The following is a 44,516-nucleotide window of genomic DNA, read 5'->3' as shown; positions in this document are numbered from 1 at the left end:
GTTTCGCGGCCCGCGCCGGCCGCGGTCCGCGAAACCGCCCTCAGACGCGGGCCGGCAGCCCTGGACCTGCTGGCGGCGGTGCCCACGGTCGTCTGCGTCAACCTGGAGCGGGCCGCGGTCATCCCGGAGATCGCCGCCGGGGCCGCCGCGCTGATCGCCGACTACGGGGCGAGCGACGCGGCGGTCCTGGACGTGGTGTTCGGCCGGGCCAGGGCCGAGGGCCGGCTGCCGTTCGAACTGCCCCGCTCGATGGCGGCCGTCGAGGCGTCCCGCCCCGACGTGCCCGACGACACCGCCGACCCGCTCTTCCCGCACGGGGCCGGCCTGCGGCTGTGACCGGCGCGGGGGACCCGGCCGGGCCGCGGCTCAGTGACCGGTGAGGTCCCCCGCCCACACCGCGGGCCTGCGGTCCGCCCACGGGCTCGCCTGCTCCAACTGGCCGGCGAGCCGGAAGAGGCGGTCCTCACGGCCGTACCCGGCGGCGAACTGCATGCCGACCGGGAGCCCCGACGCGGCGTCCGCCGTCACCGGCACCGACATGGCGGGCGTGCCCGTCACGTTGAACACCGCGGTGAACGGCGACCGGCCCAGGACCCGGTCCAGCCAGCCCAGGCCGTCCAGCTCCCCGTCCCCCTCGGCGAACGTGCCCAGCGGCACCGGGAGTTCCGGCAGGGTCGGGGTGAGCAGCAGGTCGTACGCTTCGAAGTACCGGGCCAGGGCGCGGGAGACCCGGTTGCGCATCCCGAGGGCGGCGACGAACTGCGCCCCGGTGACCTGCCGTCCGTAGTGGTAGCTCGCGAGGACGGCCGGTTCGAGGGTCGAGGCGTCGACCGGCCGGCCGAGGGCGGCGGCCAGCTCGTCCACCTGCGCGGACAGGTTCGCCGCCCACTGCCGGGCGTTGGCCAGGACGAACTCCTCCCAGCCGGTCCCGAGGTCCACCTCGGCCGCCGTCACCCGGTGGCCGAGGGATTCCAGCAGGGACACGGTGCGGGCCAGGGCGGCGGCGACCGGCGCGGTGGTGCGGCGCCCGCCCCACGCCTGGGCCAGCACCCCGATCCGCAGCGGCCCCGGGTCCCGGGTGACCTCCTGGGCGTACGGCCGGGCCGGCGGCCGGGCGGTGTAGGGGTCGCCCGGTTCCGGGCCGGCGATCAGGTCGAGCAGAACCGCGCTGTCCCGCACGGTGCGGCTGACGGCGCCGTGCACGGCCAGGCCGTTGAAGATCTCGTCGACGGCCGGTCCCACCGAGACCCGGCCCCGGGTGGGCTTCAGCCCGAACAGGCCGTTGCAGGCGGCGGGTATGCGCAGCGAACCGGCGGCGTCGGTGCCGTGCGCGATCGGCACCACCCCGGCGGCGACGGCCGCGCCCGCGCCGCCGCTGGACCCGCCGGCGCTGCGCGTCACGTCCCACGGGTTGCGGGTCGCGCCGTACAGCACCGGTTCGGTCGTGATGCTGTAGGCCAGCTCCGGTGTCGCGGTCCGCCCGAACGTGACGAGGCCGGCCCGGCGGAACCGCGACATCAGGAAGGAGTCGCCGCCGGCCACATGACCGGCCGCCAGCCGGCTGCCCAGCTCCATCCGCCGCCCGGCCATGGCGACCCCGATGTCCTTGATCAGGAAGGGCACACCGGCCAGCGGCGCGCTGCCGGGAGCGGGCCGGTCGTCGGTGTCCCAGGTCTCCACCACGGCGTTGATCCGCGGTCCGACCGCGGCCGCGGCCGCCCGCGCCGCGGCTTCCAGTTCGGCGGGCGTCACCTCACCCTTGGCCACCAGTTCGGCCAGTCCGACCGCGTCGAACCCCACGTACTCGGCGACTTCCACTGCCACTCCCGGTGCTGAGAAGAAAACGATACCTGTGAGTCCCGGGTGATACCGAGCGGTATCGTTCGGGACAGACTGGTACCGTAGCAGTCATGGAACCGACCGCCGCGAGGCCCTCCAGAAGACCGGAGCGGGTGGCGAAACTGCCGCCCCGGGAGCGCATCCTCGACGCGGCGGAGGAGCTCTTCCAGCGCGAGGGGATCCGGCGGGTGGGCGTCCAGGCGATCGCCGAGCGGGCCGAGACCACCAAGATGGCGATCTACCGGCACTTCGAGACCAAGGACGAGCTGGTCGCCCAGTGGCTGCGGATCATCGCCGCCGACTACCAGGCGGCCTTCGACCGGGCCGCGGCCGACCATCCCGGCCGGCCCCGGGAGCAGATCCTGGGCCTGGCCCGGTTCATCGCCGAGGGGCTGCCGAGGATCTCGCACCGGGGCTGCCCGTTCATCAACTCGCTGGCCGAGCTGCCCGACCGCGCCCACCCCGCACGGCAGGTCGTCGAGGAGCACAAGGCCCGTCAGACCCGCAGGCTGACCGGCATGTGCGCGGCGGCCGGGCTGCCCGACCCCGAGCAGACCGCGGCCGAGATCACCTTCGTACTCGAAGGCGCGCAGGTCAGCACCCAGAACGGCAGCGTCGACCGGGCCGGGGAGCGGCTGCTGCGCATCGTCGAGGGCATCCTCGACCGCCACCTCGGCCCGGCCCGGGACCGCTGAGGGGCGCGGCTCAGCGGGCCACGGCGCGCAGGAAGGCGTCGGCGAAGGTGTCGCAGACCTCGTCGAGCGGCGGCACCGGCACGTCCGGGAGCTGTTCCGTGGTGGGACGCAGCAGCACATGCAGGACGAGCGGGCTGATCAGCTGCTGCGTCAGTGGCAGCGGCGGCAGCTCGCGGATGCGGCCCGCTTCGATCTCCGCGGCGAGCCACCGGCTCACACTGGCGAACATCCGCGGCAGGTAGTGCTGCACCAGCGGCCGCACGGAGTCGTCGTGCGGCCGGGCCAGCAGTTCCGCGAAGACGGCCGGCAGCACCCGGGGCTCCCGGCTGAAGGCGGCGGCCATGTGGGAGTAGATCTCCCGGACGGTGCTGCGCAGATCCGTCCGCTCGCCCGCGAGCACCGCCTCCACGTCCAGGATCGGGCTGTAGCGCTCGAAGACGGCCAGCAGCATCTCGTCCCGGCCGCCGAACGCGGCGTAGAGGCTGTGCACCGAGCAGCCGGCGTCCGCGGCGACCCGTTCCAGGGAGACGGCGGACAGTCCCCGGCTGCTGATCAGCGCGGCTCCGGCCGCGATGGCGCGTTCCCGTACGGGTTTCTGGCCGGCCGGGTCGACACCGGCGGCGCGGACCGCCTCGTCCAGCGCCTGCCGGCCACCGCCGAGGCGGCGCAGCAGCGTGGAGCGGGAGATGCCGGCCTCGTGGGCGATCGCCTGCATGGAGACGTCGCCGACCGCGACGCCGCGCGCCTGCGCGGCCCGCAGCGCGGCCTGGATCAGCTCCTCGGGCACCGGGACGGAAACGGGGGACTCGACGTTTGACACACGCATCAATATAGCCTGTAACCTTGTATCAAATATGAAACGGGCGTCGCCGCCCCTCTGACGTCTCCAGCATGCAAGGGATCTCACTCATGACCCAGCAAGCGGGCACCATCCGCCGGCCCCGGCCGGCCCGCACCCTCGCGGCCGTCGTGGTGGGCCTGGCCGCCCTCGTCGTCGTGATGCTGTGCGCCTTCGCGCTGCCCTCGGTGCACAGCGGCCCGCACCACGTGCCCGTCGGCGTCACCGGCCCGGCCGCGTCCACGGCGGCCGTCGGCGCGGCCCTGGCGGGCGACGCGTGGGACGTCACCGCCTACGACGACGCGGACCAGCTCAAGGCGGCGATCAAGGACCGCGACGTCATGGGCGGCATCGCCCTGGCCCCCGGCCGGGTCACCGCCTACACGGCCACGGCCGCCGGACCGCAGGCCGCCGCCGCGCTGACCGGCACGGTCACCGCGCTCGCCGGCCGGCAGCAGGCGGAGGCCCGCGTCACCGACCTCGCGCCGTTCCCCGCCGACGACCCCAAGGGTGCCGGGTTCTCCGCCGCCGCCCTGCCCATGATCTTCGGCGGCATGTTCCCCGCCGTGCTCCTCTCCCGCCTCTACCCCGGCCACGCCGGGCTGCGCGTCCGCCTGGCCGGCGGCCTCGCCTTCGCGCTCGTGGCCGGCTTCGCCGTCGCCGCCTTCCTCCAGTACGGCACCGGCTCGCTGGCCGGTGACTACCTGCTGACCGGCCTCGGCATGTCCCTGGGCATGGCCGCGCTGGTGATGACCCTGCTCGGTCTCGAAGCCCTGCTCGGCCTGGCCGGCTTCGGGCTCGGCGCCGTCGTCGTCATGCTGCTCGGCAACCCGCTCTCCGGCCTCGCCAGCGGCCCGCACTGGCTGCCCGACGGCTGGGCCGGCCTCGGCCGGCTGCTGCCGCCCGGCGCCGCCGGCGGCCTGCTGCGCGCCAACGCGTACTTCGACGGCACGGGCGCGGCCGCACCCGCTCTCGTACTGGCCTGCTGGGCGGTGGCCGGTCTGACCCTGATCCTCGTCGCGGACCGGCGGGGCCGCCGCACCGCCACCGCCGGAGCCGAGGCCGTACCGGCACCACAGGCCCGGCCCGCCTGACGGGGCCGGGGTCGGGGTCGGGTCGCGGAGTGGCGGAACCCCGGCCGGGACTTGGACCCGAGCCGGGACCGACCGGGGCCCGAGCCGAACCGTCAGCCCCCGCCCCGGCCGGCCGCCGTCCGGATCCCCAGTTCGGCCGCCGCCAGCCGGGCCAGCGGATCCTGGTCCGCGAGACCCGGTACGCACACCACCTGGCCGGCACCCAGCGCCGCCAGCGACGCGTCGATCACCTGGTCCACGGGCATGCCGCCGTCCGCGTGCGCCGACTGCTCCCGCCCCTGGACCGGCGCGTCGCCCCGGGACCGGTGGAACTCGGTGGCGGTCAGCCCGGGGCACAGCACCTGCACTCGCAGCGGGGTGCCGGCCAGCTCCGCGGCGAGCGTCCGGGTGAAGGTGACGACATAGCCCTTGGTGCCGCCGTACACCGCGCGTTCCGGCAGCGGGTGCGGCGGCAGCGCGCCCGCGAACGCCAGCTGTGAGGCGACGTTGACCACGGTGCCGCGCCCGCGGTCCAGCATGGCCGGGACCACCGCCCGGGTGAGCGCGGTGACGGCGAGGACGTTGACGCCGAGGACCTTCGTCAGCAACTCCGGCTCCAGCCGGGCGAACGGGCCGTAGCCGTTGATCCCCGCGTTGTTGAGCAGGAACCCGATGTCGTCGCCCGCCGCGCGGCGCGCCACCCGGGCCAGGTCGGCCGGTGCGGAGAGGTCGGCCACCAGGGTCTCCACCTCGGTGCCCGTCTCCTCGCGCAGCCGCAGCGCGAGGTCGTCCAGCCGCTGCGCCCTCCTGGCCACCAGGACGGTGTCCCAGCCCCGCGCGGCCAGGCGTCGCGCGTAGGCCGCTCCGATCCCCGAGGAGGCTCCCGTCACCAGCGCCGTGCCACGTTCCGCAGTCATCTCCGTATGCCGCCTCTCGTCCGGGAATCCGTACGGTCGCTCACCTGATCGCCGGGTGCCGTCCCGGCGGCGCTACCGGGCCGTCACCCGCAGGTGCTCGGCGCTCGGGTCGGCGGCGTCCGGCAGCAGCATGCCCGCCGCGGCCCCGCTGCGCAGGTACTCCACGACCGCCGCGGTGATGACCTCACCGGGCGCCAGCACCGGGACGCCGGGCGGGTAGGGGCTGATCATCTCGGCGGCGACCCGCCCCACGGCCTGGTCGGCCGGCACGTGCTCGGCGGCCGCGAAGAAGGCCTCCCGGGGCGGCATCGCCTGTTCCAGCTCCAGCGCGGGCGGCTCGGGCAGCCGCACGGTGAGCCGGTTCTCCAGGGTGCCGGCGTGGTCGACGAGACGGCCCAGGGAGTCGACGAGCAGCCGTTCGGTCTCGTCGTCGTCCGCGTGGGTGAGCTGGGCGCTGATCCGACAGGTGTCGGACGAGCCGATGTCGACGTGGCAGTTGGCGCGCAGCCACTCGGTGGCCTGCATGCCGCTGAGGCCCAGCTCACGGACGTCGACGGTGATCTTCAGGGGGTCCAGTCCGGCGGCGAGTCCGGCGTCGACGACCTCCTGGTCCATCAGTCGCAGGCCGGTCAGGCCGGCCACGGCCTTGCGGACCCGGGCGGCGCGCTGGAGCGCCGCGTCCAGCAGTTCGTGCCCCTGCTCGGCCATCTGCCGGCGCCACCCGTCCAGGGTCGCGTACACCAGCGAGGAGGAACTGGTGGTGCCGAGCAGGTCCTCGCGCTGCTTGAGCACCTCCGCCGAGACCCGCTCGCCCAGCAGGTGGAAGACGGAACTCTGCTCGATCGCACCGCCCATCTTGTGCACGCTGGTGACCACCAGGTCGGCGCCGGCGTCCATGCCCCACGACGGCAGCCCGGCGTGGAAGGGCAGATGGGCGCCCCACGCCTCGTCGACGATCAGCGGCACGTCCTGCTCGTGGCAGGCGGCGGCGACCCCGCGGATGTCCGCGCACGACCCCCAGTCGGTGGGCGTGATCAGCAGCATGCCCTTGGCGTCCGGGTGCGCGCGCAGCGCCCGCCGTACGTCGTCGGGCTCGGGCGGGTGCGCCAGTTGCCGTTCGGCGTCGAACTTCGGGTGCACCCACACCGGTGCCACCCCGTTGACGATCAGCGCGGCGATCACCGACTTGTGGGCGTTGCGGGAGACGAGGATCTTCTCGTGCGGACCGGCCACCGCCAGCATCGCCGTCTTCACCGACAGGGAGCTGCCGCAGGTCGAGAAGAACGCCTGGTCGGCGCCGACCGCGTCGGCCATCAGCTCCTCGGCCCGCGTCACGACCCCCTGCGACTGGCGGCGGTCGTCCAGCCCGTTCAGGGACAGCACGTCGGAGGCGAAGACACCCTCGCCGAGCACGTCGACGACCCGGGGGTCCGCGCCCCGGCCCTGCTTGTGACCGGGCGGTCCGTACACCACGTCCCCCCGGCGCCGGAACTCCTCCAGGGCTTCCAGCACGGGCACCCGCGAGTGATCCATCACTGCCTCCAAGGGGGGTCGCCGGACGACACGCGGCCGAGTGGGCGCGGCGCCGGAATCGAAACACCCGCCCCTCCGAGCGCGGGCGGGCGGGCATCGGGAGGAGAGCGGATAATCACGGCATATGGGGTGCTGGGGCAAGCGGGACGACATGGTGGTGCACGAACGGGAGCCGTTCAACGCCGAGCCGCCGCCCACCGCGCTGACCGGCGGCGGGCTCACACCCCTGGACGCCTTCTTCAGCCGCAACCACGGTCCGGTCCCCGACCTCGACCCGGCCCGCTGGCGGCTCGCGGTGGACGGTCTGGTCGAGCGGCGGCTGAGCCTGTCGCTGGACGACCTGCGCACCCGGTTCGCGGCGACGGAGGTGACCGCCACCCTCCAGTGCGCGGGCAACCGCCGCCGCGCGCTGACCGGCGTGCGCGACATCCCCGGCGAGACGCCGTGGGGGCCCGGCGCCCTGTCCACCGCCCGGTTCCGCGGCGTCCGGCTGGCCGACGTCCTCGGCCACGCGGGCCTGGACCCCCGTACGGCGCACATCGCGTTCACCGCCCCCGACGTCTGCCCGCACACCGACCCGCCCGAGCCCTACGGCGTCTCAATCCCGCTGGCCAAGGCGCTGGGCCCGGAGGTGCTGCTGGCCTGGGCGATGAACGACCGCCCGCTGCCCCGGGTGCACGGCGCTCCGCTGCGCGTGGTGGTGCCGGGCTGGATCGGCGCACGCAGCGTCAAGTGGCTGCACCGCGTCACCGCCCGGTCCACCCCGTCCGACGCCCACTTCCAGGCCGTCGCCTACCGGCTGCTGCCGGCCGCCGCCGACCCCGGCCGGGCCCGCCCCGGCGACGGCAGCCCGCTCGGACCGCTCGTCCTGAACTGCGCCGTCCTGAGCCCCGCCGACGGCTCCCGGCCGCCCGCCGGCCCGACCGGGATCACCGGCTACGCCCTGGCCGGCGAGGACCGCACCGTCGCCCGGGTGGACGTGTCGTGCGACGGCGGCCGTACCTGGACCCGGGCCGGCCTGGCGGACGCGGCCGGCCCCTGGGTGTGGCAGCACTGGCACGCGGTGCTGGACCTGCCGGCCGGCGAGGTGGAGGTGGTCGCCCGCGCCTGGGACTCGGCCGGCGCCACCACCCCCGAGTCACCCGCCACGGTGTGGAACCCCAAGGGCTACGCCAACAACTCCTGGGGACGTGTCCGGCTGCGCTGCGCCGGGCGTTTCCGTCCCGCTCCCCGGGGGACTCACCGCCCATGAACAGAAAGCCAGGTCACCGCCGGATGGGCCAGAACCGAGTCCTGTGGCTGCTTGACGCCCTGGAGCGCACCCCCAAGGCGGACAAGGCCATCGACGCCTTGGGCAGGCGCGTGCGGGCACTGCCTCTGGGCTCCGCGCGGGACCTGCTGCACGGCCGCCCGCTCGGCCACCCGGCGCACCCGCTCCTGGTGCAGGTCCCCATCGGCAGCTGGCTGTCCGCGGCGGTACTGGACCTGTGCCCCGGCCGCTCCCGGGAGGCGGGCCTGCTGGTCGGCGTCGGCCTCGCCACCGCCGGTCCGGCCGCCGTCACCGGTGCCGTCGACTGGGCGGAACTGCACCCGCAGCAGCAGCGGGTCGGCCTGGTGCACGCCCTGGCCAACACCGCCGCCGTGGGCCTCTACGGCGCCTCGCTGCTCTGCCGCCTCACGGGCCGGCCGGGAGCCGGCCGGACGTACGCCTTCCTGGGCCTGACGGCGGTCGGCGTGGGCGGCATGCTGGGCGGGCACCTGGCCTACCGGCAGGCCTCCGGCGCCAACCACGTCGAGGAGGTCCCGCACCTGGTCACCCCGGGCTGGCACCGGGTCGGCGCGGTGGCGCAGTTCCCGGCCGGCGAACCGGTCCGGCGCAGCGTGGACGACGTGCCGGTGCTGGTGGTCCGCGAGTCCGGCGGCACCGTGCACGCGCTGGCCGAGCGGTGCAGCCACCTCGCCGGCCCGCTGTCCGAGGGCACCGTCGCCGACGGCTGCGTGACCTGCCCCTGGCACGGCAGCGTGTTCCGGCTCGCCGACGGCTGGAACGTCCGCGGTCCGGCCACCGCGCCCCAGCCGGCCTTCGACACCCGCGTCGTCGACGGCCACGTCGAGATACGGCTGCGCGGCGAGGACGGCCCGGCGCCGGACCCCGACCGCGGGGACCAGCGGACCCACCAGCACACCGGCTGACGGCCGCCTCCCGGGGGCGCGGCATCCGGCCATGTCACGGAACCCGCCGGATGTCGCCCGCTGCTGAGCCACCAGGGGGAACCCTGCGGCCCGGTCACGTGAGCGGTGGCCCGAAGCCGCCGCGGGCGGAAAGACTGCGTGAGCAGGTCCGTGCCCGTCGCCTGAACCGGGGTACCTCGGCGGCGCGCGAGTCCCCCCTCGCCCTCAGGAGGCAGGCGTATGACGTTCAATCCGCTGGAGCAGCGGGGCATCCCGCTCGACCGCCAGCTGCGCAGCTGGCGCGAGCTGAACGTGGAGCCCATCGACCCGGACCGGTGCGACCCGTACACCCGGTGCCGGATCATCACCATGAACGGCATCGAGGTGGAGGCGATCCTCTTCAGCCACCAGCTCGCCCGGCACTGTCCCGACCCCGAGATCAAACGGCAGCTGGCCCGCACCCGGTACATCGAGGCACAGCAGCAGAAGGTCGTCAACTGGCTGCTCCCCGGTGTCTCCTCGGTGCTGGAGACGACCATCGCCTACGAGCAGGTCGCCGTCGACCTGACGGCGTGGGTGGCCCGGATGGAGCCGGACCCGTACCTGAAGCAGGCGTACCAGTTCGGTGTGCTGGAGGACTTCGACCACCTGTACCGGTACGCCAACCTGTACGAGATGATCGAGCACCGCAAGGCGGAGTCGATCGTCGACAACCTCACCGAGGTCATGCCCGGCCGGCCCACGAGGTTCCACCACCGCGACCCGGTCGACAACGTCCGCGACCCGTACGACAAGGACACGGCGAACCCGCTGTCCAAGCTGCACGCGCTGACCATCATGTCGGCCGAGCAGCAGACCATGAACTTCTACCTGAACACCGGCCCCACCTACATGGAGCCGATCGCCCGCCAGCTCTACCAGGAGATCGGGCTGATCGAGGAGGAGCACGTCACCCACTACGAGTCCCTGGTGGACCCGGGGGAGACGTGGTGGGAGCAGCTCGTCAACCACGAGTACAACGAGTGCTACCTGTACTACTCCTTCATGGAGCAGGAGAGCGACCCCAGGGTCAAGGCGATCTGGGAGCTGCACCTCAACATGGAGCTGGAGCACCTGCACAGCGCCTGCGACCTGATGCGCCGCCACGACGGCCGCGACCCCGCCTCGGTGCTGGCGCCCGAGCTGCCGAACGTGCTCACCTTCGAGCCGAACAAGGGCTATCTGCGCGAGCTGCTGGACACCCAGATGGACCTCACCACGCTCGGCGCGGGGTACGTCCGCGAGGCGCACGAGCGGTTCGAGGCGATGCAGGAGAAGATCCACGGCGGCGAGGCCCCGCCCAGCGACCGGGTGATGGCCGAGCACGACGACATGTACGGCCGCGAGTACCGGGTCCAGTCCGAGGGCGAGCACCCCGACCCGGCGATGCGCGAGAAGTGAGGGGGCACCCCATGACCGAGCTGCACACCCCGCAGGCCGGGGACGACCACGCCAAGGACGACGACGTCGTCGCCCTGCTGATGCGTCAGCACGGTGACATCCGCAACCTCTTCGACGAGGTCGAGGCAGGCACCGGGGACGAACGCCGGGACGCGTTCCGCCGCCTGGTGCGGCTGCTCGCGGTGCACGAGACCGCCGAGGAGGAGGTCGTGCACCCCTTCGCCCGGAAGGCCTTCGACGGCGGCGAACAGGTCGTCGCCGACCGGCTCGCCGAGGAGAAGGCCGCCAAGGAGACCCTCTCGGCCCTCGACGAGATGGACACCGACGACCCCAAGTTCATGTTCCAGCTGCTGCGGCTGCGCACGGACGTGCAGGAACACGCCCGCGCGGAGGAGCGTTACGAGTTCACCCACATCCGGCGCAGCACGGACGCCGCCAACCTCGCCGCGATGGCGCGGGCGGTGAAGGCCGCCGAGGCGATGGCCCCCACCCGGCCGCACCCCGGTGTCGAGTCGGGCGCGAAGAACATGGCCCTCGGCCCCGTCGCCGCCCTCATGGACCGCACCAAGGACGCCGCCCGCCGGGCCATGGGCAAGGACTGAACCGGCGACGGACGATGAGCACCCGGCAGCGGCCCGCGGACCCGGCAGCGACCGAGTCCCGCAGGTCGCTGCTGGTGTGCGCGCTGACCGGCGCCGCCGTCATGGCGGCCCTGGACGAGATCGTGTTCCACCAGATTCTGCACTGGCACCACTTCTACGACCGCTCCACCCCGGGCACGGCCCTGCTCTCCGACGGGCTGCTGCACACCGCCGAACTGCTGGCGCTGGTCGCCGGCTGCTTCCTCTTCGCCGACCTGCGCCGCCGCGAGGCGCTGTCCGCCGCGCACGGCTGGGCCGGCTTCCTGCTCGGCCTCGGCGCCTTCCAGCTCTTCGACGGCGTCGTCGACCACAAGCTGCTGCGCCTGCACCAGATCCGCTACGGCGTCGACGTCACCCCCTACGACTGGGCGTGGAACCTCACCGGCCTCGCCCTGCTGCTGGCCGGAGCCTGGACCGCCGTCCGGGCCGGGCGACCCGGGCCCCGGCGGCGGTGACCGGCACTCCGGCCTTCGCCCTGCTGACTGCCCTGGCCTGCACGGCATACCTGCTGGCCGCCGCCGCGCTCAGGCGCCGTGGCGATGCCTGGCCATGGCACCGGGACGCCGTCTTCGCCGCCGGGTGCGCTGCCGTGGGCTGGGGACTGTCCGGGCGGCTGCCGGGCCAGCCGTTCACCGCCCATGTGGTACGCCACCTGCTGCTCGCCATGGCCGGTCCGCTGCTGTGCGTCCTCGCCCGCCCGCTCACCCTCACCCTGCGCGTCCTGCCGCCCGGCCCGGCCCGACCGGGCCTGGTGGCCGTGGCGCACTCCGCCCCCGCCGGGTGGCTGCTGTGGCCGCCGGTGGCCGCTGCCCTGGACATCGGCGGACTCTGGCTGCTGCACCGCACCGACCTCTTCGCCCTCGCCCACCACCACGCCGCTCTCGCCGCCGCCGTCGACCTGCACCTGATCACGGCGGGCCTGCTTCTCTCCTGCACCCTGTGCCGGCTCGACCCGGTCCGCCGCGGCCGGGACCTTCCGCTGCGGGCGGCCACCCTGCTCGCGGCGGGCACCGCCCACGCCGTCCTCGCCAGGACTCTCTATGCCACCGGCCCGCCGGGCACCGCCTTCACCCCGTCCGATCTGCGGCTGGGGGCCCAGGTCATGTACTACGGCGGCGACGCGGTCGAGGTCGCGCTCGCCCTGGTGCTCGCCGCCCAGTGGTACGCGGCGACCGGCCGCCGCCTCGCGCGGTCACCCGCGGGCCCACCAGGCCGCAGCCGCCGCCTCAGCGGTTCGGCTCGGCCGCGCTGATCCGGGCCAGTACGCAGGTCGGGTCCTGCTCCACGGCCACGTCGCCCAGGGTGATGATGCCGACCGGCTGCCCGTCGTCCACCACGGGCAGCCGGCGCAGCGCCTTGCCGCGCATCAGCTGCACCGCCCGGTCGACGTCGTCCTCGGGCGCGACACACACCACGTTGCCGCTGCACGCCTCGGCGACCGTCCGGACGGAGGCGTCCTGGGCGTCGGCGAGGATGCGTACCGTCAGGTCGCGGTCGGTGACCAGGCCGCGCAGCCGCCCGTCGTCGACCACCAGGACGGCGCCGATGTTCCTGTCGCGCATGACGCGGGCCACCTCCCACACCGGGGTGTCCGGGGCCACGGTGACCGGACCGAGGGTCATCACCTCACGCACCTGCGGAGCCATGTGCCTCCTCCTCGCCGGATACTGACGGCCTGTCAGTGCCGAGCCGGCGGACGTGACAGTGAAGTACCACCTCTGGAGCGGATCGAACCGGCGGCCGGTCGACAGGCCCGGAACGCTCAGCCGGGGGTCAGGTCCTGGAGGCCCACCACGCGCAGCAGCCGCAGCCGTTCGTAGGAGGAACTGCCGGGGCGGGCGGTGTAGACGACGAGCCGCTGGTCGTGCTCCGGGCTCAGCAGCGTCTCGCAGTCCAGTTCCAGCGGGCCCACGACCGGGTGCCGGAAGTGCTTGACGTCCTCGCGCCGCACGGCGACCTCGTGCACCGCCCACAGCGCCGCGAACTCCTCGCTTCCGGCGCGCAGTTCGCGGACCAGGTCGGCCAGCCGCGCGTCATCCGGGCGCTCGGCGAGTACGGCGCGCAGATGGGCCACGGCCGCGCGGGCGGCCCGGTCGTGTTCCTCGGGCGGGAACAGCTCCCGGGCGGCCGGATCGGTGAAGTACCGCCGGATGGCGTTGCGTTCGGCCTCCGGGCGGGCGGACGCGTCGCCGGTGAGCAGCTTGGCCATCGCGTTCTGCGCGAGGATGTCACCGCGCACGTGCACCACCTGGGCGGGCACGTCGGTCAGCCGGTCGAGGACGAGCAGCAGACCCGGGCGGACGTGCTCGGTGGCGGGCCGGTCCCGGGGCGGTTCCTCCCCGGCCAGATGGAAGAGGTGGTCCCGCTCGTCGCGGGTCAGCCGCAGCGCCCGGGCGACGGCGGCCAGCATCTGGCGGGACGGGTACGAGCCCCTGGCCTGTTCGAGCCGCGTGTAGTGGTCGGTGGACATGCCGGCGAGCTGCGCCACCTCCTCGCGGCGCAGCCCCGGCGTGCGGCGCCGCGGGCCGCGCGGCAGTCCCACCGCGGCGGGGGCGAGGCGGCTGCGGCGGTGGCGCAGGAAGTCGGCCAGTTCGGATCGGTCCACCCTCCCACCTTGCACCGGCCCGCCCGGCGCAGCCAGGGACAGCCGGTCCCCGGACAAGGACGTCTCTCCCGCCCGGGCCCGCACCGCCGCACGCTGGAGCCGTCCTCGGGACCCCCGTCCCGACCCACGAACGAAGGTATGAGCCCATGCGGTACCGCACCCTCGGCCGGACCGGCATCAAGGTCAGCCCCTACGCCCTCGGCACCCTGATGTTCGCCACCTCCGTCGGCAACCCCGACCCCGCCGACTCGGCCCGCGTCATCCACAGGGCGCTGGACGCGGGCCTCAACCTCATCGACACCGCCGACGCCTACGGCGACTCCGAGGAGGTCGTCGGCAGGGCGATCCGGGGCCGCCGGGACGACGTCGTACTCGCCACCAAGGTCAGCCGCCCGATGGGCACCGACCCCAACCGGCAGGGCGCCTCGCGCCGCTGGATCACGACCGCCGTCGAGGACTCGCTGCGCCGCCTGGGGACCGACCGCATCGACCTGTACCAGATCCACCGCCCGGACCCCGACACCGGCATCGAGGAGACGCTCTCCGTCCTGACCGACCTGATCCGGGCCGGGAAGATCCGCGCGATCGGCACGTCCACCATGCCCGCCGCCGACCTCGTCGAGGCCCAGTGGACGGCCGAGCGGCGCGGGCTGGCCCGCTTCCACACCGAGCAGCCGCCGTACTCGCTGCTCAACCGGGGCGTCGAACGCGAGGTGCTGCCGGTCGCGCAGCGGCACGGGATCGGCACCCTGGTCTGGGGCCCGTTCGCCCAGGGCCTGCTCACCGGCCGGGTCCGCAAGGGCGGCCCGAACGACCTGCGCCGCGCGGCCTTCGTCCAGCACGTCAGTGACGAGCACCGGATCGACGCCGTCGAGCGGCTCGTCCTGGTGGCCGAGGAGGCGGGGCTGCCGCTGACCCATCTCGCGATGGCGTTCACCACCGCCCACCCCGGCGTGACCAGCGCGATCCTCGGACCGCGCACCACGGAACACCTCGACGACCTGCTCGCCGGCGTCGACGTCACCCTGTCCGACGACGTCCTCGACCGGATCGACGCGATCGTGCCGCCCGGCACCGACGTGGGCACCCTCGACCAGGCTTACGTGCCCCCGGCCCTCCAGGACCCGGCCCTGCGGCGGCGCCGGGCGGCCTGACTGTAGGTTCCGCAATTTCGTGACCGGGGTCGTACTGGTGAGATGGAGTTGCTCCTTGAGGGGCGGCTCTGGTCCGACAGGCGGGAACCGCCCGACCTGCACCGTGGGGATCCGACTCACTTCCTGTGAAGTCGTTAACGAAGCCAGGCGCACTGAAGTTTGAGTGTGGGCGAATCACGTGGCCGTCTGTGCGTCCAGGACCATGGCGGACTCCAGTGAGACCCGGCGTGTGTTCTGCAGCGTCGCGATCTCCCAGCGGTCGTTCTGCCAGATCACCGCGAAGAGCTGCAGGAAGTAACGGGACGGCGGGGGTTCCGCTTCACCGGCCATCACCATGCCGAAGCGGTGGTGGATCACGGCGAAGCCCGGGGCGACCACCCGGGCGAACTCCACCTCGCCCCGTACGAGCCGCGAGCCCTTCAAGAACGTGTCGAAGGCCGGCTGCTGGAACGCGATCACCGTGTCGCGTCCCTTGTGGACAGTGCCGTCAAAATCGATGAGTTCGGCGTCCTGTGCGAAGTCCGCGGCGAACGCGGCCGCGTCGCCGTGGTTCCAGCCCTCGATCATCCGGGCGGGGATGACGTGCAGCGTGTCGGGCGACGGATCCATGTAAGGCCCCTTTCCGTTCTACGTGTTTCGGTCACCATCCTTCCTGGGTCCGGCGACATGGTCATTGACGACCAGTGCACCGTCATTGGACATCCGTGCTCCCGGGCTGTGCCCGTACGTGGCTTTGAACAGTCGGCTGAAGTGGGCCGGGTCCGCGAAACCCCAGGAGGCGGCCACCGCGGCCACGGTGGTCTTCCTCCAGCCCAGATCCGCGTAACAGCGCTCCAGGCGCCGCTGGCGGATCAGGGCAGCCACGGTCAGGGGCTGGCCGTGGAACAGCTTGTGCAGTCGGCGCACCGAAATGTGGTGCGCTGCGGCCACCTTGGCCGGGGTGAGGTCCCGGTCGGACAGTCTCGCCTCGATGAAGCCGATGACTCTCGTGCGCAGTACGTCGTCGTCGACCGGCCGGGTGTCGCCCAGGCTGGAGGCCAGTGCCACCGCGGTCAGTTCGATCACTGCGGCAGCCGAGCGGTCCGCCTCCTGGGCGCGGAACCCGTCCAGGGTCCGCGTCATGTCCCGCAAGAGCGAGGACACCAGCGCTCCGGGGCCCTGGTCGCCACGGATCCTTTCACCGACCAGCCGCGCGGCATCATCTTCGCTGAGCCGCAGCAGGTGCCGCGGCAGCAGCATCGTCACATGGGTGGTCGCGGAACTGGCGAACCGCACCGGCCGTACCGGGTCGATGAGGACCAGGTCCGTAGGCCCCAGTACGGCGGTGCTGCCGCCCTGCTCGGCGCGTACGTGTCCTCGTGTCACCACCTCGATCTGCCACAGCTCGCTGTGCTGAGCACGTGCGGAACGGGCGTCGCGGAAGCATTCGCCTTCCGGGGTCACCAGCTCGGTCAGGCGCAAGGGGCCCAGGTCGCGGCTGACGACGTTGGCACGGAAGTCCTCCCTCGCGGGCCGGTCACCGCGCAGGGGTGGCAAGTCGCTGCGCTCAAGTGCTTCCAGGAAGTCGTCGGCGCTTTGCATTCCGGGCCAGGCTTGCGCGGTGCCGCTCAGTCGCGGCTGGTCACCGTCCACCACTTCAGTCTTTCACCTTGACCGCAAGCGTTGCCGTCCTCCGCCCGCAGCCGCCGGGGCGTGATGCCCCGCGTGGCGCCTGAACCTGAGGTTCCTCCGAGATGCGGGGGGAAGTATCCGATGGAGTTGCGTGAGCGTGCGGTGCGGATGTACCGCGCCGCGGAGCCGGAGCCGGTGATCCGCCGCATGGCCGAGGAACTCGGTGTCCATCACGAGGCCCTGCGCAACTGGGTCCGGCGGGCCGAGGCCGACGCCGGCGAGCGCACCGAGCTGGCCGCGCTGCTGCGACAGCGTGACGGTGGTGGTCTTTCACCCCCAGCCGAGACTTGCAAGGATGCTTCCAGGCCAGGCCAGCGCATCGGCGACTCGTGGATCCTCCCGGCGCGAAGCCGGCTTCACGTTGACCACCCGCACCGTCCCGCAGTTCGTCACCAAGAGGAAGTCCGGAACGTGACTGCGGTCCCTACCGTCGATGCGGGCCATCATGCGCAAGGGCTGGCCGTAGACCGCACGCACCCGGCGCCACGGACTCGACTCGACGAAGTCCTGCAACCGCAGCCGTTGGAGGTGGACTTGGCGGGTCCTCCCGTCGGGGTATCGGATCGACGCCTCAGGAGCATCGCGCTCGCGGGCCATACTGAGATGGTGCGAAGGGCGCACTCCGCTCGAACCGGAAGAGTGTTATTGATCCGAAACGGTTTGGGTTCAGGGTCGTTGGTGGGGTTGGGACGCCGTGGGCGGCGGCCAGGTCGGCGACGGGCGGTTGCGGGCGGTGGCCGCGTTGGTGGCGGGGCGGAACCGTGAGGAGGCGGCGGCAGTGTTCGGGGTGTAGCTGAAGGCGGTCGACATCTGGTGGGCGAAGTGGCAGGCCGGCGGCCGTGGTGCGTTGGTCATGCGCCCGCGCGGTAAGCCGGTGGGGGTGCACCAGGTCCTCGGTCACCGGCCCTGCGACGTGGGTCTGAGCGGGCAGTTGTGGACGCGGCGGCTGGTGGGCGAGCTGATCGCGAAGCTGTACCGGGTGCGGTTGACCGAGCCCGGGGTGGGCAAGTACCCGAAACGGTGGGGACTGTCCTTCCAGCGGCCGGACAAGCGGGCCGTGGAACAGGACCCGTTGGCCGTGCGCCGCTGGCACGAGGAGACCTGGCCGAAGATACGGGCGAAGGCGAAGAGGGACGGCGGCGAGATTCTCTTCGCCGACCAGGTCGGCATCCGATCCGACCAGGTCACCGGCCGCACCTGGGGCGTGAAGGGGAAGACACCCGTCGTACGGCGGAGCGGCAACCGGTCCTCGGTAAACGCAATGTCGGCGATCAGCACCAAGGGCCGGATGCACTTCATGGTCTTCACCGAGAGCTTCACCGCCGAGGTGATGTGCCGCTTCCTGGACCGGCTGGCCGGCCACTTCGGCCACAAGGTCCACCTCGTCGTCGACTGGCTCGCCGCTCACCCCGACGACGTCGAGCTGCACTTCCTGCCGCCGTACTCGCCCGAACTGAACCCCGACGAGCTGGTCACGCAGACCTCAAGCACAGCCTGCCCAAGCAGCACCGGGCCCGCGACCAGGCCGAACTCGCCGCCGAGACCCGCCGCTCCTTCCGCCGACGACAGCGCCAGCCGCACATCGTCCGCGGCTACTTCGGCGGTCCGCACGTCCGCTACGTCCTGGCCGAGAACCCCATGAGTTTCTGATCAATAGACTGATCGCTCAGGCCGCGGGCGCCGGATAGGTCGGGTACTCCACCCCGGAGACGTGCTGCACGACCCGGACGACCTGGCAGGAGTAGCCGAACTCGTTGTCGTACCAGAGGTAGAGGATCGCGTTGTCGCCCTCCACCTTCAGCGCGCCCGCGTCGACGATCGAGGCGTGCCGGGAGCCGATGAAGTCGCTGGAGACCGCGTCGGGTGCGGTGATGAAGTCGATCTGCCGCTTGAGCGGCGAGGTCAGCGACACCTCGCGCAGGTGGTCGAGGACCTCCGCGCGGGTGGTCTCGCGGGCGAGCTGGAGGTTGAGGATCGCTATCGACACGTCCGGCACCGGCACCCGGATCGAGGAGCCGGTGATCCGGGCGTCGAGGTCGGGGAGCGCCTTGGCGACGGCCGAGGCGGCGCCGGTCTCGGTGATCACCATGTTCAGCGGCGCGGACCGGCCCCGCCGGTCGGACTTGTGGTAATTGTCCAGCAGGTTCTGGTCGTTGGTGAACGAGTGCACGGTCTCCACGTGTCCGCGCAGCACGCCGTACTCGTCGGCCATCGCCTTCAGCGGCGGCACGATCGCGTTGGTGGTGCAGGAGGCGCAGGAGATGATCTGCTCGTCCGGCTTGACCGTGTCGTGGTTGACGCCGTGCACGATGTTGGGGACGTCGCCCTTGCCGGGCGCGGTCAGCACCACCTTGTCGACACCGGGGCGCAGGTGCTGGGAGAGGCCCTCGCGGTCCCGCCAGCGGCCGGTGTTGTCGATCAGGATGGCGTTCTTGATGCCGTACGCGGTGTAGTCGACGGTGGCCGGGTCGGCGGCGCAGATCACCTTGATCGCGTTGCCGTTGGCGACGATCGTGCTGTTCGCCTCGTCGACGGTGATGGTGCCCTGGAACTGGCCGTGGATGGAGTCCCGGCGCAGCAGTGAGGCCCGCTTGACCAGGTCGCCGCCGCCGCTGTCGCGGACCACGACGGCACGCAGCCGCAGCCCGTTGCCGGAGCCGGCCTTCTCGATCAGGAGGCGGGCCAGCAGCCGGCCGATGCGGCCGAAGCCGTACAGGACGACGTCGCGCGGCTCGCGCCGGTCGATCTTGTTGGCGCCGGTGGCCCCGGCGACCGCCTCGGCGGTGAACTCCGCCACCGACAGGCCCCGGTCGTCGGCCTTGTAGGTCGCGGCGAGCATGCCGATGTCGATCTGGGAGGGGCCGAGGTCGAGCGCGGTGAGCGCCGTCAGGAAGGGCAGCGTCTCGGTCACGGACAGCTCGGCGCCGGCGATCTGCCGGGCGAAGCGGTGCGTCTTCAGGATGCTGACCACCGACTTGTTCACCAGGGAGCGGCTGTGCAGCAGGACCGTCACGTCCCGCTCCCGGTGCAGCTTCCCGATGATCGGGATCATCGATTCCGCGATCTCCTCGCGGTTCTTCCAGTCGGTGAACGAGTCGTCGTTGACAGTCACGGTTCCATCTTTCGAGCTAGGCGGCGCTCATATGTTAACCACACAGGCCCGGATGATCGATCAAGTGGGGGGAAGTGTGATCGAACGAGCACCGCCGGGTCCGTCGGCCCGGCCCGCGCTACCCCGCCAGCCAGGCCAGCGCACCCACCGTCAGCGCCCGCACGCCGGTGTCCAGGGTGGGCTGCGGGACGGGGGCGAACCGGGGGCTGTGGTTGGACGGGATGTCCTGCCGGACCGTGCCCCGGTGCTCGGCCTGGGCGTAGGTCTTGGGCGGGATGCCGCCGATGCCCCAGTAGGTGTACGGCACGCCGAACGCGTCCGGGATCTCGCTCAGGTCCTCGCTGGCGGTCTGCAGGTCGACGGTGTGCAGGTCGTCGCCGAAGTGGCCGGCGAAGGCACGGGTGACGGTGTCGGTCGCCCCCTCGTCGTTGACCGTGGGCGGGAACGAGCGCAGGTGCTCGATCTCCGGCTCCTTCGGCGCCCCGGACGCCTGCGCCTCGGCGCGCACGATCCGCTCGATCGCGGCCAGCACCTGCCTCCGCACGGCCTCGTCGTACGTGCGGACGTTGAGCTGGAGCACGGCGTGGTCGGGGATGATGTTCGGCCCGGTGCCGGCCTGGACGCTGCCCACGGTGACCACGACGGGCGTGGTGGCACCGGTTTCCCGGGAGGCCACCGTCTGGAGCCGGACCACGCACATCGCCGCCATGACCACCGGGTCGACACCGGTCTGCGGGGCCGAGCCGTGCGCGCCCCGCCCGTGCAGGGTGACCCGCAGGTTGTCGGCGGCGGAGAGGAAGGAGCCCGGACGGGTGCCGACATAACCGGCCGGATACGGCAGCACGTGCTGGGCGAGCACCACGTCGGGGCGCGGCACCTTGTCCGTCAGGCCGTCGTCGAGCATCGCCCGGGCCCCGTCGCCGTTCTCCTCGGACGGCTGGAACAGCACGACCAGGGTGCCCTGCCAGGTGCCGTCCGGCGCCGCCGCCATCAGCCGGGCGAAGCCGACCATGCAGGCCACGTGCACATCGTGCCCGCAGGCGTGCATCACCGGCCGCTCATGGCCGTCCGCGTCCTTCGCGGTGGCGGCCGACGCGTACGGCAGCCCGGTCGCCTCCCGCACCGGCAGGGCGTCCATGTCCGCGCGCAGCAGCACCGTGGGACCGGTGCCGCGGGTGAGCACCCCGGTCACACCGGTCCCGCCGAGGCCCTCGGTCACCTCGTAGCCGCAGCCGCGCAGCGCCTCGGCGGCCTTGTGCGCGGTGCGGTGCTCCTGGAAGCCCAGCTCGGGGTGGGCGTGCAGGTCGCGGTACAGGTCCTCGACGTCGGACCGGATGTCGTGCAGCCCGGACAACACGGCCTGCGCTGCCGTCTCGACGGTCATGGCGATGCCTCCGCTCAAGTGATCTTCAAGCGTCAGCGAAACACCCCGGCGGCCGGGCCGCAACAGCCGCCGGGCGGCGCGCGCTACGTGACCGGCGGCGGCCCGCTGCTGCGCCGGACCACCAGCTCGGCCGGGACCCGGGCGTCCGACGGCGGCGGCTCGGCGCCGTCGATCCGGTCGAGGAGCAGTCGCAGCGCCCGGGTGCCGATCTCCGCGAAGTCGGTGCGCACCGTGGTCAGCGGCGGCAGGAAGTGCGCCGCCTCCGGGATGTCGTCGTAGCCGACCACGCTGACCTCGCCGGGGACCGGCCGCCCGGCCTCGTGCAGCGCGTGCAGGACACCCAGCGCCATCTGGTCGTTGGAGACGAACACGGCCGTCAGCGCCGTCCGCCGCGCCAGCCGCCGGCCCAGTTCGTACCCGGCGTCCGCGCTCCAGTCGCCGACCAGCGGTTGCGGCACCTCGGCCCCGGCCGCCGCCAGGGCCGCCCGCCAGGCGGCCAGCCGCAGCTCGGCGGAGGTCCAGCCGGCCGGTCCCGCGATGTGGTGGACGGTGCGGTGGCCCAGGGACAGCAGGTGCCCGGTGGCCTCGCGGGCCCCGCTGCCGGAATCACCGACCACGGCCGGGGTGTCGTCCAGCACCACCAGGGGCGCGGCCAGACCGGTCGCCGCCAGTGCCGGGCCCACCCAGCGCTGCGGCGCGATGGCGATCACCCCGTCCGCGCCCTCGGCCGACAGCCGGTCCACCGCCGCCACCACCGTGTCCCGGTCGGCGGTGTCCAGGGCGATGGAGCTGACCAGGTAACCGGCCTTCTGCCCGGCCGTGTCGACGGCGGCCAGGATCGCGGCCGGCCCGTAGCGCGCGGCGTCGAACGAGATGACGCCGAGCATCCGGGTCCGCCCGCTGGCCAGCGACCGCGCGCTGCGGCTGGGGCGGTAGCCGAGCTCCCGCATGGCCTCCCGGACCGCCTCCCGGGTCTCCGGGCGGACGGCGGGATGCTCGTTGAGCACCCGGGACACCGTCTGCTTGGAGACACCGGCCCGCCGCGCCACGTCGTCCATCACGGGCCGCGCTCCGGCGAAGCCCCGTCGGCTGCGCCGCGCGGGGCCCTGGGGCGCGCTGGGGCTCATGTCCGCTCCGTTCCTCCGCACGGGATGGGGGCGGGTACGGCGGACCCGCCCCGCCCGGCAGAGGCCCAGCATAGGCCGGTCAGACCTGGACCGGCCCCAGGTCGGGGGCGTCGGTGAAGCGGGCCCGGGCGGCGACGGTGCCGTGCAGTTCCAGCACCACCAGATCGTTGCCGCCCGGCCGCAGCACCGGCGCGGGGACGTACAACGTGTGCTGCGGGCCCCGGTTCCAGTAGCGGCCGAGCGCGAAGCCGTTGACCCACGCCTGCCCCTTGGTCCAGCCGGGCAGCGACAGGAAGGTGTCGGCGGGTTCCGCCACCTCGAACGTGCCCCGGTGGTACGCCGGTACGGCGGTGGAACCCGCCGGTGCGGGGGTGAACACCGCCGGGTCCGGGACGCCCGCCGGCACCGGACGGCACTCCCAGCCGCGCAGCGCCCTCCCGTCGAGGGAGACCGGGCCGAGCAGGCCCTTGGGATCGCCGATGTGCGGCCCGTAGTTGACCCCGCCCAGGTCCTCGACCAGGACGTCCAGCACCGCGCCGGGGCGGGGGACGCGCACCGCCAGCGTCTCCTCGTTCCGCTCGCGTTCCAGTACGCCCGCCGGGGCGCCGTCGACGAAGACCTGGGCCCGGTCGCCGATCCCGCCGGAGAAGCTGAGCAGTCCGGCACCGGCGGTCGGCACGGTGCTGCGGTACAGCACCAGACCGGACGCCTGCCCCAGCTCGTGCGCCGGCAGCGGGTCGTCGCCGTGGGCCGCCGAGTACGAGGCCGGCGCGTACGGCAGCAGCGGCGCCCGCCGGTCCAACTCGACGCCAGTCGGCGGAAGTTTGCGGCTCGGGGCCGGGACCGGCTCGTCCGGCACCGGGGCGTGCCGGGCGATGACTTCGCGAAAGGCGTGGTATTTCGGCCCGGGGTCGCCCGACTCGGTGAGCGGGGCGTCGTAGTCGTAGGACGTGACGGTGGGGGCGTAGGCGTGGTGGTGGTTGGCGCCGTTGGTGCGGCCGAAGTTGGTGCCGCCGTGGAACATGTACAGGTTCACCGACGCCCCCGCCGACAGCAGCCGGTCCAGGTCGGCGGCGGCGTCGGCGGTGTCCCGCACGTGGTGCGGCCCGCCCCAGTGGTCGAACCAGCCGATCCAGAACTCGGTGCACATCAGCGGGCCCTGGCTTTGGTGGGCGCGGAGCTTGCCGAGCGACTGCTCGATCCGGCTGCCGAAGGTGCCGGTGGCGAGGACACCCGGCAGGCTCCCGGCGGCCAGCTGCGCCGGGTCGGCCTGGTCGCAGGTGAACAGCAACTCCTCGACACCGCGCGCCCGCAGCCCCTCGGCGAGGTGCTTCAGATACGCGGTGTCGTCGCCGTACGCCCCGTACTCGTTCTCCACCTGGACGGCGATCACCGGCCCGCCGGCGGCGGCGAGGTGCGGCAGCAGCGGGGGCAGCAGCAGGTCGAGATAGCGGTCCACGGCGCCGGTGAACCGGGGGTCGCTGCTGCGCAGCCTGATGTCCCGGTCGGCGGTGAGCCACCCGGGCAGCCCGCCGCCGTCCCACTCGGCGCAGATGTACGGGCCGGGCCGCAGCAGCACCCGCAGCCCCGCCGCGCCGGCCAGCCGCAGAAAGCGCGGCAGGTCGAGGATGCCGTCGAGGTCGAGCGGGCCCTCGGGGTCCGGCTGGTGGAGGTTCCACGGGACGTACGTCTCCACCGTGTTGAGCCCCATCAGCCGGGCCTTGCGCAGCCGGTCGGCCCACTGTCCGGGGTGGACCCGGAAGTAGTGCAGCGCGCCGGAGATGATGCGGAACGGCTCGCCGTTCAGCAGGAATCCGTCGGACGTCGTCGTCAGGGCGGGCATACGGGAGTTCCCTTCGAGGGAGCGGGACGCCGCTCGGGACGGTGTGATGTTACCGGTAACATCACACCGTGGACCCGGCCCCGGGTCAACCCCCGGTGCCGCCCTCGGCGAGCCGGTCCCGGCCGCCGCGCCCGCCGCGTCGGCCGGGCAGGATTGCCGCGCCCGGCACCGGGTACGCGAGGCGGGACCGCGCCCGTGCCGATCATCGCGAGTCATCGCGAGAGCGGGCGGCACGACCGCCGCTACCAGGGAACTGCCATGGAGACACCTGCGAACGACAACACCGCCACCCCCGCGCAGCGGGCGCTGGACACCCTCACCGAGAACACCGCGGACACGGTGGCGCTCGACACGCTGGCGGACAGCGAGGTGCTGGTGCCGGTGCCGGACGACGCGGGCGACGACGACGCCGCGAGCGCGTCCTCACTGGCGCTGCCGGTGCTGGAACAGTCGGGCGGCGGGCAGGTGGTGCCCGTCTTCACCTCGGAACTGGAGATGGCCGACCTGCTGCCGTTCGTCTCCCGCTACCGCCTGGTGCCGCTCGGCGCGCTCGCCGCGCAGTGGCCGGCCGACGACCTGTCGCTGTCCATCGACGCCGGCTCCCAACACCGGCTCACCCTCACCTCGGACGGCGTCCGGACGCTGCTGGCCAGGCCCTGACCAGCCGTCCTAGCCGTCCTCGCGGTCCGCGCCGTCCTCGCCGAGCAGCCGGGCCAGCACGGCCCGCTGCAACGGCAGTGTCTCGGTGTGCAGGTCGCGGCCCCTGGGGGTGAGCGCCACCCACACGCCGCGCCGGTCCTCCAGACAGACGGTGCGCTGCACCAGGCCGTCCCGCTCCAGGCGGGCGATCAGCCGGGACAGCGCGCTCTGGCTGAGATGGACCCGGCCGGCCAGGTTCTGCACCCGGCAGTGGTTCCGCTCCTCGGGCGCGGCGGCGGCGAGCAGGTCGAGCACCTCGAAGTCGCTGGCGCCGAGCCCGTACGGGTGCAGCACCCGGTCGATCTCGCAGAACGTGCGCGCGTGCAGCGAGAGGATCTCCCGCCACCGGTCCTCCAGCCGCACGCCGGCGGTCTTCGCTGCCATATCCGCATGGTAGTCCCGCTCCGGCCCCCACTCGTCGGCCCCGCCCGCCCGGAGTCGCGCATCGCCGGACAACGGGACCGCGGCTGCGGGACAGTGGGGAGCGACGGCAAGGCCGCCCCCGGTGGAGGGAGGGACACGATGCTGAGGCGTCCCGTCGACGGCACGCGCCTGGACATCCTGGAGTGGCTGAAGGACCCGGCCGCGCACTTCCCGCCGCCCCGCGCACCCGCCGACCCCGCGGCGCACGGTGCGGACGCGGCCGCCGTCGCCGCCCGGCTCGGCGTTCCCCGCCGGGTCGCCGAGACCCACCTCGGCCTGCTCACCGCCGTCGGCCTGCTGCGCACCAGCAGGGTGCGGGGACGGACCTACTACCGGCGCGACGAGGTCCGCGTCGCCGAAGTCGCCCGCATGTTCGAAAAGGGCTGGTAGCGACGGCCCGGGGTTAGGCTGGGCAACCGGCCGCGCCCGCCCGCGCGGCGCGGCGGAGGGGCCCGCCGTACCCGAACCGCGGCACAGCCGCCGCCAACGGTCCCTGCTTGCACGAAGGCCTTGCGCACGAAGGCCTTGCGCACGAAGGCATCGCATGCCGGCGAGTAGGAGCCGCACCACCCCATGACCACCGACCGACCCGCCGAGCCGCCCCCGGCCTGGAGCCAGGCACCCGTCGTCGCCGCCGTGGCACTGGGCGGCGGGACCGGCGCCGCCGCCCGCTACGCGGCCACCCTGTGCTGGCCCACCGGGCCCGGCGGTTTCCCCTGGACCGTCTTCTGGGTCAACGTGGCCGGCTGCGCCGTGATCGGCGCGTTCATGACGCTCACCGACGTATGGCCGGTGCACCGCCTGCTGCGCCCCTTCTTCGGCACCGGGGTGCTAGGCGGCTTCACCACCTTCTCGACGTTCGCCGTCGACTTCGAGCGGCTGACCGCGACCGGGCACCTGACCACCGGCCTGGCCTACCTGGCCGCCACCCCGCTCGCCGCGCTCACCGCGGTGTGGCTGGCCGCCGCCGGCACCCGCCGGGTCCTGACGGGCGGGCGGTTCTCGTGAACTGGCTGCTCGTCGTCGTGGGCGCCATGATCGGCGCCCCGGTCCGCTACCTCACCGACCGCGCGGTCCGCGCCCGCTGCGGCTCGGCCTTCCCCTGGGGCATCCTGCTGGTCAACGTGGCCGGCTCGCTGATCCTCGGCCTGCTCACCGGCGCGGCGGTCGCGGGCGCCGCCGGCTCCCGCCTCCAACTGCTGCTCGGCACCGGCCTGTGCGGCGCCCTGACCACGTACTCGACCTTCTCGTACGACACGCTGCGGCTGGCCGGGACCGGCGCCGGCCGGTCCGCCGCCGGCAATGTGCTGCTCAGCGTGGCGGCCGGCGTCGGCGCGGCGTTCGCGGGGGTGGCTCTGGGCGAGGCCCTCTGGGGCTGACCCGTGCCCGTCCACGCCCCGTCCCCGCCCCCGCCCCGTTCTCACCGGGCGGCGCGCAGTGGCTCCCCGACGCCGCGCATGTGCCGCAGCGCCTCCCGGTGCGAGGCGAGCAGGCCCGTCTGGTGGTAGGGGACGCCCAGTTCGGCGCAGTACCGCTCGGTGATCCGCTGGGCCCGGGCCAGCGCGGGGGTGGGCATGCTGGGGAAGAGGTGGTGCTCGATCTGGTAGTTGAGGCCGCCCATGAGCGCGTCGATGAACGCGCCGCCCCGCACATTGCGGGAGGTGAGCACCTGGCGGCGCAGGAAGTCCAGTTGGGTGCCCGCCTCGATCATCGGCATGCCCTTGTGGTTGGGCGCGAACACCGAGCCCAGGTAGATCCCGAACAGCCCCTGGTGAACGGCGACGAAGACGAGTGCCTTGCCGGGGGAGAGGACCGTGAACAGCCCGCCGAAGTACACCGCGAAGTGCCCGGCCAGCAGCGCGCCCTCCAGCACCGGCCGCTTCATGGACGGGCCGCGCAGCGCCTTGAAACTGTTGAAACTCAGGTTGAGGCCTTCGAGCGTCAGCAGCGGGAAGAAAAGCGCCGCCTGGTGCTTTCCGACGAACCGTGCGATTCCCACGGCCGCGCGCGCCTGCCGCCGCGACCACACCAGAATGTCCGGCGAGACGTCCGGGTCCTTCTCCTCGTGATTCGGATTGGCGTGATGACGCGTGTGCTTGTTCATCCACCAGCCGTAACTCATGCCGAGCAGCAGATTCGCCGTCAGCAGACCGCCGGCCTCGCTGGGGCGCCGCCGGGAGAACACCTGCCGGTGGGCGAGGTCGTGGGCGGCCAGGGCGAGCTGGCCGAAGACGACCGCCAGCGCCCCGGCCACGAACAGCTGGCCCCAGCTGTCGCCCAGCGCGACGAACGCCGCCACGCCCCCCGCCAGCGCGATTCCCACCGCGCCGAAACGCATCGAGTAATACAGCGGGCGGCGGCGCAGCAGTCCCGCCTCGGTGATCCGGCGGGAGAGTTCGGAGAAATCGCTGCCCCTTTCCCGCTCCCCGCGGGATGCGCGTATGGACGTCTGATCGGCGAGCACCGTTGGATTGGCCATGTGCTTCAGTATGTGAACGATGCCCCGGCAGCAGAATGATGTTGGCCCCCGGACCCGCACGGTGCGCACCCCCGGCCGGGGGTGGGGCTGACACCACCACCGGCGGCGCCGGGATCACACGGCGGTCACCCGAGGTCCCCCGGGCGGAGGGCGGCAGGTCGACTCCCGGCCACCCGGCGCCGACATGCTGCCCGCGTGCTGCCCGTCGTCCGCTCCGTCGACCTCCGCCGCTGCCGGCTGCTCGGCCTGGCCGGCACCGCCGCCCTCGCGGCGGGCGGTGAGACGGCCGGTGCCCTGCCCGTGCGCGAACTGCTCGCTCCCGCCGCCGGCCGCGCCGCCCTCGGCCTGGTCGCCGTCTACTTCGGCATCGTCCTGCTGCTCGCGGCCTGGGCGCTGCTCGGCCGCCTGGTGCGCGGCCCCGAACCGCCGGCCGCGCGCGCCCTGCTGCTGACCCTGGCGCTCTGGTCGGCGCCGCTGCTGCTCGCCCCGCCGCTGTTCAGCCGGGACGTCTACAGCTATCTCGCGCAGGGCGCCATGGCCGACGCCGGCATCGACGTGTACACCCACGGCCCGGCCCGGCTCGGCGGGCCACTGGCCGACGAGGTGGCACCCCTGTGGCAGCACACCGGCGCCCCGTACGGCCCGGTGTTCATCGGCGTCTCGGCCGTGCTGTCCGGACTGACCCGCGGCGAACTCCCGGCGGGCGTGGTCGGCATGCGGCTGGTCGCGCTGGCCGGGGTCGCGGTGATGGCGCTCGCGCTGGCCCGCCTCGCCCGGCACAGCGGCGCCGACCCGGCCGCCGCGCTGTGGCTCGGCGCGCTCAACCCGCTGGTCCTGCTGCACCTGGTGGCCGGCGCTCACAACGACGCCGTGATGCTCGGGCTGCTCGGCGCCGGACTGGTCGCCGCGCTGGGCCGGTGGCCGGCCGCCGGGGCCGCGCTGGTCACCCTCGCCGCCCTGGTCAAGGCGCCCGCCGCGGTCGGCCTCGGCGCCGTCGTCGTGCTCCAGATCCGGGCCGGACACCGCCCGGTCCGGGCCCTGCTGACCACCACCCTCACGGCCGTGGTCACCACCGTCGCCGCCACCGCCGTCACCGGCACCGGATACGGCTGGGCGGCCGCCCTCGACACTCCCGTCTCGACCGGCAACTGGGCCCTGACCAGCCTCCTGGGCAGCGCCACCCGCACCCTGCTGGAGCGCCTCGGCAGCGGCCTCGCCCACCTGGCCGTTCCCGCCTGGCACGCCCTGGGCCTGGCCTGCGCCGCCGGCGCCGTCCTTCTGGTCTGGGTACGGCTGCGGCACCGGCCGGTGTACGCCGTCGGCCTCAGCCTCGCCGCCGTCGCCGCCCTCGGCCCGGCGATCCGCCCCTGGTACGCCCTGTGGGGCCTCTACCTGATCGCCGCCGCCGCGCCCACCGCCGTACGCCACCGCGCGGCGGCCGTGACCGGTGTGCTGGCCCTCGCCACGCTGCCCGGCGGCGGCCCGGCGGACACCGGACAGCTGGCCCTGGCGGTCTGCGGCGGCGCGCTCGCCGCGATCGTGCTGTGGCAGGCCCACCAGTCCCAGCAGGCCCGCCCGGCGCCGGCGCTGGACCCGGTCGCATGAGGCGGCCGTCCACCGACCGGGGCCGGCTGCTCCTGATCCTGGCCCTGGCCACCGCCGTGACCGCCTTCACCGCCACCGTGCCCCTGTTGCGCGACTGGTTCGACCTGCGCGTCTACCACGGCACCGTCGACAGCTGGATCCACCACGGCGGCCGGATCTACGACTACCGGGTGCCCGGCACGGCGTACGGATTCACCTACCCGCCGTTCGCGGCCCTCGCCATGCTGCCGATGGCGCTGCTCGGCCTGCCCGCCGCCGTCGCGGTCTGCCTGCTGCTGGACCTGATCGCCCTCACGGTGGTCCTGCGGGTCCTGGCGGCGGGCGCCCGGTGGCGTCCGGGCGTCTACGGCTGGGCGCTGACCGGCTGTCTGCTGGCCCTGTTCGAACCGCTGCGCGACACCGTCAGCTTCGGCCAGGTCAACCTGGTCCTGCTGGCCCTGGTGCTCGTCGACGCACGGCTGCTGGCCACCGGGCGCGGCCGGTGGGCGGGCGTCGGCATCGGGCTGGCCGCGGCCGTCAAGCTCACGCCCATTCTCTTCATCGGCCCGCTGCTGCTCGCCCGGCGGTGGCGGGCGGCCGGGACCGCGACGGCGGTGGCCGCCGGGGCGACCGCGCTGGCCGCCTGGGCGGTGCCGGACGCCTCGCGCTTCTACTGGACCGAGGCGCTGTGGGACACCAGCCGCGTCGGCCGCCTCGCCTATGTCTCCAACCAGTCCCTCCAAGGAGTGCTGGCCAGACTGGGCGAACCGGACCGGGCGGTGTGGGCGGCGGCGGTGCTGCTGGTGCTCGCGGTGTGGGCCCGGCGGACCCGGCGGGCCCTCGCCCTGGGGGACTGGCCGGCCGCCTTCGCCCTGACCGGCCTGGCCGCCTGCCTGGTCAGCCCGGTCACCTGGGTGCACCACCTGGTGTGGCTGCTGCCGTCCCTCGCGGTCCTGCTGCGCACCGGGCACCCGCGCGTCGCGGGCGCCCTGTACGCGGTGCTGTGCACCAGCGTGGTGTGGCTGTGGACCGACGACGCCTCGGGCCTGGACGGTTTCCTCGGCGGCAACGCCTACGTCTGGATCACCCTCGGCCTGCTGCTGGCGCTGCCGGCCGGTCACTCCTCGGCGGACCGGCCCGCCACCCGCCGCAGCGCGAGCAGCACGGCCCCGCCGCCCAGCCCGGCCGCGCCGGTGATCGCCCAGGTCTCCGCCCAGCCCGGCCCGTCCTCGGCCGGCGTCGCCGCCGCGACCGGTTCGGCCGACGCGGCAGGACCCGGCCGGGACCGCGCGCGGGGCGCGTCCAGCGAGCCGACCGGATCGACCCGGCCGGCCGACGCGAACCCCCAGTCCAGCAGCGCGCGGGCCTCCTCGTACACCGTGAAGGCGCCGCCGTCCTGAGGGTTCAGCACCGTCACCACCAGGGTCCGCCCGCCGTGCCGGGCGGCGGCCACCAGGGTGTGCCCGGCGCCGCTGGTGTAACCGTTCTTGACACCGACCAGACCCGGGTAGGCGGCGACCCCGTCCGCGCCGGTCAGCAGCCGGTTGGTGTTCTCGATCGGGTACGTGTCCCCGTCGCCGCCCGGGAACAGCGCCGCGGCCCGGGCGCAGTACCGGGCGAACTCCGGGTTGCGCAGCCCGGCCCGGCCGAACACCGCCAGGTCGAAGGCGGACGACACCTGGCCCGGTGCGTCATAGCCGTCGGGCGAGCGCACGTGGGTGTCGCGGGCGCCCAGCGCGCGGGCCTTGGCCTGCATCCGGGCACTCGCCTCGCGCCAGCCGCCGCCGAGCGCGGCCAGCACGTGCACGGCGTCGTTGCCGGAGTTGAGGAACACCCCGTTCCACAGGTCGGCGACCCGGTAGGTGCGGCCCTCGGCGACTCCGACCAGACTGCTGCCCGGACCGACCTCGGCCAGTTCCCCGGGCCGCACCTCGTGCCGGATGCCGCCGGGCAGCACCGGCAGCATGGTGAGGGCGAACAGCGTCTTGAGGGTGCTGGCGGGCGGCAGCGCGCGGTGCGCGTCGTGCGCGGCCAGCACCGCGCCGCTGCCGGCGTCGGCCACCACCCAGGACAGCGCGGACACCTCGGGGAGTTCCGGCGCCCCGGGACGCGGCCGGACCTGGGTGCCGGCGCGGTACAGCAGGGCCGGTTCCGGGGCCGCCGCGCGCGCTCCGGGATACGGGCCGGGGTCCGGTGGCCTGGTGCGGACCGCCGCCGCGGCGGGCGCCAGGGCCAGCAGCCCCGTCGCGCACAGTGCGCAGCCGGACAGAACCAACCGGGAAGAGAATCCGATAGTCATACCGCAAACGTAGGAATGTGGGCGTCCGGCGCCACATCGTGAGGGCCGAGTGGCGGGGACCGGCACCCGGATGCCGCACGCCGGGCCGGCGACGGTCCGTCAGCCGGTCGGCAGCGTCGGCTGGATGCGGCGCAGGAACGTGGCGTTGTCCGGCGTCTCGCGCAGGCGCTCCAGGAGCGTTGCCAGGCCACCGCGCCCGTCCCGGCTGCGCAGCGCCCGCCGCAGTCCGGTCACGGCCGTCAACTCGGCCGGGGTCAGCAGCAGTTCCTCGCGCCGGGTGCCACAGGCGTCGACGTCCACGGCCGGGAAGAGGCGGTGGGAGGCGGGCTCGCGGCTCAGCCGCAGTTCCATGTTGCCGGTGCCCTTGAGCTCCTCGAAGAAGAACTCGTCGGCCCGGGAGCCGGTCTCCACCAGCGCGGTGGCGAGGATGGTGAGCGAGCCGCCCTCCTCGGTCTGCCGGGCGGCGCCGAAGAACCGCTTCGGGCCGGTCAGCGAGCCCGCGTCGACTCCGCCGCTGAGGGTGCGGCCGCCGGGACCGGCGGCGTTGTTGTGCGCCCGGCACAGCCGGGTCAGCGAGTCGAGCAGGACGACCACGTCCTCACCGGCCTCGACCAGCCGCTTGGCCCGTTCGATGACCAGGTCGGCCAGCGCGATGTGCTGCCCCGGCGTCCGGTCGAAGGTGGAGGCGTACACCTCGCCGCGCACCGAGCGCCGCATGTCGGTGACCTCCTCGGGCCGCTCGTCCAGCAGTAGGACCATCAGCCGGACGTCGGGGTGGTTGCCGGTCACGGCGGCCGCGAGCTGCTGGAGCAGCACCGTCTTGCCGGTCTTCGGCGGGGCCACCAGGAGGCCGCGCTGGCCCTTGCCGACCGGGGCGAGCAGGTCGACGACGCGTCCGGCGAGGCCCGCCGCCGGGTGTTCCAGGCGCAGCCGCCGGTGCGGGTGGAGCGGCGTCAGGTCGCCGAAGCGGCGCCGCGCGCCGGGCCGCTCGGGGGCGCGGCCGTTGACCCGGACCACGTCGGTCAGGGTGCGCCTCTCGCCGCGGACGCCTTCGACGAGATCGCCCTTGCGCAGGCCGTGCCGGCGGACCAGCGCGGCGGACAGCTGGGTGTCCGCGGACGTGGGCAGCAGACCGGCGGCGCGCAGGTGGCCCTTGCCGCCCGCGTCGAGGTCGAGGACGCCGCCGACGGTCTCGGCCGCGGCCTGCCGGACGGGAGGGTGTTCGAGTGTGGTGGTCATGAGGGAGGGTCCTTTCGAGGACGGCGAGCGAACGAGACGCGTGGGGAAGGGGGAGAGCGGCCGTGCGGGCAGGCCGTGAGACGTGCCTGCGGACGGCGGGGAAACAGCACCTCGGCGACGGCGGGAGAACCCGCTCGCGGGGTGGTGTGAGGAAGACCGACGCTCCGACCGGATCGGACGGGCGGCTCGGTGAACCAGGAGAAGAACCGCACCGGCGTCCCAAGAACGGGACGTGCACGTGTGCTGCCCACACCGTACCACAGTCGGCGACCGGTCCGGCCGCCCCCGCTACCGCTACGCTGACCCGATGTCCCGCCCCGAGGCTCCCACCCTGCGCGAACTCGCCGTCCAGGCACTGTCGTCGGTCGAGCACGGCTACGACCTGCTGGCCCCGAAGTTCGACCACACCCCGTACCGCACCCCGCGACCGGTGCTGGACGCCGTGACCTCCGCGCTGCTGCCGCTCGGCCCGTTCGAGGCCGGCCTGGACCTGTGCTGCGGCACCGGCGCGGGCCTGGACGTGCTGGCCCGGGTGTGCCGGACGAGTGTCACGGGAGTCGACTTCAGCGCGGGCATGCTGGAGGTTGCCCGGCGGCCCGCCCGCCCCGCCGGACCGGCCCGCTCCTGGGTCCGCGCCGACGCCCGCGCGCTGCCCTTCACCGAGGCGTTCGACCTAGTAGTGAGCTTCGGCGCGTTCGGGCACTTCCTGCCCCGCGAACTGCCGGGACTCTTCGCCCAGGTGTACGCCGCGCTGCGGCCGGGCGGCCGGTTCGCCTTCCCGCTCGGCGCGCCGCCGCGCCCCGGCTCCCGGGCCTACTGGGCGCTGCTCGGCTTCGACACCGCGATGCGGGTGCGCAACGCGGTGTGGCGGCCGCCGTTCGTCATGTACTACCGGACCTTCCGGCTCGGCGACGTGCGCCGGGAGCTGACGCGGGCCGGTTTCCTGGTCGACCTGCACCCGCTGCCCGGCCTCGGGCGGCGGCCCGACGGCGCGCCGCGCGCCCGCCTGGTCACCGCCCGCAGACCCTGACGCCCGTCAGATCCGGCCGCTGAGCCAGCGCACCTTGGCGGCCTGCTGGAACGGCCCGCCGCCCTCGTGGTCGTTGAACTCGTACACCTCGATGTCCTTGTCCTGGTGCGCCCAGGCGTTGAACGCCGCGAACACCGTCGAGGGCGGGCAGGTCAGGTCCTCCAGGGCCGCCGAGAACAGCGCGGGGGCCCGGCCGCGGGCCGCGAAGTGCACCCCGTCGAAGTAGGACAGCGTGCGCTGCACGTCCTGGGCCCGGCCCCGGTGCGTCTTCAGGTACAGGCCGATCTCCCGGTAGGGGTGCCGGTCGGTGATCGTGGTCGCGCGCGGGAAGTCGCACAGGAACGGCACGTCGGGCGCGACCGCCGTCAGGTCCGGCACCAGTCCGCCGACCGCGAGGGTGATGCCGCCGCCCTGGCTGCCGCCGAGCACGACGGTGCGCGCGGCGTCGGTCAGCGGGTGCGAGCGGGCCGCCTCGACCGCGCGCACCGCGTCCGTGAAGACCCGGCGGTAGTAGTAGTTCTCCGGCGCGTCGATGCCCCGGGTCATGAACCCCGGGTAGGCGGGCGCGCCGCCGACCGGGTCGGCCGTGGCGCCCCCGCCGCCCCAGCCGCTGCCCTGGCCCCGGGTGTCCATCACGAAGTGCGCCCGGCCGGTGGCGGCCCACAGCAGGTGCTCGTGCGGCAGGCCGCGCCCGCCGCCGTAGCCTATGTACTCGACGACCAGCGGCAGCGGCCCGTCGGCTTCGGCCGGCAGGTTCAGCCAGCCCTTCACCGGGTGGCCGCCGAACCCGGCGAACGTCACGTCGTACGTCCGTACCGCGGTCAGCCCCGTGTCGACCGGCTCGAAGCAGGCGTCCAGGTCGTGTTCGCGGGACTCCTGGAGCGTCTTGCTCCAGAACGCGTCGAAGTCCTCCGGCTCGGGCGACGTACTGCGGTGGTCGCGGAGTTCGTCGAGCGGAAGGTCGAACAGGGCCATCGAGAACCGCCTTTGGGAGAGGGACGGCGCCGGACCGTCCGGATGATCACACCGTACGTGAGTGATCGGAGGACTCGCCAGATCCTGGTCGCAACTCACCGGGGGACGGTGTCGGTGCCCGCGCTCGGGGCGACGCGTCCCCACAGGTCAGGCGGTTAACGGGACAGCGGGAAGGTCCCGGTGGGCGAGCTGGGTCGCGGAAGGTGATCGGATCAGGCGTCGCGGTGCGACCACTGTGGTTCGGTCCGGGCCCAGGCGCGGTCCCACTCCGTCATCCGGCGCCGCAGGGCGACGCGGCGCACCGCGCAGTGCCCGAGCAGGACGGTGGCCGCCGAGCCCGCCGTGGCGCACACGCCCATGGTGACCGCGTGCCGCCAGACCGTGGCGGCGTCGGCCGGCGGGGGCACGCTCCGGCCCCGCGCGTCCAGCCACACGTCGACGGTCTCGCCGTGCCGGGTCCGGGCCGGCAGCCGGGCCGCGGTGGTCCGGGGCGCCTCGCCCGGCTCGGACCAGCGCACCGTCGCCCGGTAGGAGTGCTGTCCGCCGGCCTGCACCGACGGCAGTGTCTCGGGGGTCGCGCCGATCACCTCGGCGCGGACCTGGCGGCGCTCGGCCCGCTGCTCGGCGGCGACCGCCCGCGCCTGGCCGTGCGCCCACCAGGCCACGGCCGCCCCCACCGCCGGGGCGCCCACCAGCAGCAGCACCGCCACCACCAGTACCGTCCACGCCTCGATCACGTCCGACCGGCGCCGCAGCGGATTGCGCCGCCAGCGCCAGCCGCGCACCCGGGTTCGCATCTCGTCCTCCTCGCCGTCACCGCGGCCGGAGGGCCGGAGGGGCCGGCCGCACGGCTTCCCGGGCCGCCGGTCCCTCCGCGTCGGCCACGCGCACGAGTACCCGCACGGTTCTGGTACCCCGTCCGGCCGCTTCCGCGCCACCCCGGCGCCGCTCAGGTGCCCAGGGCGGGGGACGGAAAACGCGGGAGGGGGGCGTGGGCGGCGGACCGGAGACGTGAGAGGGGGGCCGTGGGCGGCGGACCGGGTACGTGGGAGGGGCCGTGGGCAGCGGACCGGGTAGGCGGCAGGGGGGCGCGGGCGGCGGACCGGAGACGCGAGAGGGGGGCCGTGGGCGGCGGACCGGGTACGTGGGAGGGGCCGTGGGCAGCGGACCGGGTAGGCGGCAGGGGGGCGTGGGCAGCGGACCCGGTACGGGGGAGGGGGGCCGTGGGCGGCGGACCGGGTACGTGGGAGGGGCCGTGGGCAGCGGACCGGGTACGCGGGTGCGGCCCCGGCCCCGGCGGCCCGGCCGCTACCCGAACCGCTCGATGCGGATCCGGTCGACCGGCTGTCCCGCCGCCGCCAGCAGCCGCGACGCGTGCTCGGCGAAGGAGTTGGACCCGCACACGTACGCCTCCCAGCCGCCGGCCGGGCGTTCGGCCAGCAGCGGTGCCAGATGGGCGGCCGTCAGCCGGCCGACCGGCGTCCCGGCCGGCGCGGACCGGGTGAACACCCGCGTCGTCTCCGCGCCGTACTCCCGTGCGTACAGCAGGTCCTCGGGGCCGCGCGCGGACACCACGAGCCGCAGCGGCACCGACAGGTCCCGGGCCCGGTGGTGCCGCACCATCGACATCAGCGGTACGACGCCGGAACCGGCGCCGACCAGCAGCGCGGGCCGGTCGCCCGGCCAGGCGAAGAACCCGCTCAGCGGACCGCGCACCTCGACCCGGTCACCGGGCCGGGCCACCGTGTGGAACCAGCCGGAGACCTCGCCGTCGGCGACCCGGTCCAGGGTCAGCTCGATGTGCCCCGAGCCGTCCGGCGCGGACGCCAGGGAGTAGTGGCGCTGGGCGGTGTAGCCGTCCGCGGCGGTGAGCCGCAGCAGCAGGTGCTGGCCGGGCAGATGACCGGCCCAGCCCGGCACCGCGAACCGGAAGGTCGCCGCGCGCGGCGTCTCACGGCGGATCCCGGTGAGCGTCGCGGTCTGCCAGCGGGCCGCCACCCGCTCGTCCACGGCGATCCGCCCGGGCACGGCGAACCGGGTGCGCGGCAGCGCGGCCGCCGTCGTCTCAGTCACCGGAGTACCTCTGTTCCTCCCACGGGTTGCCGCGCGGGTGGTAGCCGTTGCCCTCCCAGAAGCCCGGCTGGTCGTGGTCGAGCAGTTCCAGGCCGGCCACCCACTTCACGCTCTTCCAGAAGTACAGGTGCGGCACCACGAGCCGGGCCGGGCCGCCGTGCTCGGGGTCGAGCGGCCGGCCGTCCGACGACCAGACGATCCAGGCCCGCCCGCCGGTCAGGTCGGCCAGCGGGAGGTTCGCCGTGTAGCCGGTGTGCGCGTGGACCACGGCGTGGGTGGCGGCCGGCAGCGGACCGGCCGCCGCCAGGAAGGAGTCCAGGGACACGCCCTCGAAGCGCATCCCGAACTTCGACCAGCCCGTCACACAGTGGATGTCGCCCTCGTACGCCGACCCGGGCAGCGCGTGCGCCTGCTCCCAGGTCCAGGTGCGGGGCTCGGCGACCAGCCCGCCGACCCGGAAGGACCAGTCGGCGGCCGGCAGGTCGGGTGTGACCTCGGCGGACAGCACCGGCCAGTCGTCGCGCGCGTCGTACTGGCCGGGCGGCAGCCCCGGACGGACGACGCGGGGGCGTCCGGTGAAGCCTCGGGTGATGTTCATCGCGGTGGTGCCTTTCGGGCCGCCCGGGAGGGCGGCGTGCGTACCGTGGGTCGGAGATCTCCACGGTACGTGTTTCAACGACGTACTCGGATTCCGGCGGCGTACTCGGAGGTGCCCAGGCGTTGGTACACGGCCATGCTCAGGCGTTGTACCGGGCCAGATAGGTGGCGAACCGCACGAGGTCCTCCTGCGGCCAGCCACCGAGCCGCTCCCGGAACGCCGCCCGGCGGCTCTCGGTGACCTGGGCCAGGATGCGCCGCCCCGCCTCCGTCAGGTGCAGCACCTGGACCCGGGCGTCGGCCGGGTCGGGGCGCCGCTCGACCAGGCCGGCCCGTTCCAGCGCGGTCACCTGGCGGCTGACGGTGGACTTGTCCAGCGCGTAGTGCGCGGCCAGGTCGGTGGCCCGGCAGCCGTCCCGCTCCTCCAGGTGCCCGAGCAGGGTGTACGACACCAGCGACAGTTCGGGGTGCATACGGCCCGCCGAGGCGCGGGCCCGCCGGGCGAAGGCGGTCAGCTCGCGGTGGATGATCTCCTCGGCCCTGTCGGGTGCTGTCACGGGACCTCCCTCACATACTTGGTTGCATCATACAACTTGCTGCCGGGTGCCGGTGCGGTAGTGTGACCGACGGCCGTGGACCGTCCCGGCCGCCGTGACCGAGGAGGTGGGACCCATCACCGCTGTGTCGGCCCGGGCGTTCTCCTCCCTCGACCGCCGGATCACCTCCGGCAGGTGACCGCGAGAGCGCCCTTCGGTACCCGAAAGGCTCTCGTCCTTCATGTCCGCACCCTCCGCTCCCTCGCCTTCCTCACCCTCCTCCTCTCCCGAGCGGGTCGTCGCCGCGCTGCGCGCCGCCGGCTGTGTCTTCGCCGAGGACGAGGCGGAGCTGATCCTCGCCGCCGCCCGCACCCCCGAGGAGATCGCCGCCCTGGTGGACCTCCGGGCCACCGGCCTGCCCCTGGAACTCGTCGTCGGCTGGGCCGAGTTCCGCGGCCTGCGGATAGCCGTGCGGCCCGGGGTGTTCGTCCCCCGCCGCCGCACCGAGTTCCTCGTCGAGCAGGCCCTGGCGCACGCCCCGGACGCGTCCGTCGTCGTCGACCTGTGCTGCGGCTCGGGCGCGGTCGGTGCCGCCCTGGCCGCCGCCCTCGACGCCCCGGAGGTGCACGCCGCCGACCTCGACCCGGCCGCGGTGCGCTGCGCCCGCCGCAACCTCGCCGCGGCCGGCGGCCGGGTGTACGCCGGGGACCTGTTCGAGGCGCTGCCCGGCACCCTGCGGGGCCGCGTCGACCTGCTCACGGCCAACGTGCCCTACGTGCCCACCGCCGAGGTCCCGCTGCTGCCCGCCGAGGCCCGCGACCACGAGCCGCCGCTCGCCCTCGACGGCGGCGCCGACGGCCTCGACGTACTGCGCCGGGTCGCCGCCGGCGCGGGGGACTGGCTCGCCCCCGGCGGCTGCCTGCTGGCCGAGACCAGCGAACGCCAGGCCCCCGCCGCCCTCGACGCCCTCACCCGGGCCGGCCTGACGGCCCGGCTGGCGGTGTCGGAGGAGTGGTACGCCCATGTGGTGATGGGGGTGCGGGGGTAGCTCCGGCTGCTCGTAGGGGGCGGGCAGGGGCAGGGGCGGAGGCAGGGGCGGAGGCAGGGCCGAGGTTGGTCTGTACATGACCCGCCAGCCGGGTCACACTGTGCGCCGAGCGCTTCCCTCCCCCGGAAGAACTCCCTTCCGTCCCCCACCGAGGAGCCGACCCATGCCCCTTGCCGTCCGGCAACGTTGTCAGGCCGTCCTGGCCGGGATCGCCGGCTGCGCCCTTGCCGCCGTCCTCGCCGCCGCCCCGCCCGCCGCGGCCGACTCCCAGGCCGCCGCCGACACCTGGACCGAGGTGGGCTCCGACCGGGCCGACCCGCTGACCGAGAGCCAGGGCCTGGCCTCCGTCGAGGTTCCGGCGGGCAGCCCCAACCGCTACACCGGCATCGGCACCATCCCGCTCTCCCTGTCCACCCGCGGCTGGAACCACGTCGGCGACCCCGACGCCTCCTACGACGGCCACTACATCGAGCCGTACCAGCGCGACGACGGCGCCGCGAAGCTGTACCGGGTGCAGGCGCCCGACGGGACCTGGGCGGAGTACACCCACGCGCTCGGCTCCGGCGAGGCGCTGAACAACTCCTGGGCCGCGATCTCCCCCGACGGCCAGTGGATGCTGTCCGGCGAGTGGGGCACCATGAGCCGGCTGCTGGTCTTCCCGACCCCGGGCGTCAACCCCGCCACCTCGCCCGCCGCGAACCTCCCGCAGGCCGCCACCGTGCGCCTGGACCGCCCGGTACGCGACGTCCAGGGCTGCGACTTCGTCACCGCGACCCGGCTGCTGTGCTCCTCCGACGACCCCGAGGGCGCCCTCTTCGGCATCACCAAGCCGCTCCTGCAGATCGACCTTTCCGCCGCCCCGAACGGCACCGCCGACGTCACCGGCCAGGTCACCGCCCTCAGACAGCTCCCGTTGCGCAGTTCCTGCTCGGGCACCTTCGAGGCCGAGGGCATCGACTACGACCGCCGCACCGGCACCCTGCGGGTCATCGTCGTGTCACCGGGCTTCTGCGTGCTGACCGACAGCAAGACGTACCGCCTCACCCGCGGCTGAGCCGCGGCCCCCACCCCGGACGGCGCGCGGTAGTGCTCCGTCCGGGGTGGTGCTTTTCTTGGTGGGTGGGGGGTACGGCCCGAGAGGAGCGACCACCATGGACGCCGAGCGAACCCACCCGGAATCCGTCTCGGTGGAACTGAGCGGATGCAGCAAGGAAGACGCCCGGACCGTCTTCGACACCCTGTGCGCCTGCTACCCGTCCGACCGGTGCGCGGACGACGTCCCCCGGGACTGCCACGAGGTGCGCCCCACCGTGTGGCTCGGCACCTTCGACGTCTTGGGCGACCTGCCCGGCGAGTGCGGCCCGACCCGGCTGGACGCCGCGGTCGACGCCGACGTGCAGGGCGGCTACTGGGCGATCGAACGGTTCCGCACCACCCTGGACTCCCTGTTCACCGTGCGGGACCTGAGCACGGCCTCCGGGGACCAGGAGCGGGAGCTGCACGTCCGGCTCGAGAACCACCGCTGACGGCCCCGGGCCCTCCGTACGCGACGCACCCCGCTTTATGCAACTAGTTGCAAAAGGGGGTGGGCGTCCTCTACAACAGAGGCACGTCACCGCCGCGCACGGAGGGCCCGATGAGCCGCTACCCCCATCTGCTGAGCCCGCTGGACCTGGGCTTCACCACGCTGCCCAACCGGGTCCTGATGGGCTCCATGCACGTGGGCCTGGAGGAGGCCGAGCGCGGCTTCGAGCGGATGGCCGCCTTCTACGCCGCCCGGGCGCGCGGCGGAGTGGGCCTGATCGTCACCGGCGGCATCGCCCCCAACGACGAGGGCCGCCCGTACCCGGGCGGCGCCAAGCTCACCACCGAGGCGGAAGCCGACAGGCACCGGGTCGTCACCGACGCCGTGCACCGCGAGGGCGGCCGGATCGCCCTCCAGATCCTGCACTTCGGCCGGTACGCCTACCACCCGGACCTGGTCGCCCCCAGCCCGCTCCAGGCCCCGATCAGCGCCCACGTCCCGCGCGAGCTGACCGACGCCGAGGTCGAGCGGACCATCGACGACTACGTGCGCACCGCCCGCCTCGCCCGCGAAGCCGGCTACGACGGCGTCGAGATCATGGGCTCCGAGGGCTATCTGATCAACGAGTTCACCGCCGCCCGCACCAACCACCGCACCGACCGCTGGGGCGGCAGTCACGAGAACCGGATGCGCTTCCCGGTGGAGATCGTGCGCCGGGTGCGCGAGGCGGTCGGCGCGGACTTCATCCTCGTCTACCGGCTCTCCATGCTGGACCTGGTCCCGGACGGCTCCACGCTCGTCGAGGTGGTCGCCCTCGCCAGGGCCGTCGAGGCCGCCGGGGCCACCCTCATCAACACCGGCATCGGCTGGCACGAGGCCCGGGTCCCCACCATCGCCACCTCCGTGCCGCGCGGCGCCTACACCTGGGTGACCCGGCGGCTGATGGGCGAGGTGTCCGTGCCGCTCGTCACCACCAACCGCATCAACACCCCGGAACTGGCCGAGGAGTTGCTCGCCGAGGGCAGCGCCGACATGGTGTCGATGGCCCGCCCGATGCTCGCCGACCCGGACTTCGTCGCCAAGGCGGCGGCCGGCCGGCCGGAGGCCATCAACACCTGCATCGGCTGCAACCAGGCATGTCTCGACCACACCTTCAGCGGGAAGATCACCTCCTGTCTGGTCAATCCGCGCGCCTGCCACGAGACGGAACTCGTCCTCGCCCCCACCCGCACCCGCAAACGCGTCGCCGTCGTCGGCGCCGGACCGGCCGGCCTCGCCTGCGCGGTGACGGCGGCCGAACGCGGTCACCACGTCACCCTGTTCGACGCCGCGCCCGAGATCGGCGGCCAGCTCAACGTGGCCCGCCGGGTCCCCGGCAAGCAGGAGTTCGACGAGACCCTGCGCTACTTCCGCACCCGCCTCGACGACCTAGCCGTCGAGGTCCGCCTCGGCGCCCGCGTCACCGCCGCCGACCTGGACGGCTACGAGGAGACGGTGGTCGCCACCGGCGTCACGCCGCGGGTCCCCGAGCTCCCCGGCGTCGACCACCCGAGCGTCCTCGGCTACCTGGACGTCCTGTACGGCGGCGCCCCCGTCGGCGACCGCGTCGCCGTCCTCGGCGCCGGCGGCATCGGCTTCGACGTCGCCGCGTACCTCACCGACAGCGGCGACAAGGCCCACGAGGACCCGGCGACGTACTTCCGGCACTGGGGCGTCGACCCCGGCTACCGCGCGCCCGGCGGCCTCACCGCACCCGAGCGCCCCGCCCCGCCGCGCACCGTCCACCTGCTCCAGCGCCGCACCACCAAGGTCGGCGCCGGCCTGGGGAAGACCACCGGCTGGATCCACCGCGCCGAACTGAAGCACCGCGGCGTCACCATGATCCCGGGCGCCCGCTACGACCGGATCGACGACGCCGGACTGCACGTCACCGTCGGCGGCGAGCGCACCGTCCTGGAGGTCGACACCGTCGTCCTGTGCACCGGCCAGGAACCGCGCCGGGACCTCTACGACGAACTGGTCGCGGCCGGCCGCCGCCCGCACCTGATCGGCGGCGCCGAAGTCGCCGCCGAACTGGACGCCAAGCGCGCCGTCAAGCGGGGCACGGAGCTGGCGGCGGCGCTGTAGGGGCCGCCGCGGCCGTCCCTAGGATGAGCCCATGTCACTCCCGCACGCGATCCTCACCGCCCTGCTCGAAAGGCCGTCGTCGGGACTGGAACTGACCCGCCGGTTCGACCGGTCGATCGGCTACTTCTGGTCGGCGACGCACCAGCAGATCTACCGTGAGCTGGGAAAGCTGGAGGACGGCGGACTGATCCGGGCGCTGCCCGCCGAGCAGCCGGCCCGCGGCCAGAAGAAGGCGTACGAGGTGCTGCCCGCCGGCCGCGCCGAGCTGGCCCGCTGGACCGCGACCGCCCAGGACCCCAAGCCGCTGCGGGACGTGCTGCTGCTGCGGCTGCGCGCCGCGGCCGTGGTCGGCACCGCGGGGATCGAGGCCGATCTGCGCCGTCATCTGGAGCTGCATGAGGCGCAGTTGGCCGAGTACGAGGAGATCGAAGGACGGGACTTCCCGCCCGGCCGGGACGGCGCCGAGGACCGGCTGCGGCATCTGGTGCTGCGGGCCGGCATCGACCTGGAGACCTTCTGGACCCGGTGGCTGCGGCAGGCGCTGGCCGACCTCCCGGAACTGCCGGAACTGCCGGACCCGGCGGCCGGGCGACCCGGGTGATCAGAACCGGTACGGCTTCGAGCGGCGGCGCAGGAACCAGGCCGTCGCGATGACCCCGGAGCCCACCAGCGCGCCGCCCGCCACCAGCGTGGCCGTGCCGTAGTCCCTGACGGCCCCGCCGACGCCGCCCATGACGCCCCGGGACGGCGAGGCCGACGCGGAGACCGGCGGCCGGCTCGTCGCCGACGGTGAGGCGGACCGGGAGACGATCACGGTCTGGGTGCCGGCGGTGCTGTTGTTCGAGCACATGACGATGACGGTGTAGGTGCCGGGGCTGACGCCCGACCACGCGGCCGTCTGGCTCGCGCTGGTGCCCGACAGCGCCACCTGGCGGCCCTGGGCGAAGCTGGACTGGCCGCTGCCCAGCAGGGAGGCCGTGCCCCAGCTGCCGTTGAGCTGGGCGCAGGCGCCGGTGGTGACCGACACCGTGGACCCGGTGGTGCTCACGGAGATACCGGGGCCGGCGGCGGCCGGGTGGGCGGTCAGGGCGAGGGGCAGCGCGGCGGCTGCCACGATCGGGCCGGAGCGGAGAAGCGGCTGAGAGATGCGCATGTGGACTGCCCTTTCGACAGCACGGCCGGCGGCACATCCCTTGCGCCGCCGAGTCAGGAACGGCCCGTGCCGTCTCACCGGCAGCCAACAGGGCGAGGGCCCGCACCGCATGCCGGACGCAGCCGGGCAGGTGACGGCCGCGGACTCATTCCTCGCCGGTGGTGACGGTGCGCTGCGCGGAGTACCCGCCCCAGGTGCCGTCCGGCAGTTTCGCCCGCACCCGCACCCGGTGCGTGACACCGGCCGCGCGCCCCGCGTAGAAGCTGTGCTCCGCCCGCTCGCGCGGCGCTTCACCGCCGTAGACGAGCGAGGTGGCCGGCTTCCCGTCGAGCTGGATCTGGTACTCGGTCACCACGCCGTCGGTGACCGGCGGCACCCAGCTGAGGTCGATGTGGTACGCCCCGTCGGCGCGGTGGCTGCCCGCGCGCAGTCCGGTGGGGGCGGTGGCCCGCCCGTCGTCGCTGCCCGGCGTGGTCACCCGGACCGGGGGGCCGGCCGGTGAGACGTTGCCGGCCGCGTCCCGGGCCCGGACCGTGAACGCGTAGGCGTGACCGGGCCGCAGCCCCGTCACCACGGCCGCCGTCTGGTCCCCGCCGACGCTGTGGATCTTCGTGCCGCCCTGCTGGATGTCGTAGGAGACCACCTCCCGGTCGTCCGGCGGCGCGGTCCAGGAGAGCTGGACCGC

Annotated in this window: 47 protein-coding genes and 2 pseudogenes; 24 read left to right on the top strand and 25 right to left on the bottom strand. The window is 74.1% G+C overall.

From position 1 onward, the window contains the following. Positions 1 to 336, top strand: a 336-nt coding sequence (locus tag ACTT8P_RS24335; RefSeq protein ID WP_442833848.1) for a glycoside hydrolase family 3 C-terminal domain-containing protein, incomplete at its 5' end; no start/stop codon positions are given. A 30-nt stretch (positions 337 to 366) separates the two neighbouring features. On the opposite strand, the gene ACTT8P_RS24330 is transcribed toward ACTT8P_RS24335, so the two are convergent. Next, positions 367 to 1,818: an amidase gene (locus ACTT8P_RS24330; RefSeq protein ID WP_442833847.1), complete on the bottom strand. Its 1,452-nt coding sequence runs from the start codon at positions 1,816 to 1,818 to the stop codon at positions 367 to 369. A 92-nt stretch (positions 1,819 to 1,910) separates the two neighbouring features. Between ACTT8P_RS24330 and ACTT8P_RS24325 the strand changes: the two genes are divergently transcribed. Next, complete coding sequence (locus ACTT8P_RS24325) at positions 1,911 to 2,534, top strand: TetR/AcrR family transcriptional regulator (protein WP_442833846.1); 624 nt, start codon at positions 1,911 to 1,913, stop codon at positions 2,532 to 2,534. Between the two features lie 10 nt (positions 2,535 to 2,544). Here ACTT8P_RS24325 and ACTT8P_RS24320 read toward each other — a convergent pair whose 3' ends face one another. Next, positions 2,545 to 3,354, bottom strand: a complete 810-nt coding sequence (locus ACTT8P_RS24320) for a TetR/AcrR family transcriptional regulator (RefSeq protein WP_442833845.1) — start codon at positions 3,352 to 3,354, stop codon at positions 2,545 to 2,547. Between the two features lie 89 nt (positions 3,355 to 3,443). On the opposite strand from ACTT8P_RS24320, the gene ACTT8P_RS24315 reads away from it, so the two are divergent. Then, positions 3,444 to 4,466 carry a hypothetical protein gene (locus ACTT8P_RS24315; protein ID WP_442833844.1) on the top strand — a complete coding sequence of 341 codons (1,023 nt, stop codon included), beginning with the start codon at positions 3,444 to 3,446 and terminating at the stop codon, positions 4,464 to 4,466. Between the two features lie 92 nt (positions 4,467 to 4,558). Here the strand turns inward: ACTT8P_RS24315 and ACTT8P_RS24310 are convergent, their stop codons facing one another. Beyond that, on the bottom strand, positions 4,559 to 5,362 hold the full coding sequence (locus ACTT8P_RS24310; RefSeq protein ID WP_442833843.1) for an SDR family NAD(P)-dependent oxidoreductase: 804 nt from the start codon (positions 5,360 to 5,362) through the stop codon (positions 4,559 to 4,561). 72 nt (positions 5,363 to 5,434) lie between these two features. Beyond that, positions 5,435 to 6,895 carry an aminotransferase class I/II-fold pyridoxal phosphate-dependent enzyme gene (locus ACTT8P_RS24305; protein WP_442833842.1) on the bottom strand — a complete coding sequence of 487 codons (1,461 nt, stop codon included), beginning with the start codon at positions 6,893 to 6,895 and terminating at the stop codon, positions 5,435 to 5,437. A 124-nt stretch (positions 6,896 to 7,019) separates the two neighbouring features. Here ACTT8P_RS24305 and ACTT8P_RS24300 point away from each other — a divergent pair, with 124 nt between their 5' ends. The 6 genes from ACTT8P_RS24300 to ACTT8P_RS24275 all read left to right on the top strand — a co-directional run bounded on the left by ACTT8P_RS24300 (position 7,020) and on the right by ACTT8P_RS24275 (position 12,400). After that, on the top strand, positions 7,020 to 8,147 hold the full coding sequence (locus ACTT8P_RS24300; RefSeq protein ID WP_442833841.1) for a sulfite oxidase: 1,128 nt from the start codon (positions 7,020 to 7,022) through the stop codon (positions 8,145 to 8,147). A gap of 23 nt (positions 8,148 to 8,170) precedes the next feature. Beyond that, entirely contained in the window at positions 8,171 to 9,088 is a 918-nt protein-coding gene (locus ACTT8P_RS24295; RefSeq protein WP_442833840.1) for a Rieske 2Fe-2S domain-containing protein, read from the top strand. A 219-nt stretch (positions 9,089 to 9,307) separates the two neighbouring features. Beyond that, entirely contained in the window at positions 9,308 to 10,507 is a 1,200-nt protein-coding gene (locus ACTT8P_RS24290; RefSeq protein ID WP_442833839.1) for a hypothetical protein, read from the top strand. Between the two features lie 11 nt (positions 10,508 to 10,518). Continuing rightward, positions 10,519 to 11,109, top strand: a complete 591-nt coding sequence (locus ACTT8P_RS24285; protein WP_442833838.1) for a hemerythrin domain-containing protein — start codon at positions 10,519 to 10,521, stop codon at positions 11,107 to 11,109. 14 nt (positions 11,110 to 11,123) lie between these two features. Then, positions 11,124 to 11,603: a DUF2243 domain-containing protein gene (locus ACTT8P_RS24280; protein WP_442833837.1), complete on the top strand. Its 480-nt coding sequence runs from the start codon at positions 11,124 to 11,126 to the stop codon at positions 11,601 to 11,603. Continuing rightward, on the top strand, positions 11,600 to 12,400 hold the full coding sequence (locus tag ACTT8P_RS24275; RefSeq protein ID WP_442833836.1) for a cytochrome c oxidase assembly protein: 801 nt from the start codon (positions 11,600 to 11,602) through the stop codon (positions 12,398 to 12,400). Before ACTT8P_RS24280 ends, ACTT8P_RS24275 begins: the two co-directional genes overlap by 4 nt. Here ACTT8P_RS24275 and ACTT8P_RS24270 read toward each other — a convergent pair. Both ACTT8P_RS24270 and ACTT8P_RS24265 read right to left on the bottom strand, forming a co-directional pair. Beyond that, positions 12,375 to 12,794, bottom strand: a complete 420-nt coding sequence (locus ACTT8P_RS24270) for a CBS domain-containing protein (protein WP_442833835.1) — start codon at positions 12,792 to 12,794, stop codon at positions 12,375 to 12,377. The two genes, ACTT8P_RS24275 and ACTT8P_RS24270, sit on opposite strands and share 26 nt — an antisense overlap. A gap of 116 nt (positions 12,795 to 12,910) precedes the next feature. Continuing rightward, complete coding sequence (locus tag ACTT8P_RS24265; RefSeq protein ID WP_442833834.1) at positions 12,911 to 13,753, bottom strand: helix-turn-helix transcriptional regulator; 843 nt, start codon at positions 13,751 to 13,753, stop codon at positions 12,911 to 12,913. A 146-nt stretch (positions 13,754 to 13,899) separates the two neighbouring features. Between ACTT8P_RS24265 and ACTT8P_RS24260 the strand changes: the two genes are divergently transcribed. Beyond that, positions 13,900 to 14,907 (top strand): aldo/keto reductase, encoded by a 1,008-nt coding sequence (locus tag ACTT8P_RS24260; protein WP_442833833.1) that lies wholly within the window; start codon positions 13,900 to 13,902, stop codon positions 14,905 to 14,907. A 174-nt stretch (positions 14,908 to 15,081) separates the two neighbouring features. On the opposite strand, the gene ACTT8P_RS24255 is transcribed toward ACTT8P_RS24260, so the two are convergent. Both ACTT8P_RS24255 and ACTT8P_RS24250 read right to left on the bottom strand, forming a co-directional pair. Beyond that, positions 15,082 to 15,516 (bottom strand): SgcJ/EcaC family oxidoreductase, encoded by a 435-nt coding sequence (locus ACTT8P_RS24255; RefSeq protein WP_442833832.1) that lies wholly within the window; start codon positions 15,514 to 15,516, stop codon positions 15,082 to 15,084. An 18-nt stretch (positions 15,517 to 15,534) separates the two neighbouring features. Beyond that, positions 15,535 to 16,488, bottom strand: coding sequence for a helix-turn-helix domain-containing protein (locus ACTT8P_RS24250; RefSeq protein WP_442833831.1), 954 nt, complete (start codon positions 16,486 to 16,488; stop codon positions 15,535 to 15,537). A 114-nt stretch (positions 16,489 to 16,602) separates the two neighbouring features. On the opposite strand from ACTT8P_RS24250, the pseudogene ACTT8P_RS24245 reads away from it, so the two are divergent. Further along, a pseudogene (locus ACTT8P_RS24245) lies at positions 16,603 to 16,788 on the top strand (transposase); the annotation flags it as partial. Between the two features lie 60 nt (positions 16,789 to 16,848). On the opposite strand, the gene ACTT8P_RS24240 reads toward ACTT8P_RS24245, so the two are convergent. Further along, positions 16,849 to 17,175 (bottom strand): hypothetical protein, encoded by a 327-nt coding sequence (locus tag ACTT8P_RS24240; protein WP_442833852.1) that lies wholly within the window; start codon positions 17,173 to 17,175, stop codon positions 16,849 to 16,851. Positions 17,176 to 17,244: 69 nt separating this feature from the next. Next, positions 17,245 to 17,433 (bottom strand): hypothetical protein, encoded by a 189-nt coding sequence (locus tag ACTT8P_RS24235; RefSeq protein WP_442833851.1) that lies wholly within the window; start codon positions 17,431 to 17,433, stop codon positions 17,245 to 17,247. Between ACTT8P_RS24235 and ACTT8P_RS24230 the strand changes: the two genes are divergently transcribed. Further along, positions 17,432 to 18,220: an IS630 family transposase gene (locus tag ACTT8P_RS24230; RefSeq protein WP_442833830.1), complete on the top strand. Its 789-nt coding sequence runs from the start codon at positions 17,432 to 17,434 to the stop codon at positions 18,218 to 18,220. The two genes, ACTT8P_RS24235 and ACTT8P_RS24230, sit on opposite strands and share 2 nt — an antisense overlap. A 24-nt stretch (positions 18,221 to 18,244) precedes the next feature. Here ACTT8P_RS24230 and ACTT8P_RS24225 read toward each other — a convergent pair whose 3' ends face one another. The 4 genes from ACTT8P_RS24225 to ACTT8P_RS24210 form a co-directional block, all read right to left on the bottom strand. Beyond that, entirely contained in the window at positions 18,245 to 19,690 is a 1,446-nt protein-coding gene (locus tag ACTT8P_RS24225; protein WP_442833829.1) for a glyceraldehyde-3-phosphate dehydrogenase, read from the bottom strand. A gap of 118 nt (positions 19,691 to 19,808) precedes the next feature. Beyond that, the gene (locus ACTT8P_RS24220; RefSeq protein WP_442833828.1) at positions 19,809 to 21,074 is read right to left on the bottom strand and encodes an amidohydrolase; all 1,266 of its coding nucleotides are present in this window, start codon (positions 21,072 to 21,074) and stop codon (positions 19,809 to 19,811) included. A gap of 83 nt (positions 21,075 to 21,157) precedes the next feature. Next, on the bottom strand, positions 21,158 to 22,201 hold the full coding sequence (locus ACTT8P_RS24215) for a LacI family DNA-binding transcriptional regulator (protein ID WP_442833827.1): 1,044 nt from the start codon (positions 22,199 to 22,201) through the stop codon (positions 21,158 to 21,160). Positions 22,202 to 22,280: 79 nt separating this feature from the next. Beyond that, positions 22,281 to 24,044, bottom strand: coding sequence for a glycoside hydrolase family 35 protein (locus ACTT8P_RS24210; protein ID WP_442833826.1), 1,764 nt, complete (start codon positions 24,042 to 24,044; stop codon positions 22,281 to 22,283). Positions 24,045 to 24,302: 258 nt separating this feature from the next. Between ACTT8P_RS24210 and ACTT8P_RS24205 the strand changes: the two genes are divergently transcribed. Continuing rightward, positions 24,303 to 24,704, top strand: coding sequence for an SseB family protein (locus ACTT8P_RS24205; protein WP_442833825.1), 402 nt, complete (start codon positions 24,303 to 24,305; stop codon positions 24,702 to 24,704). A gap of 9 nt (positions 24,705 to 24,713) precedes the next feature. Here the strand turns inward: ACTT8P_RS24205 and ACTT8P_RS24200 are convergent, their stop codons facing one another. Then, the gene (locus ACTT8P_RS24200; protein ID WP_442833824.1) at positions 24,714 to 25,127 is read right to left on the bottom strand and encodes a MarR family winged helix-turn-helix transcriptional regulator; all 414 of its coding nucleotides are present in this window, start codon (positions 25,125 to 25,127) and stop codon (positions 24,714 to 24,716) included. Positions 25,128 to 25,265: 138 nt separating this feature from the next. Between ACTT8P_RS24200 and ACTT8P_RS24195 the strand changes: the two genes are divergently transcribed. The 3 genes from ACTT8P_RS24195 to crcB all read left to right on the top strand — a co-directional run bounded on the left by ACTT8P_RS24195 (position 25,266) and on the right by crcB (position 26,545). Then, positions 25,266 to 25,556, top strand: a complete 291-nt coding sequence (locus tag ACTT8P_RS24195; RefSeq protein WP_442833823.1) for an ArsR family transcriptional regulator — start codon at positions 25,266 to 25,268, stop codon at positions 25,554 to 25,556. Positions 25,557 to 25,739: 183 nt separating this feature from the next. Beyond that, positions 25,740 to 26,174, top strand: coding sequence for a FluC/FEX family fluoride channel (locus tag ACTT8P_RS24190; protein ID WP_442833822.1), 435 nt, complete (start codon positions 25,740 to 25,742; stop codon positions 26,172 to 26,174). Beyond that, positions 26,171 to 26,545: a fluoride efflux transporter CrcB gene (gene crcB, locus ACTT8P_RS24185; RefSeq protein WP_442833821.1), complete on the top strand. Its 375-nt coding sequence runs from the start codon at positions 26,171 to 26,173 to the stop codon at positions 26,543 to 26,545. Before ACTT8P_RS24190 ends, crcB begins: the two co-directional genes overlap by 4 nt. Before the next feature lie 41 nt (positions 26,546 to 26,586). Here crcB and ACTT8P_RS24180 read toward each other — a convergent pair whose 3' ends face one another. Then, positions 26,587 to 27,645 carry a fatty acid desaturase family protein gene (locus tag ACTT8P_RS24180; protein WP_442833820.1) on the bottom strand — a complete coding sequence of 353 codons (1,059 nt, stop codon included), beginning with the start codon at positions 27,643 to 27,645 and terminating at the stop codon, positions 26,587 to 26,589. A 198-nt stretch (positions 27,646 to 27,843) separates the two neighbouring features. Between ACTT8P_RS24180 and mptB the strand changes: the two genes are divergently transcribed. Then, entirely contained in the window at positions 27,844 to 29,250 is a 1,407-nt protein-coding gene (gene mptB / locus ACTT8P_RS24175; RefSeq protein ID WP_442833850.1) for a polyprenol phosphomannose-dependent alpha 1,6 mannosyltransferase MptB, read from the top strand. Beyond that, entirely contained in the window at positions 29,247 to 30,629 is a 1,383-nt protein-coding gene (locus ACTT8P_RS24170; protein WP_442833819.1) for a glycosyltransferase 87 family protein, read from the top strand. The genes mptB and ACTT8P_RS24170 overlap by 4 nt, the downstream gene beginning before the upstream one ends. A 59-nt stretch (positions 30,630 to 30,688) precedes the next feature. Here ACTT8P_RS24170 and ACTT8P_RS24165 read toward each other — a convergent pair. After that, a pseudogene (locus ACTT8P_RS24165) lies at positions 30,689 to 31,528 on the bottom strand (D-alanyl-D-alanine carboxypeptidase family protein); the annotation flags it as partial. A gap of 99 nt (positions 31,529 to 31,627) precedes the next feature. Then, positions 31,628 to 32,767, bottom strand: a complete 1,140-nt coding sequence (gene rho / locus ACTT8P_RS24160) for a transcription termination factor Rho (protein WP_442833818.1) — start codon at positions 32,765 to 32,767, stop codon at positions 31,628 to 31,630. 307 nt (positions 32,768 to 33,074) lie between these two features. On the opposite strand from rho, the gene ACTT8P_RS24155 reads away from it, so the two are divergent. Beyond that, complete coding sequence (locus ACTT8P_RS24155) at positions 33,075 to 33,797, top strand: class I SAM-dependent methyltransferase (protein WP_442833817.1); 723 nt, start codon at positions 33,075 to 33,077, stop codon at positions 33,795 to 33,797. A 6-nt stretch (positions 33,798 to 33,803) separates the two neighbouring features. On the opposite strand, the gene ACTT8P_RS24150 is transcribed toward ACTT8P_RS24155, so the two are convergent. The 5 genes from ACTT8P_RS24150 to ACTT8P_RS24130 all read right to left on the bottom strand — a co-directional run bounded on the left by ACTT8P_RS24150 (position 33,804) and on the right by ACTT8P_RS24130 (position 37,999). After that, the gene (locus ACTT8P_RS24150) at positions 33,804 to 34,772 is read right to left on the bottom strand and encodes an acetylxylan esterase (RefSeq protein WP_442833816.1); all 969 of its coding nucleotides are present in this window, start codon (positions 34,770 to 34,772) and stop codon (positions 33,804 to 33,806) included. A 212-nt stretch (positions 34,773 to 34,984) separates the two neighbouring features. Next, positions 34,985 to 35,569 (bottom strand): Rv1733c family protein, encoded by a 585-nt coding sequence (locus ACTT8P_RS24145; RefSeq protein ID WP_442833815.1) that lies wholly within the window; start codon positions 35,567 to 35,569, stop codon positions 34,985 to 34,987. 511 nt (positions 35,570 to 36,080) lie between these two features. Continuing rightward, positions 36,081 to 36,800, bottom strand: coding sequence for a ferredoxin reductase (locus tag ACTT8P_RS24140; RefSeq protein WP_442833849.1), 720 nt, complete (start codon positions 36,798 to 36,800; stop codon positions 36,081 to 36,083). Positions 36,801 to 36,837: 37 nt separating this feature from the next. Further along, the gene (locus ACTT8P_RS24135) at positions 36,838 to 37,443 is read right to left on the bottom strand and encodes a molybdopterin-dependent oxidoreductase (RefSeq protein ID WP_442833814.1); all 606 of its coding nucleotides are present in this window, start codon (positions 37,441 to 37,443) and stop codon (positions 36,838 to 36,840) included. Between the two features lie 139 nt (positions 37,444 to 37,582). After that, positions 37,583 to 37,999: a MarR family winged helix-turn-helix transcriptional regulator gene (locus ACTT8P_RS24130; RefSeq protein WP_442833813.1), complete on the bottom strand. Its 417-nt coding sequence runs from the start codon at positions 37,997 to 37,999 to the stop codon at positions 37,583 to 37,585. Positions 38,000 to 38,219: 220 nt separating this feature from the next. Here ACTT8P_RS24130 and ACTT8P_RS24125 point away from each other — a divergent pair, with 220 nt between their 5' ends. From ACTT8P_RS24125 to ACTT8P_RS24105, 5 genes are all read left to right on the top strand, one after another. Beyond that, on the top strand, positions 38,220 to 39,026 hold the full coding sequence (locus ACTT8P_RS24125) for a putative protein N(5)-glutamine methyltransferase (RefSeq protein ID WP_442833812.1): 807 nt from the start codon (positions 38,220 to 38,222) through the stop codon (positions 39,024 to 39,026). Between the two features lie 163 nt (positions 39,027 to 39,189). Next, the gene (locus ACTT8P_RS24120) at positions 39,190 to 40,080 is read left to right on the top strand and encodes a hypothetical protein (protein ID WP_442833811.1); all 891 of its coding nucleotides are present in this window, start codon (positions 39,190 to 39,192) and stop codon (positions 40,078 to 40,080) included. Between the two features lie 97 nt (positions 40,081 to 40,177). Next, complete coding sequence (locus ACTT8P_RS24115) at positions 40,178 to 40,552, top strand: hypothetical protein (RefSeq protein WP_442833810.1); 375 nt, start codon at positions 40,178 to 40,180, stop codon at positions 40,550 to 40,552. A gap of 110 nt (positions 40,553 to 40,662) precedes the next feature. Next, positions 40,663 to 42,678, top strand: a complete 2,016-nt coding sequence (locus ACTT8P_RS24110) for an FAD-dependent oxidoreductase (protein ID WP_442833809.1) — start codon at positions 40,663 to 40,665, stop codon at positions 42,676 to 42,678. 31 nt (positions 42,679 to 42,709) lie between these two features. Further along, positions 42,710 to 43,279 carry a PadR family transcriptional regulator gene (locus ACTT8P_RS24105; RefSeq protein WP_442833808.1) on the top strand — a complete coding sequence of 190 codons (570 nt, stop codon included), beginning with the start codon at positions 42,710 to 42,712 and terminating at the stop codon, positions 43,277 to 43,279. Here ACTT8P_RS24105 and ACTT8P_RS24100 read toward each other — a convergent pair whose 3' ends face one another. Both ACTT8P_RS24100 and ACTT8P_RS24095 read right to left on the bottom strand, forming a co-directional pair. After that, positions 43,280 to 43,831 carry a hypothetical protein gene (locus tag ACTT8P_RS24100; protein ID WP_442833807.1) on the bottom strand — a complete coding sequence of 184 codons (552 nt, stop codon included), beginning with the start codon at positions 43,829 to 43,831 and terminating at the stop codon, positions 43,280 to 43,282. It lies immediately after the preceding gene. A gap of 145 nt (positions 43,832 to 43,976) precedes the next feature. Further along, positions 43,977 to 44,516, bottom strand: a 540-nt coding sequence (locus tag ACTT8P_RS24095; RefSeq protein ID WP_442833806.1) for a fibronectin type III domain-containing protein, incomplete at its 5' end; no start/stop codon positions are given.

The organism is Streptomyces sp. JW3 (assembly GCF_052216785.1).
In the GTDB taxonomy this organism is placed as follows: domain Bacteria; phylum Actinomycetota; class Actinomycetes; order Streptomycetales; family Streptomycetaceae; genus Streptomyces.
Note: the sequence above shows the minus strand (reverse complement) of the source record. Positions and strands in the feature narration are given on the sequence as shown.

Bases quoted from the DNA above. Each gene is read 5' to 3' on its own strand.
- ACTT8P_RS24325 (WP_442833846.1), top strand. From the start codon at position 1,911: ATGGAACCGACCGCCGCGAGGCCCTCCAGAAGACCGGAGCGGGTGGCG.
- ACTT8P_RS24315 (WP_442833844.1), top strand. From the start codon at position 3,444: ATGACCCAGCAAGCGGGCACCATCCGCCGGCCCCGGCCGGCCCGCACC.
- ACTT8P_RS24310 (WP_442833843.1), bottom strand. From the start codon at position 5,362: ATGACTGCGGAACGTGGCACGGCGCTGGTGACGGGAGCCTCCTCGGGG.
- ACTT8P_RS24305 (WP_442833842.1), bottom strand. From the start codon at position 6,895: ATGGATCACTCGCGGGTGCCCGTGCTGGAAGCCCTGGAGGAGTTCCGG.
- ACTT8P_RS24300 (WP_442833841.1), top strand. From the start codon at position 7,020: ATGGGGTGCTGGGGCAAGCGGGACGACATGGTGGTGCACGAACGGGAG.
- ACTT8P_RS24295 (WP_442833840.1), top strand. From the start codon at position 8,171: ATGGGCCAGAACCGAGTCCTGTGGCTGCTTGACGCCCTGGAGCGCACC.
- ACTT8P_RS24290 (WP_442833839.1), top strand. From the start codon at position 9,308: ATGACGTTCAATCCGCTGGAGCAGCGGGGCATCCCGCTCGACCGCCAG.
- ACTT8P_RS24285 (WP_442833838.1), top strand. From the start codon at position 10,519: ATGACCGAGCTGCACACCCCGCAGGCCGGGGACGACCACGCCAAGGAC.
- ACTT8P_RS24280 (WP_442833837.1), top strand. From the start codon at position 11,124: ATGAGCACCCGGCAGCGGCCCGCGGACCCGGCAGCGACCGAGTCCCGC.
- ACTT8P_RS24270 (WP_442833835.1), bottom strand. From the start codon at position 12,794: ATGGCTCCGCAGGTGCGTGAGGTGATGACCCTCGGTCCGGTCACCGTG.
- ACTT8P_RS24260 (WP_442833833.1), top strand. From the start codon at position 13,900: ATGCGGTACCGCACCCTCGGCCGGACCGGCATCAAGGTCAGCCCCTAC.
- ACTT8P_RS24255 (WP_442833832.1), bottom strand. From the start codon at position 15,516: ATGGATCCGTCGCCCGACACGCTGCACGTCATCCCCGCCCGGATGATC.
- ACTT8P_RS24250 (WP_442833831.1), bottom strand. From the start codon at position 16,488: ATGCAAAGCGCCGACGACTTCCTGGAAGCACTTGAGCGCAGCGACTTG.
- ACTT8P_RS24240 (WP_442833852.1), bottom strand. From the start codon at position 17,175: ATGGCCCGCGAGCGCGATGCTCCTGAGGCGTCGATCCGATACCCCGAC.
- ACTT8P_RS24230 (WP_442833830.1), top strand. From the start codon at position 17,432: ATGCGCCCGCGCGGTAAGCCGGTGGGGGTGCACCAGGTCCTCGGTCAC.
- ACTT8P_RS24235 (WP_442833851.1), bottom strand. From the start codon at position 17,433: ATGACCAACGCACCACGGCCGCCGGCCTGCCACTTCGCCCACCAGATG.
- ACTT8P_RS24220 (WP_442833828.1), bottom strand. From the start codon at position 21,074: ATGACCGTCGAGACGGCAGCGCAGGCCGTGTTGTCCGGGCTGCACGAC.
- ACTT8P_RS24215 (WP_442833827.1), bottom strand. From the start codon at position 22,201: ATGAGCCCCAGCGCGCCCCAGGGCCCCGCGCGGCGCAGCCGACGGGGC.
- ACTT8P_RS24210 (WP_442833826.1), bottom strand. From the start codon at position 24,044: ATGCCCGCCCTGACGACGACGTCCGACGGATTCCTGCTGAACGGCGAG.
- ACTT8P_RS24205 (WP_442833825.1), top strand. From the start codon at position 24,303: ATGGAGACACCTGCGAACGACAACACCGCCACCCCCGCGCAGCGGGCG.
- ACTT8P_RS24200 (WP_442833824.1), bottom strand. From the start codon at position 25,127: ATGGCAGCGAAGACCGCCGGCGTGCGGCTGGAGGACCGGTGGCGGGAG.
- ACTT8P_RS24195 (WP_442833823.1), top strand. From the start codon at position 25,266: ATGCTGAGGCGTCCCGTCGACGGCACGCGCCTGGACATCCTGGAGTGG.
- ACTT8P_RS24190 (WP_442833822.1), top strand. From the start codon at position 25,740: ATGACCACCGACCGACCCGCCGAGCCGCCCCCGGCCTGGAGCCAGGCA.
- ACTT8P_RS24180 (WP_442833820.1), bottom strand. From the start codon at position 27,645: ATGGCCAATCCAACGGTGCTCGCCGATCAGACGTCCATACGCGCATCC.
- ACTT8P_RS24170 (WP_442833819.1), top strand. From the start codon at position 29,247: ATGAGGCGGCCGTCCACCGACCGGGGCCGGCTGCTCCTGATCCTGGCC.
- rho (WP_442833818.1), bottom strand. From the start codon at position 32,767: ATGACCACCACACTCGAACACCCTCCCGTCCGGCAGGCCGCGGCCGAG.
- ACTT8P_RS24155 (WP_442833817.1), top strand. From the start codon at position 33,075: ATGTCCCGCCCCGAGGCTCCCACCCTGCGCGAACTCGCCGTCCAGGCA.
- ACTT8P_RS24150 (WP_442833816.1), bottom strand. From the start codon at position 34,772: ATGGCCCTGTTCGACCTTCCGCTCGACGAACTCCGCGACCACCGCAGT.
- ACTT8P_RS24145 (WP_442833815.1), bottom strand. From the start codon at position 35,569: ATGCGAACCCGGGTGCGCGGCTGGCGCTGGCGGCGCAATCCGCTGCGG.
- ACTT8P_RS24135 (WP_442833814.1), bottom strand. From the start codon at position 37,443: ATGAACATCACCCGAGGCTTCACCGGACGCCCCCGCGTCGTCCGTCCG.
- ACTT8P_RS24125 (WP_442833812.1), top strand. From the start codon at position 38,220: ATGTCCGCACCCTCCGCTCCCTCGCCTTCCTCACCCTCCTCCTCTCCC.
- ACTT8P_RS24120 (WP_442833811.1), top strand. From the start codon at position 39,190: ATGCCCCTTGCCGTCCGGCAACGTTGTCAGGCCGTCCTGGCCGGGATC.
- ACTT8P_RS24115 (WP_442833810.1), top strand. From the start codon at position 40,178: ATGGACGCCGAGCGAACCCACCCGGAATCCGTCTCGGTGGAACTGAGC.
- ACTT8P_RS24110 (WP_442833809.1), top strand. From the start codon at position 40,663: ATGAGCCGCTACCCCCATCTGCTGAGCCCGCTGGACCTGGGCTTCACC.
- ACTT8P_RS24105 (WP_442833808.1), top strand. From the start codon at position 42,710: ATGTCACTCCCGCACGCGATCCTCACCGCCCTGCTCGAAAGGCCGTCG.
- ACTT8P_RS24100 (WP_442833807.1), bottom strand. From the start codon at position 43,831: ATGCGCATCTCTCAGCCGCTTCTCCGCTCCGGCCCGATCGTGGCAGCC.